Genomic DNA, 48,286 nt, shown 5'->3' with positions numbered 1-48,286 from the left:
CTCGTTCATGGGCGCGCCCGGCGGGCTGCTGATGGCCAAGATCATCATGCCCGACGCGCGCGTTCCCGCCGGCGAGCTGCCGCTGGCGCAGCAGCCGCTCGCCGCCGAGGACGCCGCGGTGCGCGCCATCGACAGCCGGGCCGACGAGCAGGAGGAGCGCGCGGCGAACATCATCATGGCCGCGGCCAACGGCGCGCAGGTCGGCGTCAAGATCGCGGTGGCGGTCGGTGCGATGGTGCTCGCCTTCGTCGCGCTGGTGGCGCTGGCGAACGGCCTGCTCGGCGTGCTGGGCGGCTGGTTCGGCCACCCCGAGCTCAGCTTCCAGCTCATCATCGGCACGCTGTTCGCCCCCGTGATGTGGCTGCTCAACATCCCCTGGAGCGAGGCGCGCGTGGCGGGCGGGCTGTTCGGGACCAAGGTGGTGCTGAACGAGTTCGTCGCCTTCATCGATCTCGGCCATGCGCGCGCGACGCTCAGCCCGCGCACCGTCGCGATCGTCACCTTCGCGCTGTGCGGCTTCGCCAACTTCTCCTCCATCGCGATCCAGATGGCGGCGACCGGCGGCCTCGCGCCCAACCAGCGCCCCGTCATCGCCCGGCTCGGGCTGCGCGCGCTGGCGGCGGGCAGCCTCGCCAACCTGATGTCGGCGGCGCTCGCCGGGCTGATGATCGGCTGATGCGCCGGTTCGGCGATCTGAGCGAACGCGAGGTCCTGGCGCTCGCCATCGCGAACGAGGAGGAGGATGGCCGCATCTATGCCGATTACGCGAGCGAGCTGCGCGACGGCTATCCCGACACCGCCGGCATGTTCGACGAGATGGCGGCGGAGGAGGACGGCCACCGCCGCGCGCTGATCGACCTCTATGTCGCGCGCTTCGGCAACCACATCCCCTACATCACGCGCCGTGAGGTGCATGGCGCGCCCGCGCCGGCCTCGCCGCGCACCACGCTGCTGCGCGGGATCAACGCGGTGCGCGAGGAGGCGCAACGCATGGAGGTTAATGCCGCGCGCTTCTATCGCGAGGCGGCGGCGCGGACCACCGACGCGGGCGTACGCAAGCTGCTCGGCGATCTGGTCGCGGCCGAACAGCAGCACCTGCAGGCGGCCGGCGAGATCGAGACCCGCCGCCTGCCGGGCGAAACCCGCGCGACCGAGAACGAGCACGCGCAGCGCCGTTTCGTGCTCCAGATCGTCCAGCCCGGGCTGGTCGGGCTGATGGACGGGTCGGTTTCGACGCTCGCGCCCGTCTTCGCCGCCGCCTTCGCCACGCATCGGCCGCACGACGCGCTGCTGGTCGGCCTCGCCGCCAGCCTCGGGGCGGGCATCTCGATGGGGTTCGCGGAGGCGCTCGCCGACGACGGCAAGCTCTCCGGCCGCGGCGCGCCGCTGCTGCGGGGGCTGGTCTGCGGGGCGATGACCACCGCCGGCGGGATCGGTCACACGCTCCCTTTCCTGCTCGGCGATTTCGCGACGGCGACGATCCTGGCGGCGCTGGTGGCGGTGGTCGAGCTCGGGATCATCGCCTGGATCCAGTGGCGCTACATGGAGACGCCGCCGCTGTCGGCCGCCGCCAAGGTGATGCTCGGCGGCGCGCTGGTGGTCGCGACCGGCATCCTTATCGGAACGGGCTAGGTGGAGGAACACCAGCTCTCCGGCCCCGGGCACAAGCTCGAACGGCTGATCTTCTTCTCCGACGCGGTGTTCGCGATCGCCATCACGCTGCTGGTGATCGACCTGCACGCGCCGCATCTGCCCGACGCCGCCTCACGCCGGGATTATCTGATTACGCTGGTGAACCTGTCGCCCGCGATGATGGGCTTCACGATCAGCTTCTTCGTCATCGGCGCGTTCTGGGCCGGGCACCACCGCGCCTTCGCGCTGGCGCGGACGTGGGACGATCGGCTGATCTTCCCCAACCTGGTGATGCTGTTCACGATCGCCGCGATGCCGTTCGTCACCGCCTTCATGAGCGCCAACCCGCTCGGCCGCGTGCCGGCGCTGCTCTACACCGGCTGGCTGCTGCTCGCGGCGCTCGCCAATGTGCGGGTGCAGCGGCTGGTCACCTCGCCGCCGGTAGTGATGCCCGGCGTCGATCCCGCCTACATCGCCTATGTGCGCCGCCGCGGCCAGTCGGTGGTGTTCGCGGCGGTCACCGCGGCGGCGGCGGTGGCGGTGCTGCCCTATGCGTCGATGGGGCTGGCGCTGCTCGGCACCATCCCGCTCTGGCGGCGCGGCCTAACCCGCTGGCTGGACCGCCCCGCAAAGGAGCGGGCATGACCGACGCCGCGCCGAGCCGCACCTTCACCATCGCGCCGGGCGCGCCCGGCGCGGGCGAGGTTGGCCACATCATCGAAACCGCCAAGAAGCCGGAAACGCGCGCCTGCCGCGTGGCGAAGTGCGTCGCGATGGCGGCGCAATGACGGGCGGCCCCGACCAGCGGAGGCGGCTGCGCGACCGGCCGAGCCCGCCGGCGGTCTGGATGCTTGATATGTTGTAACATCATCGTTAGGCGTCCGCCGCCGTGGATGGGCGTGGAGCGTTGACGATGATGAAGCTGTTGATGGGTGCGAGCCTCCTGGCGCTGGCCGCCGCACCGGCGCTGGCGCAGACGGCGACGCCCGCCTCGGGGTCCGACCCGCAGGCACCGGCGCCAGCCGCGCCGGGAGCGACCCAGCCGCGCACGGGCGGCGACATCATCGTCACCGGCACGCCGTTGGGGGTCGAGACGCCGACGATCGTCTCCAAGGTCAGCCGCGACGGCGTCCTCAAGACGGGTGGCGCCAGCATCGCCGACGCGCTTGCCGGCGTCCCCGGCATCGCCGCCACCGGCTTCGCGTCGGGCGCGAGCCGCCCGATCATCCGCGGCCAGGACGCCGCGCGCGTCCGCGTGCTGGAGGATGGCGGCAGCTCGTCCGACGTGTCGGATATTGGCCCGGATCACGGCATCCCGATCGATCCGCTGTCCGCCCAGAGCATCGAGGTGGTGCGCGGCGCGGCGGCGCTGCGCTACGGCAGCCAGGCGATCGGCGGCGTCGTCAACATCCTCAACAACCGCGTGCCCACCGAGCTGCCGACCAAGGACCTGACGGGCGAGGTCAGCGGTGCGTTCGACAGCGTGTCGAACACCGGGGAGGGCACGGCGATGATCGACGGCCGGTCCGGCGACATCGCCGCGCATGCCGACGGATTCTATCGCAATGCGGGCGATTACGACACGCCGCTCGGCCGCCAGGCCAATTCGTTCTTCGAGGGTCACGGCGAGAATCTGGGCGCGACCTATTTCTTCGGCGACGACAAGAGCAGCCGCGTCGGCGCCGCGATCGAGCAGTACGACGCCCGCTACGGCATCCCCAGCGACACCACCTTCATCAACATGCACCAGACCAAGGTGCTGGCACGCTCGTCCTTCGCGCTCGGCCAGGGGCTGGTCCGTTCGCTCAACGTCGACGGCAACTACGCGGACTACAACCACACGGAGAACGAGCCGGACGGCTCGGTCGACAGCACGTTCAAGAACCGGGAAGCGGACGGCCGGGCGGAGCTGCTGTTCGGGCCGCTCGGCGCGGTGCAGAATTCGGCGCTGGGCGTCGAGATCCAGCACCGGGCCTTCTCCGCGCTGGGCGACGACAGCAGCTACCTGTTCCCCACCGTCACCGATACGCAGGCCGGCTATCTGTTCACCGACACGCCGATCGGCAAGGCGCTGCACCTGCAGGTCGCGGGGCGCGTCGAGCATGTCCGGGTGCGGGGCACGCCCGCCTCCGACGTCGCGACGGTGCGCGACTTCACGCCGATCAGCGGCTCGGTCGGTGCGCTCTACGATCTCAGCAGGGTGGTGAAGCTCGGCTTCACCGCGTCGAGCACCGGCCGGGCGCCGCTCATCACCGAGCTGTTCGCGCGCGGCGGCCATGACGGGCCGGACACGTTCGAAACGGGCGACCCCAACCTGCGCATCGAACGGGCGAACTCGCTCGAAGCCACGCTGCGTGTCCGCGGCGACCGGGTGCGGTTCGAAGGCAGCCTCTACAGCTCCTGGTTCAACAACTATGTCTATGGCGACCTGACCGGGCGCACCTGCGACGACGACGGCGTCTGCAGCTTCGGCGGCGACGGCGACTTGCGCGAGCTGAACTATCGCCAGCAGGGCGCCTGGTTCCGCGGCGCGGAAGCCGAGGCGCATTATGCCCTCGTCAAGACGCCGAGCACCAGCGTCGAGCTGCGGGGGCTGGCGGATTACACCCGGGCGACGCTGGACGACGGCAGCAACGTGCCGCGGATCCCGCCCTACCGCATCGGCGGCGGCGTCGATTATACCAGTCCGGTCATCGACGCGGGCGCGATGTTCACGCGCGCCGGCCCGCAGAACGAGTTCGGCGCGTTCGGGACGCCCACGCCCGGCTACAACCAGCTGAGCGCGCAGCTAACCGTGCGGCCGTTCCCGCAGCATCGCGGCATCGAGCTGGCGCTGGTAGGCCAGAACCTGACCGACGCCGTCCAGCGCAACGCCGCCGCGCTCAACAAGGATGAGGTCGTCCTGCCCGGCCGCAACCTGCGCTTCGTCGTCCGCGTCGCCACGTTCTGACGTTGTCCACCACGCGCTCGTCGAATTAAGCTATCCGACGATGCCGCTGACGAGAGCGACGCGGACGAGGAGAGGATGGCGATGAGCGTGACCGCGCCCGTGCTGCTCGGCCTGGCCGCGTCGGTGGCGACGCTGGCGGGCGGCGCGGCGGCGCTGCGCTGGCGGCGACGGCTGGTGCTCGTGCTCGGCCTTACCGCCGGCGTGGTGCTGGGCGTGGCGGTGTTCGACCTGCTGCCCGAGGCGATCGAGCTAGGCGCCCCGATCGTCGGGCGCGGCTGGCTCGCCGTCGCCGTCGCCGCGGGGCTGGGCGGGTACATGCTCATCAATCGCGGGTTCGGCCGCGAGCGATCGGGCCCGCAGAGCAGCTGGCGCGCGCATCTCGCGCCGGCGACGCTGAGCCTGCACAGCCTGATCGACGGGCTCGGCATCGGCCTGGCGTTCCAGGCGAGCGCGGATGTCGGCTGGGTGGTCGCCGCCGCGGTGCTCAGCCACGACCTGGCCGACGGCGTCAACGTCGTCAGCCTCAGCCTCGCCTCGCGCACGGAAGCCGCGGCGCGGCGCTGGCTGCTCGTCAACGGCGCGGCGCCGCTGGTCGGCGTGCTGGCGGGCCTGCGCCTGCCGGTATCGCCTGGGGCGCTGGCGCTGGTGCTCGCCGCGTTCGGCGGCGCGTTCCTCTATATCGGCATCGGCGAGCTGCTGCCGCGCAGCTACCGGCTCGATCCCCGCCCGCGCACGGCGGCGGCGAGCCTGCTCGGCATCGCGCTGGTGGCGGCGACCGCCGGCCTGGCGCGCTAAGGGCCGCCCGGACAGCTCCCCGGCGTCGGCCGATGCGGCAGCGCACGGCCGGCCGCGGCGCCGGTCAGCGCGCCGCGATCCACCGCCAGCGCGCCGTTGACCAGCACCGTGCGCACGCCGGCCGCGGGCAGCGTCGGCTGCGCATAGGTGGCGCGCGCGGCATAGGCGTTCGGATCGAACACCACGACGTCGGCGAAAGCGCCCGGCCGCAGATGCCCGCGCCCCGTCAGGCCGAAGGTTTCGGCGGTCAGCGCGGTGCTGCGGTCGATGAACTGGCGCAGCGTCAGCACGTGGCGGCCGCGGACATACACGTCATATTTGCGCGCGAACGTGCCGTAGACGCGGGGATGGCCCGGCGAGGCGTCGGAGCCGGTCATCACCCAGGGCTGCGCCATGAAGGTGGCGATGTCCGCTTCGCTCTGGTTGAACGAGATCGCCGCCGGATCGCCTTCCCGGATCAGCGCGACCGCGGCCGCGATCGGGTCGCCGCGATGGGCCTGCGCCACCGTCGCCAGCGTCTCGCCGCGCGCGGGTAGCAGGAGCTTCGCCGCGCCGCCCCGCCGGCGCAGGTTCTCGACCATCGCGGCGCGGAGCCGGTCGCGCACCGCCGGGTCGTCGAAGCGCGCGAGCAGCGCCGGCCGGCCGCCGTCCTGCGCCCAGGGCGGCACGAGCGAGGCGACGAGACTCGTGCCCGAAGCATCCCATGGATATTGGTCGGCGGTGACGGCTTGGCCCGCTGCGCGCGCCGCCGCGACCTTGGCGACGATCGCCGGGGCATGCCCTGAACGGGCGCGCCGAGCGCCTTGATGTGCGAGATATGCGTCGGCAGCCCCGCCTCGCGCCCGATCGCGATCGCCTCGTCGATCGCGGCGGCGAGCCCTACCGTGTAATCCGACTCGTCGCGGATGTGACTGTCATAGGTTCCGCCGCGCCGCGCCGCCTCGCGGGCGAGCGCGACCACCTCGTCGGTCTTGGAGAAGCTCTGCGGCGCATAGAACAGCCCGGTGGACAGCCCCATCGCGCCCTCGCACATCGCCTCCGCGATCAGCCCCCGCATCGCCGCCAGCTCGGCCGCGGTAGGCGCGCGATCAGCCTCGCCCATCACTTTCTCGCGTACCGCGCCGAAGCCCACATAGGTGGCGAAGTTGATCCCCACCGGCCGCGTCGCCGGCGTGGCGAGCGTCGCGCGCACCTCCGGGTCGCCGCCGCCGTCGTTGCCGATGAACGCGGTGGTCACACCCTGCAGCAGGAACGCCGGAATCAGCCGGGCGTGCGGGTCGGCGGACGCCAGCTCGGGTCCCATATGCGTGTGCGGATCGATGAAGCCGGGCGCGACGATCATCCCGTGCGCGTCGATCACCCGCGCCGCCGCCATCGCCAGGTGCGGCCCGATCGCGACGATGCGGTCGCCGCGCACGGCGATATCCCCGCGCAGCGGGGCCGCGCCGCCCGGGTAGATGGTGCCGCCCCGGATCAGCAGATCGACGCGCGCCGGGGCCGGAGCCGCGCCCAGTCCCAGCAGGGCGGCAAGCGCCAAGAGGCGGCGGGCGACGGTCATGGCGCAGCGGCCGGCGTAGCAGCAGGCAGCCAGCGCGGACAATCGCGATCGTCGCCCGCCGCGAGCTTCAGCCGCACGATCCACCAGCCGTCGAAATAGCTCGGATCGTAGACGCTCTCGCAGACGCCGCTGCAGCGCGAGCCCGATTCGAACACCTGCCAGCCCGGTGCGCCGCCGATCCGGGCGTCCCGTGAGAAGATCACCACATGCCCGTCGCGCACCAGCACGTCGCCCGCGCGCAGGTCGGCGACGTGGCGCACCGGCTGCGGGCAGGAACGCGCCGGCCCGAGCGGCAGCGCCCAGCGCCGACCGTCGGGGCCAGGGAGCGGCGCGGTCCGCACCATCGCGGCGGTCGCGCGCATGCCGAGGCCGAACACCCGCGCGACCAGCGCCGAGCAGTCGATCCCGAGCGGGTAATGACCCGCCGCCTCGGGCCACTCCATGCCTTCGCCGATATGGCCGATCGGCGTGGGCGTGGCGGTCGCGCCGGGTCCGTATTCCGTCGCCAGCCGCGCGGCGAAGGCGTCGGCCAGGTCGTCGCCGCCGATCGAGTAGGGCACGCCGCGCACCGTCTCGCCCGCGGCCAGCCCGACCAGCGTCCGCGGGCGCACCCAGTGCGCTCCGCCCGCGCGGGCCAGCCGGTCGGTGACCGGCGTGGCGAACACGGGGCCGGTCCCCAGCGCGCCGATCGCGTCCGCGGCGATCGCGCACCGGTCCGCGCCGCCGCAGGGCCGCGCGATCGCGGCGGCCGGATAGCGCCAGCGCACGGCGATCTGCGCGTCCAACTCCGCCCGGGCGCGGGCGAACCACAGCGCCCGGTCATGCGACGCCGGCGCGACGGCGACGGACGGCGCGCGCCCGGCCATCTCGGCGTCGATGCGGTCGATCGCCGTCCCGGCCGGGGCGACCAGTTGCACCGCCTGTTCGGTCCCGTCGAGCGCGATGCCGCGGATCACGAACGCCCGCTGCGCACGCGCGCCCCGGTCGGCGGCGAGCAGCCACAGCGTGTCGCGGCCGGCGCGCGTCGTCGCGGCGGCGATCTCGAACCCCGGCTTGGCGAGGATCGCGGGCGGCGGGTTGGGCGCGTCGGGCCGCAGCGCGGGATAGGCGGCGGCCGTCAGCGCGATCACGCGCTGCGCCGCGCCGCCGCCCGCGCCGAAGACGCCGAGATGCTGCCGGGCGGTGACACGGCCGGCATGGCTGACGCCCGCCGCGATCGTCGCCGCGTCGGGCGCCGGGTCGATCTCGCTCCACCACAGCAGAGTGCGGTCCCCCGACAGCGCGCCCACCGTCCGCGCGGCATAGACCTGCGCGCCGGGGCCGCCGTGCGGCACGATCGAGGCCCGCGCGCCCGATGCCAGTGCAAGGATGAGCGCGCCCGGCCGGCGCGGGTCCGCGTGCCCCGTCGGCAGCGTATCGGCGGTGGCGCGCCAGGTGCGGATCGGGAAGCGGCACGGCCCGGCAAGCGGCATTGCGTCAACCAGCGCCGGCGTCAGCGTCATGGTGGATCGCGGGCGCAGGCGATAGCCCCGCACGTCAGGTCCGTAGGGCTCGGCGACGATGCGGATCTCGCCGCCCCGGCGGAGCGAGCGCCACGGCGCGAAGGCACGCGGGTAGACGCACGTCCGCGGCGGCACGGCCAGATCGCCGACGGCATAGCGACGGATCGTGTACGACCAGGGATCGACCACCAGCAGCCAGTCGCCCATCGCGAGGAGGTGGCTCGGGCCGGGACCGTCCGCGACGTCGCGGACGGCGACCCGGACATCCTGCGCGCGCACCGGCCCCGCGGCCCAGGCCGCCAGGGCGAGCCCGGCCGCCACGCCCGCCCGCTTCACCGATCCGCCGTTCATGCGAGGCAACCGTCTAGCACGATCGCGGCCGGACATGCCAGCGGCGCCGGCCGGTCGCCGATGTTCTCGCCGGTGCGCGTGTCGTCGCCAGGGTGTCACTATAATGACACACGGGGACAACCCGATCTCTTCCGTCTCTCTCGCTTCGGTTGCGTTTTCTCGTGGCGAAGGACATCATCAACCGATCGGTATCGCGAAGGGCTGAGCAGCCGGCGAACTGATGTTGGAGAGGATTCGCATGAAGAACTCGATCACCAGGAAAGTTGCCGCCTGCGCGCAGCTGGGAACCTCCCTGGCCGCGATCACGGCAGCGGGCGCGCTCATCGCGCCGACGGCAGCCTTTGCGCAGCTCGCGCAGGCCATCCTTCGCGGCCGGGCCGCCGCCGGTGCCGAGGTGGTTGCGACCGAGGTGAACACCGGTTCGGTGCGTCGGGCGACCGCCAGCGCCGACGGCACGTACGTCATCGCCGGCATCCAGCCAGGCAACTACCATGTCACCGCCGGCGACCGATCGGCCGACGCGGTCATCACGGTGGCGTCGACGTCGGTGGTGAACCTGGACGTGTCGGACGCGGCGGAGCAAGGCGACGTGGTCGTCAGGGGCACGCGCCCGACAGCCGATGTGAAGTCGTCGGAAGTCAACCAGTTCGTGACGCTGCACGACATCGCCGCGCTGCCCCAGACCACGCGCAACTTCCTGGAGTTCGCCGACACCGTTCCCGGTGTCCAGTTCCGGGTCGACTCGGCCAACAACACCTCGCTGCGCGGCGGCGCGCAGCTCGCCTCGGCGGTGAACGTCTATATCGACGGCGTCAGCCAGAAAGACTTCATCAACGGCGGCTCGGGCATCACCGGCAGCGGCGGCCCCCAGGCCAACGGCGATCCGGGCAATCCCTTCCCGCAGCTCGCGATCGCCGAGTACAAGGTCGTTACGTCCAACTACTCGGCCGCCTATGGTGACGCCGGCAGCTCGATCATCATCGCCCAGACCAAATCTGGTACCAACCAGTTCCACGGCGACTCGTTCTTCGAATATACCGACCAGAACCTGCGTTCGCGCACGGTGTCGGAAGAGGCGAGCAACACGGCCAAGGCGCAGGTGCCCAGCAAGCAGTATGGCGTCGCGCTGGGCGGCCCCATCGTCAAGGACATCGCCCACTTCTTCTTCACCTGGGAGCACAAGAGCCTCTCCAACCAGAGCAGCGTGATTCCCGGTTCGGGCATCTCGCCGGCCCAGGCCGTGACCCTGCTGCCGACCAGCCTCTCCAGCCAGTATGGCCCGGTGACCAACCCGTTCACCGAGAACCTGTATTTCGGCAAGATCGACCTCGAGCCGACCGACAAGGACCGTTTCGAGGGATCCATCAAGTTCCGCCTGGAGAGTTCCATCAGCGGGGGCACCGGCCAGGCCGCCGCGTCGACCCAGGCGCCGTTCAAGAACGACGATCGGCGCGCAGACATCCGTTGGCAGCACAATGCCGACCATTGGACGAACGAGGCGCTGGTCGCCTACCAGAACACCAACACTTCGACCACGACGGACCGGGCGTCGCCGCAATCGCAGTATATTTTCTACCCCAACGCCGCGAACGCCAACAGCCCGACGACGCTCATCATCGTCGGCGGCCCGGGCTCGGGTATCGGCGCGATCAGCCGCCAGCGCGGCTGGACGGCGAAGGACGACTTCACGCTGCCCAACGTCCAGCTCGCGGGCGAGCACACGTTCCGCGCCGGCTTCTCCTTCCAGTCCATCAAGCTGACCTCACAGAACGCGAGTTCCGATCTGGCGAGCGCGACCTATTATTACGCTGTGACCCCGGCAGGCGTCGCCGCCACGCCGTTCGAGGTTCAATATCCCCTGCTCTCTGCGGACGTCTCGTCGGCAAGCGTCACGACCACCGACAAGCAGTACAGCGCTTATGTGCAGGACGACTGGAACGTCGATCGCCATCTGACCGTCAACCTCGGCGTGCGCTGGGATCACGAGGTGGTGCCGGCCTATCTGAACTACGTCACGCCGGCCTATGTGGTAGCGGGGATCAACGGGCCGTTCTCGGCTACGGTTCCCCAGAGCTACGCCTCGGTGCTGGCCCAGGGCAACGGCCCGACGCCCGGCTACAACATCAACGATTACATCAGCACGGGCAACAACCGGCGGGCGCCCAACAACTTCTCGCCGCGCATCGGCTTTTCGTTCGACGCCGACGGCAACAACCGCCACGTGATCTTCGGCGGCTATGCCCGCGCCTACAACCGCAACCTGTTCGGCACGCTGGCGCTGGAGCAGCTCAAGATCGCGCTGAACGGCAACCCGCAGGTATATTTTCCCTCTGCACAGACCACGGATTCGTTCGGCGCCTGCGCCACGGCGGCGGACATCAACCCTGCCAACCATTGCTACGCCTTCAACCCGTCCTATCTGACCCCGGCGGGGCTGGCGACCATCCCGATCGGCCCGAACTCCCACGAGATCGATCTGCTGCACAACAACATCCGGACGCCACATTCGGATCAGTTCAGCATCGGCATGCGCAACAAGATCGGCGACTGGAACACGCAGGTCGCGCTCTCGTACGTGGAGAGCTTCGACGGGATCGTCGGCCGGCTGGGCAACCGCTACGCCAACGGCGCCTATTTCCAGAACGGCATCCAGTGGGGCGCGTCGGGCGTGCCCGGTGCGGGTTCGCTGATCCTGTTCGACAACGGGGCCAAGGATCGGCTGCTTCAGCTCGGCATCGCCGCGCAGAAGCCCTACACCCGGGACTCGCATTGGAGCGCCACCATTTCCTACACGCTCTCGTTCGCCGATCAGAACAACTTGGCGGGCGGCTCCAATCCCTATGCGATCAACAGCAACCAGTATCTGTTCGACCTGCCCTACGCCTCGCAATACCCCTTCATCCGCGGCACCGCCGTGCCCCAGCATCGGGTCGTCGCGACCTATACCCGCGACCTGTTCTGGGGCATCTCGGCGGCCACCAAGGTTGAGCTGGCGACGCCGAATTACGCCACGAACATCTTCGGGTGCGACGCCGTTTGCAACCCGCAAGGCGGCACCACGCTCTTCGCCAGTCGTCGGCCGGACGGATTTCTGGGGTACAAGGATATCGACCTGCAGATCTCCAAGAACATCACCTTCTATCACTCGATCGGCGGCTTCGTCCGGGCCGACGTGCTCAACGTGTTCAACTTCAAGAATTACGATCCGGGCGCGGTCTTCTATGATACCTCCGTGCCGGGTGGCGGCACGAACTATGCGGCCGTCCCGCAGTACAACCGGGCGACATATACCGGCGTGCCGTTCACGGTGAAGTTCTCGGGCGGCTTGCACTTCTAGCTTTCGGGAAGCGCCGGCCCCGGTTCGCGCGGTTGCCGAACCGGGGCCGGCTTCGTTGAGTTCGGGGCCGGCGCGGGGCATGGGCTGCGACAGTCGATATTTTCCGGTGGCCGATGAGAGAGCAGCAGGCAGAGCGTCCGATCCGTTCAGTCGCCGTCGTGGGCGGCGGGTCCGCCGGCTGGATGAGCGCAGCCGCCATCTCCAAGATGTTCGGTCGCGGGATCGACGTCGTGCTGGTCGAGTCGGAAGAGATCGGCCTGATCGGCGTCGGCGAGGCGACCGTCCCGCATCTGTCCGCATTCAACGCCCTGCTCGAGATCGACGAGGCGGAGTTCGTCCGCCAGACGCAGGGCAGCTTCAAGCTCGGCATCCAGTTCAACGATTGGGGCAGGATCGGCGACAGCTACGTCCACGGGTTCGGCAGCATCGGCCGCGACCTCGGCCTGTTGCCGTTCCACCAATATTGGCTCAAGGCGCGGGCCGAGGGCCGCGCCAAGGACATCAGCGCCTATTCGCTCAACACCGTCGCGGCGCCGCTCGGCAAGTTCATGGCGGCGCCGAGCGACGCACCGCCCAATTCGCCGCTGGCCGAGATCGCCTACGCCTATCATTTCGACGCGGTGCTCTACGCGCGCTTCCTCCGGCGGCGCGCCGAGGCGCAGGGTGTCAAGCGGGTCGAGGGCAAGGTGGTTGCCGTCTATCGCGGGGGAACCCGCGGTTTCGTCGAGAGCGTGCAGCTGGAAAGCGGCGAGCACATCCGCGCCGACCTGTTCCTCGATTGCACCGGCTTCCGCTCGCTGCTGATCGGCGAGGCGCTGGGCATCGATTTCGACGACTGGACGCAGTGGCTGCCGTGCGATCGCGCGCTCGCCGTACCGTGCGAAAAGGTCGGGCCGCCGACACCGTATACCCGCTCCACGGCGCGCGAAGCGGGTTGGCAGTGGCGCATCCCGCTGCAGCATCGGACGGGAAACGGCCATGTCTATAGCAGCCGGTTTACGACCGACGACCGCGCCGCGGACATCCTGCTGAACAATCTGGACGGCAAGGCCTTGGCCGATCCCAAGCCGCTCCGCTTCACGACCGGCAAGCGCCGCAAGCTGTGGGATCGCAACGTCATCGCCATCGGGCTCGCCGGCGGCTTCCTCGAGCCGCTGGAATCGACCGCCATCTACCTCATCCAGGCGGGGATCAACCGGCTGATGCACCTGTTTCCCAACGCCGACTGCGATGTCGCCCTGCAGAACGTCTACAACGAGCAGACGGACTTCGAATATGAGCGGATCCGGGATTTTCTGATCCTGCACTACCACGTCACGCAGCGGACCGATTCCGATTTCTGGAATTATGTCCGGACCATGACCATTCCGGATTCGCTCCAGCACCATATCGACCTGTTCGTCGCCGATGGTCAGTTCTTCCGCAACGGCACGGAAATGTTCGGGCTGACGAGTTGGGTGCAGGTGATGCTTGGCCAGGGTCTGCACCCCCGGAGCTATCATCCAGCAGTCGACTGGGTGGCGAGCGCTGATCTGCACGCGCTGGTCGATCACGTCGAGACGGTGGTCAGGTCGAACGTGTCGCTCATGCCGGCGCATGAGCAGTTCATCGCGCGCTGCTGCGCCGCCCAGCAACGGGCGTGAAGTATAGTTTTGATCCTGCGAGGAGGCGCTACACCGCCGGCCAGCGTAGATGTACCGGACGGCATGGTGCGATGACTTCAGTAACAAGCGTAAACCGGCGGCAGCTGTTGGGCGCCGCCGCCGGAGCGGCCGGGATCGCGGCCGCGCCGCTGGCCCGCCGTTCGGCCAGCGGCCGTCCTCTCGATCCCGTGCTCGCCGACCTCCACCGGCGCACCTTCGCCTTCTTCTGGGAGACGACGCGGCCGGACAGCGGGCTCGCGCCCGACAACTGGCCGAACCCGCTGTTCGCCTCCATCGCCGCGACCGGCTTCGCGCTCGCCGCGCTGCCCGTCGGCGTCGCCAGCGGCTATGTCCCGCGCGCCGCCGCCGCGGGGCGCGCGATGGCGACGCTCCGGACCTTCTGGAACGGTCCGCAGGGCGACACGACCGGCGGCGTCATCGGCCACAAGGGCTTCTTCTATCACTTCCTCCACCTGGACAATGCGACGCGTTATGGCCGCTCCGAGCTGTCGAGCATCGACACCTGCCTGTTCCTGCTCGGCGCGCTGACCGCGGGCGCGTTCTTCGACGGCCCGGGCAACGACGAAGCGGAGATCCGCCGCCTCGCCGTCGCGCTCTACGCCCGCGTCGACTGGACCTTCATGGCGCGGCCGAACGGCATGATCAGCATGGGCTGGCATCCCGAGACCGGGCTGCCCCACCAGGATGAACGCGGGCTCATCGAGCGGAGCTGGGATCGCTACAACGAGGGCATGATGGCGCCGCTGCTCGCGCTCGGCGCGCCCGACTACGCGGTCGCGCCCGGCGCGTGGGATGCGTGGAGCGCGACGATCGGCGGCACCTGGGGCACCAACTGGGGCCAGACCTATCTCGGCTTCTCGCCGCTGTTCGGGCACCAGTACAGCCATTGCTGGTTCGATTTCCGCGCGATCGCCGATCCGTTCATGCGCGCGCATGGCAGCGATTACTTCGAGAACTCGCGCCGCGCCACGCTGGCGCAGCGCGCCTACGCCATCGCCAATCCGAGCGGCTTCCGCGATTATGGCGCCGACGTCTGGGGCCTCACCGCCTGCCGCGGGCCGGGCGACGTGGCGGCGACGGTCGATGGCCGCGCGCGCGTGTTCCACGGCTATGGCGCGCGCGGGGCGCAGACCGGCGACGGCGAGTCGTTCGACGACGGCACGCTCGCGCCGACGGCCGGCGCGTCGTCGATCGCCTTCGCGCCGGAAGTCGCCGTGCCGCTGATCCATTCGTTGCGCAGCCGCTACGGTGCGGCGATCTACGGCCGCTACGGCTTCACCGACGCCTTCAACCCCAGCTTTCCCGCGACCGCGATCCCAGCGAACGGCCGGGTCGATCCGCGCGCCGGCTGGGTGGCGGACGAACATCTGGGCATTGACCAGGGGCCGATCCTGCTCATGCTGGAGAATTACCGGTCGGGCCTGATCTGGGACCTGTTCTGCCGCAGCGCGCTGACCGGGCCGATCGTGCGCCGGGCGCTGCGCCGGGCCGGCTTCCTGGCGGTCGGCGCGCAGGGCCGCTGGCTGGAGCGATGAGAAGGAGAGGCGCCGTGCACGACCCGAACCCCACCCGCCGGGCGCTGCTCAAGGGCGTGTCCGCGCTCGCGGTGGTCGCCGCCACCGGCCCGGCGCGGACCCGCCCGCGCGCGGTCGACCCGTTCATCGACCGGCTGATCGCGCGCATGAGCCTGGCCGACAAGGCGGGCCAGCTCTCCATCTATGGCGATCCGGTCCGCGGCGGCGGCGCGATCGTCAATCCGAACCAGGTCACGCAGGGCATGGACGAGCTCAAGGCGCGGGTGCGGCGCGGCGAGTTGGTCGGCACCTATAACGGCATCGGCGTCGCCTCGGGCCGCGAGCTGCAGCGCGTCGCGGTGGAGGAAAGCCCGGCGCGTATTCCGCTGATCTTCGGCGGCGACATCATCCATGGCTGCCGCACCATCTTCCCCATCCCGCTCGGGGAAGCGGCGTCGTTCGATCCCGATCTCGCCGAGCGCACCGCGCGCGCCGCGGCGCTGGAGGCGAGCGCGCTCGGCATCCACTGGGTGTTCGCGCCGATGGTCGACATCGCCCGCGACGAGCGCTGGGGGCGCGTGTCCGAAGGTGCGGGCGAGGACAGCTGGCTTGGGCGGCAGATGGCGGCGGCGCGCGTGCGCGGCTTCCAGGGCGGCGACCTCACGAACCCGCGCCACGTCCTCGCCTGCCCCAAGCATTTCGCGGCCTATGGCGGGGTGCAGGGCGGCATGGAGTACAACACCGTCGACATCCCCGAGACGACGCTGCGCGAGGTGTTCCTGCCGCCGTTCAAGGCCGGCTTCGACGCCGGCGCGCTCTCCACCATGTCGAGCTTCAACGACATCGGCGGCGTCCCCGCGACGGGCAACCACCATCTGCTCACCGACATCCTGCGCGGCGAGTGGGGCTTCACCGGCCTCGTCGTCTCCGACTATACCTCGGAGGAGGAGCTGATCCTCCACGGCTACGCCGCCGACGGCCCGGACGCGGTGGTGAAGGCGCTGACCGCGGGCTGCGACATCTCGATGCAGAGCGGGCTCTACTGGAAGCACCTGCCCGATCTGGTGCGCGCCGGCCGCGTGCCGCTGGCGGTGGTCGACCGCGCGGTGCGCCGGGTGCTGGCGGTGAAGCGCGCGCTGGGGCTGTTCGACGATCCCTATCGCTCGCTCGATCCGGCGCGCGAGACCGCCGACATCCGCCTGCCCGCGACGGTGGCGCTGGCGCGCGAGGCGGCACGCAAGGCCTGCGTGCTGCTGAAGAACGACGGCCAGCTGCTGCCGCTCGCCAAGGATCGGGCGATCGCGCTGATCGGCCCGGCGGTATCGGACCGCGGCGACCTGCCCGGCCCCTGGTCGGTGTTCCCCGACGTGCCGAGCCACGTCACGATCGAGGAAGGCTTCCGCGCCGCGCTCGGCCCGGCCGCGAAGCTCCGCGTCGAGCGCGGCGCCGATTTCGAGAAGCCGCTCGACGACGGCATCGCCGGGGCGGTGAGGGCGGCCAAGGCGTCGGACGTGATCGTGCTGGTGGTCGGCGAGAGCATGGGCATGTCGGGCGAGGCGCAGGCGCGCGTCGATATCGGCGTGCCGCCGCCGCAGCTGGCGCTCGCCGAGGCGCTCGCCGCGCTGGGCAAGCCGATGGTGGTGCTGCTCCGCCACGGCCGCGCGCTGGCACTGACCGGCGCCGTCCGCGACGCACCGGCGATCATGGCGACCTGGTTCCTGGGATCTGAGACCGGCCACGCGCTCGCCGATCTCGTGTTCGGCGATGCAAGCCCGCGGGGCCGCCTGCCGGTCAGTTTCCCGCAGGCATCCGGGCAGGAGCCCTTCTACTACGACCACCGCACCACCGGCCGCCCGCAGCTGACCGCCGACAAGGAGTACAAGGCGCGCTACCGCGAGGTGACGAACGAGCCGCTCTACGCCTTCGGCCACGGCCTGACCTATGGCACGGCAACCTACGGTCCCACGCTGGCGCCCCCGCGCCTGGCGCGCGGCGGCAGCCTGACCGTCACCGCGACCGTCACCAACACCGGCGCGCGCGCCGCGCACGAGGTCGCGCAGCTCTACATCCACGACAAGGTGGCGAGCATTACCCAACCGGTGCGCGCGCTCAAAGCCGTCCGCCACCTCGACCTGCAGCCCGGCCAGAGCGCGACGGCGAGCTTCACGCTCACCGAGGCGGACCTCGGCTATGTCCATCCCGACCTCAAGACCTATGCCGATCCCGGCGCGTTCGACGTGTGGATCGCGCCATCGGCCGTGGCGGGCACGCCCGCTAGCTTCGCCCTGGCATGAGGGCGCTGCTGCTCCTGCTCGGCTTGGTCACCGGCGCGGCGCACGCGCGGACGGTCGACCGCTACGTGACCGAGCATGGCGGCGTGCGGCTGGAGATCACCGCGCCGCGACCGGACATCCTGCGCATCCGCGCCGGCTTCCCCGCGCTGCCAGAGGATGCGTCGTGGGCGGTGTCGCAGGACGTGCGGGCGCGCCGCACGCCGCTCGACGTCGGCGAGACGGCCGACGCCGCGACGCTCAGCACCGCCGCGGTGACGGTGACGCTCGACAAGCGACGCCTGGCGCTCTCGATCGCCGACAAAGCGGGCCATGTCCTGCTCGCCGACGCGCCGGGCGAGGCGGTGAGCGTCACCGGCGCCACCTTCCGCGTCCGCAAGGTGATGGTCCAGAACGGCCATTTCTTCGGCCTCGGCGACAAGACCGGCCCGCTCGACCGCCGCGGCGGCGCCTTCACGCTGTGGAACACCGACGCGTTCGGCTACAGCGTCGCCACCGATCCTCTTTACAAGTCGATCCCGTTCGTGCTCGGATTGCAAGACGACGGCACCAGCTTCGGTCTGTTCCTCGACAACACGTGGCGCGGCAGCTTCGACTTCGGCAAGGCCGAGCGCGACGTCTGGTCTTTCGGCGCCGAGGGCGGGCCGCTCGATTACTATGTCATGGCCGGCGCCGACCCGCGCGCGATCGTGCAGGACTATGCCTATCTCACCGGCAAGCCGCCGCTGACCCCGCTCTGGGCGCTCGGCTTCCAGCAATCGCACTGGAGCTACATGACGCAGGGCGAGGTGCAGGGCATCGCCGACCGCCTGCGCCGCGACCGCATCCCCGCCGACATGGTGTGGATGGATATCGACTATCAGGACCGCAACCGGCCGTTCACGGTCAACAAGCAGGCCTTTCCCGACCTGCCCGGATTGGTGAAGTCGCTCGCCGCCGAGGACATGCGCCTGGTCGTCATCACCGACCTGCACATCGCGAACGCGCCCGATCAGGGCTACGGCGCCTATGACAGCGGCACGGCCGCCGACATCTTCCTGAAGACGCCGAATGGCGCGCGCTATGTCGGCCCGGTCTGGCCCGGCCCGGCGGTGTTCCCCGATTTCAGCCGCCCGGCGGCGCGGGCGTGGTGGGGCGGGCTCTACCGCGATTTCGTCGGCATGGGCGTCGCCGGCTTCTGGAACGACATGAACGAGCCGGCGATCTTCGAGACGCCGACCAAGACCATGCCGCTGGACGTCCGGCACCGCATCGAAGAGCCCGGCTTCCTGCCGCGCGTCGCCACGCACGCCGAGATGCATAACGTCTACGGCATGCTCAACAGTCGGGCGACCTATGAGGGCACGCTGGCGCTCGCGCCCGACCGGCGGCCGTTCGTGATGACGCGCGCCTCCTATGCCGGCGGCCAGCGTTACGCCGCGACCTGGACGGGCGACAATTCGTCGAGCTGGGCGCACCTCAATCTCTCGACCACGCAGCTGGTCAGCCTGGGGCTGTCGGGCTTCGCCTATGCCGGCGACGACATCGGCGGCTTCGCGGGCGACGCGCCCTCGCCCGAACTGCTCACCCGCTGGATCGAGGTCGGCGCGTTCAACCCGATCTTCCGCGACCATTACCAGAAGGACAAGCCCGCGCAGGAAGTGTGGGTCCACGGCCCCGCGCAGGAGGCGATCCGGCGACGCTACATCGAGGAGCGCTACCGGCTGATGCCGTATCTCTACGCGCTCGCCGACGAGAACAGCCGCACCGGCCTGCCGCTGATGCGCCCGGTGTTCCTCGATTATCCGACGGTGGTGGGCAAGGGCGACCATCTCGGCGGCACCGAGCAGCAGTGGCTGCTGGGCGACGACCTGCTCGTCGCGCCGCCGCCGACCCCCGAGTCCCCGGCCGCCTACGTCAACACCCTGCCCGGGCCGGGCTGGTATGATTACTGGACCGGCCGCCGGATGGCCGAGGCGAAAACGCAGGAGACGCCGGCACTCGAGCGCCTCCCGGTGTTCGTCCGCCCCGGCGCGATCATCCCGCGCCAGCCGCTGGTGCAGGCGACCGCGCAGACGCCGCAAGGCGACCTGGAGCTGGCAGTCTATCCCGGCCCCGATTGCCGCGGCGCGCTCTACCTCGATGACGGCGTTAGCTTCGCCTACAAGCACGGCGGCTTCCTGCGCCAGCAGGTGACGTGCGACGCCGCGCACCTGAGCTTCGCCGCACGCGAGGGCCATTATCGGCCGTGGTGGTGGCGGATCGCGGTGACGGTGCATGGCTGGACGGGCGCGGCGCCGCGCGTGACGCTCGCCGGCCGGCCGATCCCGTCGCGGGTCGAGGCGGGCACGCTGCACTTCACGTTGCCCGACCAGCCCGGTCCCGCCACGGTGGCGATCGGGCCATGACGCCGGCACTGCGCCGCATCGGCGCGTATGCCAGCCCGCTGGTCGTGATCGACGGCTTCGACGGCGATGTCGCCGCGGTGATCGACGCGGCGGCGGCGCTGGCGCCGTTCGAGCGGGCGCAGGGCAGCTTCTATCCCGGCCTGCGCCGCCCGTTGAACGACCGCGACGGCGCGGCATGGGCCTATGCCGAGCGCACCTTGCACGCCGCCGCGCCGTTCGTCGGCGGCGCATTCGGCGTCGACGGCTTCGACCTGCTCGAAGCGAGCTTCTCGATCGTCACCGACCCGCCTGCCGCGCTGGCCGCGCCGCAGCGCGTGCCGCACTTCGATTCGGTCGACCCCGACTATATCGCCATCCTCCATTATCTCGGCGGTACGGAGGGCACCGGCACCGCCTTCTACCGCCAGCGCGCGACCGGGATCGAGCGCGTCGAGCAGGCCAACAGCGCCGCCTTCATCGCCGCCGCGCAACGCGACGGCCCCGCCGCCCACGGCTATATCGCCGGCTCCGACGCGGCCTACGAGCAGGTCGCCGCGATCGAAGCCGCGCCGGACCGGCTGGTGATCTATCAGGGCTACCTGCTCCATTCCGGCATCATCCCGCCCGACCTGCCGCTATCGGCCGACCCGCGCGTCGGGCGGCTGACCGCCAATTTCTTCGTGCGGGCCTATCGCGGCCGATGAGGCACGCGGCCGCCGCCCTGCTCGCGCTCGCCGCCGCGCCGCCGCGTACCTACGCCAATCCCGTCGACCTCGATTACCGCTACAATTGGGAGCAGGCGAACGAGGGTATCTCCTACCGGACCGGCGCGGACCCGGCGGTGGTACGCCACCGGGGCGCCTATTACCTCTTCCTGACGCTCGCCGACGGCTATTGGCGCTCCACCGATCTCCTCCACTGGCGCTTCATCAAGCCGAGCCGCTGGCCGCTGCAGGGCGTGGTCGCGCCGGCGGTCTGGTCGGACGGCAAGCGGCTGTATCTGATGCCGGCCACCATGGAACCCGAGGCGATCCTGGTCAGCGACGATCCGGCGCACGGGCGGCTCGACCTGCTCACGCGGCGCACCCCCGATCTGCCGGGCGCGGTGCCGCCGGGGCGGGAGGATCGGATCGGGCCCGGCCAGATCCCGCCCGGCCCGTGGGACCCGGCGCTGTTCCGCGACGACGACGCGCGCTGGTATCTCTATTGGGGCTCGTCCAACGTCTTTCCGCTCTACGGTGCGCCGCTGACGCTCGGCCCGCGCGTGGCGTATGGGGCGCCGCGGCCGCTGATCGCGCTGGACCCGGCGCATCACGGCTGGGAGCGGTTCGGTCAGGATCACGACGGCCGCGACGCGTCAGGTGCGGCGGTCGATCCGTTCATCGAGGGCGCCTGGATGACCAAGGTCGCCGCTCGCTACTATCTCCAATATGCGGCGCCCGGCACCGAGTTCAACGCCTATGCCACCGGCGTCTATGTGGCCGACCGCCCGCTCGGCCCCTTCACCTACGCGCCCTACAACCCGGTCGCCTACAAGCCCGGCGGCTTCGTCACCGGTGCGGGGCACGGCTCGACCTTCCAGGATGCGCACGGCAATTGGTGGAATACCGGCACGCCCTGGATCGGCGTCAACTGGCGGTTCGAGCGGCGCGTGGCGATGTTCCCCGCGCGCTTCTGGCCGGACGGGCAGATGGCCGTGTCGACGCGGTTCGGCGACTGGCCGCAGCGGGTTCCGCGCGGGCGGGTGGACGATCCCGATCGGCTGTTCGCCGGCTGGATGCTGCTCTCCTACCGGGCACGCGCGACCGCCTCGTCGTCGCTTCCCGGCTTCCCCGCCGATCGCGTGACCGACGAGAACCCGCGCAGCTTCTGGGTCGCCGCGCGCAACCGGCCGGGCGAGACGCTGACGCTCGATCTCGGCGCGGCGAAGACGCTGCGCGCGGTGCAGGTGGACTTCGCCGACTACCGGTCCGGCCGCTTCGCCGACGCGCCCGACATCTACACCGCCTTCCGGCTGCAATCCTCGGTCGACGGTCGGCGCTGGCAACCGCTCGCCGCCACCGGTCCCGAGCGCCGCGACCGGCCGAATGCCTATTTCGAGCTGCCGCGCCCGGTCCGCGCCCGCTTCGTACGCTACGTCCACGGCCATGTCGGCGCGGCGCATCTCGCGATCAGCGACCTGCGCGTGTTCGGACGCGCCGAGGGAAGCACGCCGGGCGCGCCCGCGATCAGCGCCGCGACGCGCGGCTGCGACGAGCGCGAAGCCCGGATCGCCTGGACAGCGACGCCCGGCGTCACCGGCTACAATGTCCGCTGGGGCATCCGTCCGGACCGCCTGACGCTGACCTACCAGCTGTTCGCCGATCGGCTCGACACCGCGCACCCGGTGCTGACGCTACGCGCGCTGACGGTCGGCCAGCGTTACTGGACCGCGGTGGAGGCCTTCAACGAGACCGGCGTCTCACCGCTCTCCCCCGCCCTGCCCATCGCGGCGCCGCCGCGGTCCGCCTGCTGAGTGCCATACGAAACGCCGGGCCGTGACCGCGTTCAGCTCGTCTCGCGGGGGATAGCGCCGACGATCGCCTCCGCCTGCGCGAACAGCGCCGGGTCGATCGACAGGCCCGAGGCGGCGGCATTGTCGTCGACCTGCTCGGGGCGGCTCGCGCCGATGATGGCCGAGGCGACATTGGGCTCACGCAGCACCCAGGCGAGCGCGAACTGCGCCATGCTGCATCCCGCCGCCGCCGCCAGCGGCTTGAGCCGCTCGACGCCCTCGATCACCGCCGACGTGGTCAGCCGCGTCATCATCGTCCCCATGCTGTCGCTGGCGGCGCGGCTGTCGGCGGGCGGCGCCGCGCCGGGCGCGTATTTCCCGGTCAGCACGCCCTGCCCCAGCGGCGACCAGACGATCTGCGAAATGCCGTTGGCCGCGCATAGCGGGATCACCTCCTTCTCGGGCCGCCGCCACAGCAGCGAATATTGCGGCTGGCTGGAGACGAAGCGCTCCACGCCCGGCAGCGCGATCGCATCGCGGATGTTCTGCGGCGACCATTCGGAGAAGCCCAGATACCGCACCTTGCCCGCGCGCACGGCGGCGGTGAGCGCCTCCATCGTCTCGTCGAGCGGCGTGTCGACGTCGTAACGGTGACACTGATAGAGATCGACATAATCGGTCCCGAGCCGCTGCAGCGAGGCGTCGAGCTGCTTCTCGACCTGCGCGCGCGACAGCCCGCGATCGGTGTCGCTCATCGGCGCGAACAGCTTGGTCGCGAGCACATAGCCGTCGCGCGGGCGATCCTTCAGCGCCTCGCCCAGGAACGACTCCGCTGCGCCGCGGCCATAGACGTTGGCCGTGTCGATGAAGTTGATCCCGCGATCGAACGCGCGGTCGACGCAGGCCTTCGCCCGCTCCCGCTCGATGCCGAGCCCGAAGGTGAGCCACGATCCCAGGGAGATTTCCGAGACCTTCAGATCGCTCGCGCCCAGCTGGCGGTACTGCATCGTCCTCTCCTCATCGGCACGCTGCGTTTGACAACGTGCGTTCCCGCTGGCCACGGTGCCGACGGCTGTTTCCCAAGCGACGGCGGCCGATGATCGTTCCTTGCCGAGACCGATCGCGCAATCGAGGAGTGCCGCCCCTGCCGACCATCGCCCCCGCCCCGCTCGCCGCCGATGCCAGGCTGGCGTCCGTGGACAGCATCTCGGACGGCCTGAGCTCGGTCGGCTATATCGCCTCGCGCCGGATCGCGACCGCGCTCTACATCGCCGCGCACCTGCAACGGCCGCTGCTGGTCGAGGGCGCGGCCGGCGTCGGCAAGACGGAACTGGCGCTGTCCACGGCGCGGCTGCTCGGCCTGCCGCTGATCCGCATGCAATGCTATGAGGGGCTCGACGAGTCCAAGGCGCTGTACGAGTGGAAGTACGGCAAGCAGCTGCTCTATACCCAAATCCTCAAGGACCGCATGAGCGACACGCTCGCCGACGCGCCCGATCTGGGCGCCGCGATGGCGCGACTGCGCGGCGTCGGCGACCTGTTCTTCTCCGAGGATTTCCTGGAGCCCCGCCCGCTGCTCCGCGCGCTGCGCCAGGAGGGTGGCGCGGTGTTGCTGATCGACGAGATCGACAAGAGCGACGAGGCGTTCGAGGCGTTCCTGCTGGAGGTGCTGAGCGCGTATCAGGTCACCATCCCCGAGCTCGGCGTCATCACCGCCGAGACGCCGCCGCTGATCTTCCTCACCTCCAACAACGATCGCGAGCTGGGCGACGCGCTGAAGCGCCGCTGCCTTCACCTCCACATCGCGCTGCCCGATGCCGCGCTGGAGCGGCGCATCGTCGCGGCGCGCGTACCCGGCATCGACGCACGGCTGAACGCCGCGCTGGTCGCCTTCGTGCAGGCGTTGCGCGAACAGGAGTTGCGCAAGCTGCCGTCGATCTCGGAGACGGTCGATTGGGCGCGCGCGCTGCTGCTGGTCGGCGCCGACGATCTCGATCCGGCGATGGTGCGCGACACGCTCAACGTGCTGCTGAAATATCAGCGCGACATCGAGGCGCTGCTGCCGCAGGTGGATGAGCTCGTGCTGCGCGCCCGGGACGGCTGAGCGGCGTGCGTCGCGCGCTCGACGATCTGGTCCGCGCGCTGCGCATCGCGGGCCTGCCGATCTCGCCGGCCGATACGATCGAGGCCAGCCGGGCGGCGACGATCGTCCCCTTCGCCGACCGGGCGCTGTTCCGCGACGCGCTCTGCGCGACGCTGGCCAAGAGCGGCGAGGAGGCGGCGACGTTCGATCGCGTGTTCGATGCCTTTTTCGATCCGCCGCCGGTCGGCACGCCGCCACTCGAAAACCGGCGCGCAGACGGCAACTTGCCGGAGGCGGAGGGCAGCGCGCTCGCCCGGATGATGCTGAGCGGCGACGAGGTCGGCCTGTCGGTCGCGCTCGCGCAGGCCGCCGGCCGGGCCGACGTCACCGGCATCCGCTTCGCCACGCAGCGCAGCCAGCTCTCGCGCCAGGTGCTCGAAGAGATGGGCGTGCGGGAGGTCGATGCCGTCCTCGCCGCGGCCCGGCGACGCGACCCGCAATCGGACTCGGTGGCGCAGCTGGAGCAGGCGCGCGCCGCGCTTGCCGAACAGGCGCGAGCGCTGGTCGCGCGGCAGTACGAGCTCTACGCCAGCCAGACGGGCAAGGAACTGCGCGAGGCCCAGCTCATCCGCCAGGCGCTCACCGCCGACGGCGGCATCAGCCCAGACGACCAGGCGATCATGCGCCACATCGTCCGCCGCCTGGCGAAGCAGCTGGCCAGCCGCTATTCGCGCGCGCGCCGCCGCGCGCTGGTCGGCAAGATCGACGTCCGCCGCACGCTGCATCGATCGATGGCGCATGAGGGCGTGCCGTTCGAGCTCATCTGGAAGACCAGGAAGATCGCGAAGCCGTCGATCGTCTGCCTGTGCGACGTCTCCAAGTCGGTGGCGTCGGCCGCCGCGTTCCTGCTGACGTTCCTCTACAGCCTCAGCGAGGTGGTCGATCATCTGGAGAGCTACGCCTTTTCCGGCCGGCTCGCCGATGTCGGCGCGCTGCTCGATCGCCTGCCGATCGAGGCGGCGACGGCGCAGGTGCTGAGCGACATCGGCTTCCGCCAGACCGATTACGGCCGCTCGCTGCAGGATTTCGCCGAGCATCACATGGCGAGCCTCAATCATCGCACCACGATCATCATCCTCGGCGATGCGCGCGGCAACCATGCCGATCCACGCCTCGACATCTTCGCCGAGATGGCCAAGCGCAGCCGCGCGGTGGTGTGGCTCAATCCCGAGCCCCGCACCTTCTGGGGCCGCGGCGACAGCGACATGCTGCGGTACGAGCGCTTCTGCCACATCGCCCGCACCTGCAACACGCTCAAGGACCTGGAGCGGGTGATCGACGACGTGCTCCGGTCGAGCCTGCCGCACTGACGCTTTGCCGGCATGGGCTCCGTTATCGCCCCGGGCCACGGGCGATCGGTGATCCGAAGACCCTGGCCGAGCGAAGTGGTCGCGGCGGCTATCCGAAGTTGGGCGCGACCGCGCGTTTGTCGGTCAGCAGAGGCGCGACCGACAGGGACACCACCGATCGGAGCAGGGGTGTTCCGTCCTCGTCGTCGACGCAGACGTCGACGGCCGCGCAAAGCTTGCCCGACGCGATCTCCTCGGCGGAAATTTGGATCGCGCCCTGGATGCCGGACGTCAATGCATCCTCCGGCCGATCGAATACGGCGTCGTCGTCGTTGCCTTCGAAGACGGAGTTCGTCGTGCGGATCGAATATCGTGGCATCGGCGCCGCCCTGTCGGAGGCGCAGGCGATCTCACGCCTACCGCCGCCAGCGCCTCGGAGACATGAGCTGACGATGCGCCAGCGTTACCCTGGTGGCAGACGTGCACATTATCGGATGTTAAGCCGTTGCGACGTCGCGCTTAGCTGAAAACCGATCGGCGGGACCGGTGCAGGTAGTTTTCGTCGAAGCCGGCCAATCGCGTCAGCGCGGCCGGGTTGCAGATGTTGAGAACACCGCGTTGCAGCGTGACCGCGCCCGACCGACGCAGTTCCTGCAGCATTCTGTTGACGTGGACACTGGTCATCCCGACCGCGTCGGCCAGCACGGCCTGCGACAAAGGGAGCGCCATGGTGTCGCCGGCGGCGAGCCCGACGTCCGCTGCGCGCCGGTACAGCTCCAGCAGCAGGTGAGCGATGCGCTCTACGCTGCTGCGGCGGCCCATGCTGACGATCCACGCCCGCAACGTGCCTTCGTCGACGAGTTGAGAGATGTACATCGCCCGCGCGATCCCGGGCTGGGCCATCATCTTCTCCATGATTTCGCCCGGTATCGTCGCGACTTGCGCGTTCGTGATCGTCTGGATGCTGTGGTCCATCTCCGCCAGGAGATTGACGTGAAGATCGCACGCGTCGCCAGGCATCAGAAAAGCGACGATCTGGCGTCCGCCGCCCGGGAGCACCTTGTAGCGCAACGCCCAACCCTCGAGCATGACCAATACCGGTCCGGGTCGATCCCCCTCCCGGATCAGATCGCGGTGCGGCCCGAAGGGCCTTGGCCGCGCCGTGGCCTCTTCAAGGGCCGCCATCTCCTCGGGGCTTAACTGGACGAACCGGCAGAGTTTTTCGACAAAGCGGTTCGCCATGTCACGATCCTATATGCGACGGCAAACGAGGATATTAACATAGGTTTATAGGGTTGGCAAAGCGGACGGTCCTTCAAGATCGGCAACGCGGATATGCGCCGCGCCGGGGCATGGCGTTCCGCCAAGGACCATCGTCCCGAACCGGCGGGTTCATCGCCGCGTCCATGGTTACCAGCGGGATGGCGTCCTGAGCCTAGTCGACAAGATGCGGAGCCCAGGGCCGGGAGATCGGCACGCGATCGTGGACGTGCGCGCCCAAGCACGTCAGCAGCGCGCCGCCGCTGCAGCCGAGAAAGCCCCAGCCCGCGGCCGCGAAGCCCGCCCAGCCTGCGGGCACGACGGTGCCGCCGAACAGGAGACCCAGGGCGAATACCCCGCTGCCGAGCATGGCGAGCCCGCCGAGCCGGATCGGCCCGTCGCGGCGTGACAAAGAGGCTGGCATGGCGTCCTCCGACCGGAAGACGGCCCATCTATCGCCGGGCGCATAGCGATTCGAGCCAGGTCGACGCGCGACGCCGTAGCGTCGGCGTAGGATTGGTCACGATCCGGTACGCAACCGGTAGCCGACCCCCAATTCGTTGGTGATGACGGTAGGTCGCGCCGGATCGGGCTCGATCTTCTGCCGCAGCTGCCGCACCACGATGCGCAGATACTCGACGCGGTGATCGTAATCATGCGGCCACGCGGCGGCGAGGATGGTCTGGTGCGTCACCACCCGGTCGGGCGCCGCCGCCAGCGTGGCCAGCACCTCGTATTCCTTGCGCGTGAGATGCACCTCCTGCTCGCCGCGGCGGACCTCGCGATTGACCAGATCGATCGCCAGCATGCCTGCGACCACCACCGCCGCGCTCCCGCGCTCCCCGAGCTTGTGGCGCAGCGCGGCGCGGACGCGGGCGAGCAGCTCCTCGGTATCGAACGGCTTGGTCACATAGTCGTCCGCGCCGAGGTCCAGCGCCGCGACCTTGTCGTCGGTGCCCTCGCGGGCCGAGACCACCACCACGGCGGTCTTGCCGTCGCGCTTCAGCGGCTGCACCAGCTCCAGCCCGTCCCGGTCCGGCAGCCCCAGGTCGAGCAGCACCAGCTCGGGGCGGCTCTGCGCCGCCACCGCCAGCGCCTGCGCCGCGGTGCCCGCCTCCTCGACCTGATAACCGGCACGCACCAGCGTCGCCGTCAGCAGCCGGCGGATATACAGCTCGTCGTCGACGATCAGGATCCGACCGCCGCTCATGCCGGCTCGCCCAATGGCATCAGCAGCGCGTCGGGGAAACGCAGGCTGAAGCACGCGCCCGCGGCGTCGGCGCGCGTCGCGGCGGTGACGGTCATGCCCATCGCATCGGCGAAGCCCTTGACGATCGCCAGGCCCAGGCCCGTGCCGCCGGGCGCGCGATCCGACCCCGACAGGCGCCGGAACGTCTCGAACACCGCCTGTTCCTGTCCGGCGGGCAGCCCGGGCCCATGATCGATCACCTGCAACGCCACACCGCCCGGCTCCCGCGCGGCGCAGACCGCGACCGGGGTTCCGGGATCACCGTAGCGGCCCGCATTGTCGAGCAGGTTGAGCAGGCAATGGTGGAGGAGCTGAGGGTCCGCGCGCACGAGCGGCAGGTCCGGCGGCACGTCGACCATCACCTCGTGCCCCTCCAGCGACCGCCGGGCATCGTGGACGGCGGCGGCCACGGCGTCGGTCAGATCGACCGGCTCGATCGCCAGCGGCATCGCACCCGCCTCGACGCGCGTCATGTCGAGCAGGTTCTCGACGAACCGGCTGAGCCGCACCGCCTCGCGTTCGATCACCGCGACCAGCGGATCGTCGCCCCGCCGCGCCAGTTCGCCGGCGGCGGCGAGCACGGAGGTGAGCGGGGTGCGCAGATCGTGCCCGACCGACGACAGCAGCGCCGCGCGCAGCCGATCGCGCTCGCGCACCGCGCCCAGATCGCGCGTCTCGTCCTCCAGCCGCAGCCGTTCCAGCGTCAGCGCCGCCTGATCGACCAGGCTCATCAGCAGCCCATATTGGTCCGAACGCACCGCCTCACCCGCATCCTCGCGCGCCAGCCCGAGCACCGCCAGGACGCGATCGCCCGCCATCAGCGGCTGGAACAGCCAATCGGATGCGGTGAGCGTGTCGGAGCCGCGGCCGGCGGGCTTGCCGTTGTCGCGCGCCCATTGCGCGGCGGCGAGATCCATCACGCCGAGGTCGGGCGGCTCGCCGCTCGCCGCCTCCACGGCCAGCCCGGCGGCGCCCGGCGCCAGCAGGACGACGCGCAGGTGCAGCAGCCGCGCGATCTCGCCGCAGATCGCGCCACCCACCGCGTCGCGGTCACCGAGCGCGGTGAGCTGGCGCAGGAAGCCCGCCAGCACGGCGTTCGACCGGGCGCTGGACGCGGCGAGATCCGCCTGCGCCCGCACGCGCGCGGTCAGCTGGCTGGTGGCCGTGGCGACGCCGAGCAGCACCACCACGGAGATGACGTTCTCCGGCTTGCTGATCGTCAGCGTCCCGGTCGGCGGCAGGAAGAAGAAATTATAGGCGAGGCTGGACAGCAGGCCGGCAAAGAGGCCGGGGCGCAGCCCGAACAGGCTGGCCGCGGCCATGACCGGCAGCAGATACAACAGGGCCACATTGCCCAGGGCCAGCACGCGCACCAGCGCCAGCGTCGCCGCGGTGACGCCGGCGACCATCAGGATCGTCCAGGCATAGGCTCCGGGCTTCGCGGCGGCATCGCGCGCGCCGACACGGCGCGGGCGGCCGGTCGCATCGGGCGGGCCTGCGTCCAGCGGCAGGACGTGGACCGCGACGCCGGGCGTCTCGCGCACCAGCCGGTCGACGACCGAGCCGTGGCGCAGCTCGAACCAGCGGGAGCGCACCGACTTGCCGACGATCAGCTGCGTGGCGCGTGAATCGGCGGCGAAACTCTTCAACCCGTCCATCACATCCGCCGCCGGCACGGAGGCGACCTGGCCGCCCAGCTGCGTCGTCAGCGCCAGCGTCGCGGCGATGCGCTGCTGCTCGGCCGGGCCGAGCCGGCCGTGGCGCGGCGTCTCGACATGCACCGCCGTCCACGGGGCGTGCAGGGCGTCGCCGAGCCGCTTCGCCGCCCGGACCAGGCCGTCGGCGCCGGGCAGCTCGCTCACGGCGACCACGATCCGCTCGCCCCCGGCCCAGGTACCGCCGACCCCCTGCGCGCGGACATGCTCCAGCATCTGTGCATCCACCGCCTGGGCGGCGCGCCGCAGCGCCAGCTCGCGCAGCGCCGACAGGTTGGATTTGGAGAAGAAATGTCCGAGCGCGCGGGTCGCCTCTTCCGGCAGGTAGACCTTGCCCTGCCGCAGCCGCTCGATCAGTTCGTCGGGCGGAATGTCGACGATCTCGATCTCAGCCTGTTCCAGCACATGGTCGGGCACGGTCTCGCGCACGCGCACATGCGTGAACGAGGCGACCACGTCGTTGAGACTCTCGATGTGCTGGACGTTGATCGTGGACCACACCTCGATGCCCGCGGCGAGCAGCTCTTCCACGTCCTGCCAGCGCTTGGGATGACGGGATCCGGGGGCGTTGCTGTGCGCAAGCTCGTCGACGAGCACCAGCGCCGGCCGACGGGCCAGCACCGCGTCGAGGTCCATTTCGGTTAGCGTCCGACCCTGGTGATCCGCCTCACGCCGGGGCACGATCTCCTGGCCATGCGTCAGCGCGGCGGTGTCGGCACGGCCGTGCGTCTCGACGATCCCGATCACCACGTCCGTGCCTGCCGCCCGGCGCGCCGCGCCCTCGGAGAGCATCTCGTACGTCTTGCCGACGCCCGGCGCGGCGCCGAGGAAGATCTTCAACCGGCCGCGCCCCTCCTGCGCGGCGGCGCGCAGGAATGCTTCGGGAGAGGGACGATCCGATACCGGGCTCACCGCGCCGGTGTAGTGCCCATCTGGTCCAGCTGTCGATTGAGCAGCAGCACATTGACGTGCGGCTCGCCGATGAAGCCGAGCAGCGGCTGGCGGGTGGACCGTTCCACCAGGCCGCGCAGCGCATCGGGCGACAGTTTCCGCGCCCGCGCGACCCGCCCGACCTGGGCCAGCGCGGCCTCCGGCGACAGGTCGGGATCGAGGCCCGACGCCGATGCGGTCACGAGATCGGCCGGGATGGCGCCGGTCACGCCCTGCGAGCGGCGAAGCGCGATATCGCCCTTGATGCGATCGGCCAGCGCCTTGGAGGTCGGCCCCATGTTGGAGCCGGACGACGCCGTCCCGTCATAGCCCTTGCCCGCCGCCGACGGCCGCGAGTTGAAGTAGCGGTCGCTGGTGAACGACTGGCCGATCAGCTCCGAGCCGGTGACGACGCCCTTGTCGACGATCAGACTGCCATTGGCCTGATGCGCGAACGCAAGCTTGCCGATCCCCATCACCGCCAGCGGATAGAGCCCGCACGAGAGGATCGTCAGCAGCACCGTCAGCACCAGCGCCGGCCGCAGCCCCGAGAAGAAATCCGAACCCATGATTGGCTCCTTATGCCAGCCCGATGCCGGACACGGCGAGATCGATGAGCTTGATGCCGGCGAACGGCGCGACCAGCCCGCCCAGGCCGTAGATACCCAGATTGCGCGCCAGCAACGGCCCCGCCCCGATCGGGCGATAGGTCACGCCACGCAGCGCCAGCGGCACCAGCAGCGGGATGATGACCGCGTTGAAGATGATCGCGGACAGGATCGCGCTCGTCGGCGTCGCTAGGTGCATGACGTTGAGGATCGCCAATCCCGGGTAGAGGACGATGAACATCGCCGGCAGGATGGCGAAATACTTGGCCACGTCGTTGGCGATCGAAAAGGTGGTCAGCGCGCCGCGCGTCATCAACAGCTGTTTGCCCAGCCCGACGATCTCGATCAGCTTCGTCGGGTCGCTGTCCAGATCGACCATGTTGCCCGCCTCGCGTGCGGCCTGCGTGCCCGTGTTCATCGCCACGCCGACGTCGGCCTGGGCGAGCGCCGGCGCGTCGTTGGTGCCGTCGCCGCACATCGCGACCAACCGGCCGCCGACCTGCTCCTTGCGGATATAGGCCAGCTTGTCTTCCGGCGTCGCCTGGGCAAGGAAATCGTCCACCCCCGCCTCGGCGGCGATCGCCGCGGCGGTCAGCGGGTTGTCGCCGGTGATCATCACCGTGCGGATGCCCATCGCGCGCAGCTCGCCGAAGCGCTCCGAAATGCCGGCCTTGACCACGTCCTTGAGGAAGATAGCGCCGAGCAATCGCCCGTTTTGCGCCACCGCCAGCGGCGTGCCGCCGGCGCGCGCGATCTCGTCGGTGACGCGGCGCAGCTCGGTCGCGGCGGCGGTCTGGCCGGCGCCGGGGTTCGCCTTCAGGATCGAATCGACCGCGCCCTTCTGGATCAGCGAGTCACCGATGCGGACACCCGAGATGCGCGTCTGGGCGGTGAAGGGGATGACCTCCGCGTCCCCGGGCAAAGTTCGGGTGGTCACGCCGAACCGCTCGCGCGCCAGGACGACGATCGAGCGTCCCTCCGGCGTCTCGTCGGCAAGGCTGGCGAATAGCGCCGCGTCCGCCAGCTCGCCCGCCGACGCACCGCCGACGGGCCGGAACTCGCTCGCCTGACGGTCGCCGATCGTGATGGTGCCGGTCTTGTCGAGCAGCAGGACATCGATGTCGCCGGCGGCCTCGACGGCGCGGCCCGACTTGGCGAGCACGTTGAAGCGAACCAGCCGGTCCATCCCCGCAATGCCGATCGCCGACAGCAGCGCTGCGATCGTCGTCGGGATAAGCGTGATGAGCAGCGCCGCCAGGATCACCACGGGGACGATGCCGCCGGCGTAGCGCGCGAACATCGGGATGGTGCCGACCGCGATCAGGAAGATGATCGTGAGCCCGACCAGCAGGATGGTGAGCGCGATCTCGTTGGGCGTCTTCTGCCGCTCCGCGCCCTCGATCAGCGCGATCATCCGGTCGAGGAAGCCCTGGCCGGGGCCGGCGGTGACGCGGACCTTCAGCGAGTCCGAGATCACGCGCGTTCCCGCCGTGACCGCCGAGCGATCGCCGCCGCCCTCGCGGATCACCGGCGCGCTTTCGCCGGTGATCGCGGCCTCGTTGACGGACGCCACGCCCTCGATCACCTCGCCGTCGGCCGGGATCAGGTCACCGGTCTCGACCAGCACCACGTCGCCGACCCGCAACGCCGAGGCGGGCACGGTCTCCGTTCCGCGCCCCAGGATGCGCTTGCCGGTCAGTTCGCCCTTGGCGGCGCGCAACGAGGCAGCCTGCGCCTTGCCGCGCCCCTCTGCGAGCGCCTCGGCGAAATTGCCGAACAGCACGGTCAGCCACAGCCAGAACACGAGCTGCGCCTTGAACGCGAACGAGCCGCCGCCGATGCCCGCCACCAGCATGACCGTCACCAGCAGCGCCACCGTCGCGGTGACGAACATGACCGGGTTGCGGATCAGTGTCCGGGGATCGAGCTTGCGGAACGAATCCGCGATCGCGGGCCCAAGCAGATCGGCGGTGAACAGCGAGCGTGAAGCGGCGCGAGCCATGGGTAGCGCTCCTTAGAAGGTCTGGCCGTGGATCATCGCGATCTGGTCGGCGATGGGTCCAAGGGCGAGCGACGGCAGGAAGGTAAGGCCGCCGAGAATGAGGATCACGCCGATCAGCAGCGCCACCCAGAGCGGGCCGGTGGTCGGGAAGGACCCGGCCGAAGCGGGCACGATGCGCTTGGCGGCGAGGCTGCCGGCGATCGCCAGCATCGGCACGATCACGAAGAACCGTCCAAGCCACATCGCCACCCCGAGCAGCCCGTCATAGAAGGGCGTGCTCGCGGTCAGGCCGGCGAACGCGCTGCCGTTGTTGCCGACCGCCGAGGTAAAGGCATAGAGCATCTCCGAAAAGCCGTGCGGCCCCTGGTTCGCCAGGCCCGCGAGCCCGTCCTTCGACACCGACGCGATGCCGGTGAAGCCCAGGATGATGAGCGGCAGCACCGCGATCGCCAGCACCGCGAGCTTGACCTCGCGCCCGTCGATCTTCTTGCCGACGTATTCCGGCGTTCGCCCGACCATCAGCCCGGCCACGAATACCGCCAGGATGACGAACAGCAGCATGCCGTAGAGCCCCGATCCGACGCCGCCGAAGATGATCTCGCCGAGCTGGATGTTGAACAGCGGGATCATGCCCCCGATCGCCGTGAAGCTGTCATGCATCGCGTTGACGGCGCCGCAGGATGCGTCGGTGGTGACCACCGCGAAGAGGCTCGATGCGGCGATGCCGAAGCGCACCTCCTTGCCTTCCATGTTGCCCCCGGCGATGCCCAGCGCATGATGGATCGGGTTGCCGGCGCTTTCTGCGGCATAGGTGACGGCGGTGCCGACCAGGAACAGCGCGAGCATGGCGCTGAAGATCGCCCAGCCCTGTTTCGTGTTGCCGACGGCCTTGCCGAACGTCCAGGTCAGCCCGGCGCCGATCGAGAAGATGGACAGCATCTGCAACAGGTTGATGAGCGCGCTGGGGTTTTCGAACGGATGTGCCGAGTTGCCGTTGAAGATGCCGCCACCATTGGTGCCGACCATCTTGATCGCTTCCTGACTCGCGACGGGGCCCAGGACGATCGTCTGCTTGGCACCCTCCAGCGTGGTGGCGGTCACCGAGCCGTCGAAGGTCTGCGGCACGCCGGCGGCGAGCAGGATCACCGCATAGACGAGGCAGGCCGGCAGCAGCAGGTACAGGGTCACGCGCGTGACGTCGGCCCAGAAATTGCCAAGTCCGCTGGCCTCGCGTCTCGCGAAGCCACGGATGAACGCGAACGCCAGCGCGATGCCGGTCGCCGCGGAGGTGAAGTTGTGGATCGTCAGCCCGACCATCTGGCTGAACTGCGACATCGTCGATTCGCCGCTATAGCTCTGCCAGTTGGTGTTGGTGGCGAAGCTGACCGCGGTGTTCCACGCCAGATGCGGCGCCAGCCCGGCAAAGCCGAGCGGGTTGAGCGGCAGGTAGAATTGCAGCCGCAGGATCGCATAGGTCAGGAACAGGCCGGCGACGTTGAACAGCAGCATGTGGATGCCGAAGCGCTTCCAGCTCTGATCGGCGGCGGGATCGATCCCGGACAGCGTGTAGAACCCACGCTCGACCGGACCCAGGACGGGATGCAGCCAGGTGCGCCGTCCTTCCATGATCGCGAACAGACCCATGCCGAACGGCTTGGTGATCGCCACGACCAGCGCCGTGAAGACCAGGATGAGCAGCCAACCTTGGAGGGTCATGGTTCTTCTCCGCTCAGTAGCGCTCGGGGTGGACGAGCACCGCGACGAGATAGGCGAGCAGGCCGACGGCGGTCAGGCCGCCCAGCCAAAGGTCGATGGTCATCGGGAAATCCTCACGCTTTCTCGCACAGGCGGAAATAGGCCAGGGTCAGCGCCAGCAGCCCGAGGGTGATCGCGATCCAGAGAATGTCCTGCATGATGACGCTCCTCAGAAGCTGGCGGTGACCGACCCGACCAGCACCGACTTGGCGGCGCGGTGGAAATCGGTGGTGGCGGCGGCAAGATCGGCGGCGCGGGTGTCGTTGCGCGACAGGTTGGTCCCGACCACCGACAGGTCGAAGGTCAGCGCCTTCCACTTGTATCCCGCGCCGACGGTGTAATCGAGATATTCGTGGCCGGCGTAGTTCAGCCCGCCGCCGGTGTGACCGAGGTGACTGTGCAGCGTCAGACCCGTGTTCGGGATGGTCGCGCCCAGTTCGCCATACTCGTACACGCTGTAGCGCGTCGGCGTCGCGAAGGCGTTGAAGTAGGTCTGGCGCGGCGCCCAATAGGCCCCGGCCTTGAGCGTCGCCGGCCCGATCGCCTTGGCGAGCGAACCGTAGACCTCGTAATAGCTCTCGCTCGTGCCCACCGCCTTGCGGCTGCCCGGATAGATGTAGCCGTAGAGGCCGCCATCGACCGTCAGTCCGCTCTTGCCGAGCGCATGGGTGTAGCCGCCATAGACGTCGATCTCGGTCCCGCCCAGGTTGACCGCGTTGTTGGCGCTGGCACTCGAGCCCCAGGTCGAGATGTAGAACCCCGACGCGTGCTGGACGGTGAAGGTCGCCTGGACGACCGGCTTGTTGTCCGACTGCGAGATGCCGCGGAAGCGGTATTGCGACACGATGGCTGCACCACCGGTGATCGTGAACGGGGACGTGGGCGAGGCCGGCGCCGCCGGCGCGGCGGCGTTGGCGGCCGCCGGTGACGCGCCGGACTTGTCGCTCGTATCCCCGGCCGGCGTGGTCTGCGCCAGGACCGGCGCGGGGACGGCCAGCAGCATGCCCGCAAGGGTGGTGAACGTGACGCGCATCGGAACCTCGGACAGGGGCGGTCGACCTCGACCGCGGTGAGGCGGGCAATTAGTCCGGCACGCCATTGCCGTTCGAGACGGAAAAGCAGCGCGCAGAGTAGTGATCGCATAGTAATTTCTGCCATTCGACGTGCGATCGAGAGCGCGGCGCGGTAGGAGCCCTGCATGGACGCACCCGCCGGCCCCGCCGATCCGACCGCCGTTTCGCACCAGCCGCAAGGTGCCACGGGAGGGCTCGCGCTCGGCGCGCTCGGCGTGGTGTTCGGCGACATCGGCACGTCACCCCTGTATTCGCTGAAGGAAAGCCTCGTCGGGCCGCATCCGCTGCCGGTGGACCAGCCGCACGTCTTCGGCGTGCTGTCGCTGGTGTTCTGGACGATGATGCTGATCGTGACGGTCAAATACGTCTTCGTCATCCTGCGCGCCGACAATCACGGCGAGGGCGGCAGCCTGGCGCTGCTCGCGCTGGTCGCGGATCGCGTCGGTCAGCGGCGCTGGAGCAAGGGGCTGATGATGCTGGGCATCGCGGCCACCGCCTTGTTCTTCGGCGACGCCATCATCACGCCCGCCATCTCGGTGCTGTCGGCGGTGGAGGGGCTCACCGTCGTGGAAAGCGGCATGACGCGGCTCGTGCTGCCGCTGTCGATCGGCATCCTCGTGGCGCTGTTCACGATCCAGAGCCGCGGCACGGCGCGCGTGGGGGCGCTGTTCGGGCCGGTGATGCTGTTCTATTTCGGCGTGCTGGCGGCGCTGGGCATCGCCAACATCGTCGCGCGTCCCGCGATCCTGTCCGCGATCAATCCCTGGTGGGGGCTCAACTTCTTCCTGCTCGATTTCCGCCTCGCCTTCCTGGCGCTCGGCTCGATCGTGCTGGTGGTGACGGGGGCGGAGGCGCTCTACGCCGACATGGGGCATTTCGGGCGCAAGGCGATCTCGATCGCGTGGCTCTACATCGCGCTGCCCTGCCTCATGCTCAATTACCTGGGGCAGGGTGCGCTGATCCTGGGCACGCCGGCGACCGTCAGCAATCCCTTCTTCCTGATGGCGCCGCACTGGGCGCGCTTTCCGCTCGTCATCCTCGCCACCGCCGCCACCGTGATCGCCAGCCAGGCGGTGATCTCCGGCGCGTTTTCGGTGGCGCAGCAGGCGGTGCAGCTCGGCTTCCTGCCGCGGCTGCGCATCGCGCATACCAGCGAGCACGCGATCGGCCAGATCTATGTGCCGCTGGTCAATTGGGGGCTGCTGGTGCTCGTCGTGGCGCTGGTGCTCGGCTTCCGCAGCTCGGGCGCGCTCGCCGCGGCCTATGGCATCGCGGTGACCGGGACCATGCTGATCACCGCGCTGATGCTGGGCGTGCTGACCGTCTCGGTCTGGCGCTGGCCCAAGCCGCTGGCGTTCGCGCTGACCGGGCTGTTCGTCGTCGTGGACGGCCTGTATTTCGCGTCCAATGCGACCAAGGTGCCCGACGGCGGCTGGTTCCCGCTGCTGATCGCGGCGATCGCCTTCACGCTGCTCACGACCTGGGCGAAGGGCCGCGAGATCATGCGCGCGCGCCTTGCGGAAGGCGCGATGCCCGCCGAGCTGTTCGCCCGCTCCGCGCGCAAGAGCCTGGAACGCGTGCCCGGCACCGCGGTGTTCCTCAGCTCATCGCGCGAGGGCGTGCCGCACGCGTTGCTGCACAACGTCAAGCACAACAAGGTGCTGCACGAGCACATCATCATCGTCACGGTCGCGATCGCCAAGGTGCCGACCATCCCGGCCGACGCGCGGCTCGAGCTCCAGCCGATCGACGACCGGTTCATGCGCGTGGTGCTCCACTACGGCTTCATGGACGAGATCGACGTGCCTGCCGGGCTGGCGGCGATCCGCATCGACGACGCGCCGCTGAAACGGATGGAGACCAGCTATTTCCTGGGCCGCCAGACGCTGATCCCGTCCGATCGGCCGGGCATGGCGATCTGGCGCGAGAAGCTGTTCGCCTGGATGGTCCGCAACGCCGAAAGCGCGATGGACTTCTTCAAGCTGCCGACCAATCGGGTGGTGGAGCTGGGATCGCAGCTGGAGATTTGAGGCCAGACGGAAAGATGATGATCGCGGAGCGACCCGCTTCGCCGGCGTGACCCGCGGGTCAATCAAACTACCTGGAATCAGGCTCGTTCGCGACCGACGCGGGCATCGCGCAGCTTCCCTGCGCCTGTCGCGGTCCTGGCTCCAGCCAGCTGTTAGCTGAGTCGCGTCCGATGAGCATATCTGCAGGCCTACTCCCGCTTGGGTACGGGTCAGGCGATTCCCCGTGGCGCAACAGAGGCCAAGCACGTAAGTCAGCGTCATGCATTCAAGGTCGTTCGTAGTAATCCTGGTGACGGCATTTGCCACGCTTAGACCAGCGGGCGCCCAGACCACGAACACGGTCCGCAGCACCAAGGAAGCCTATGGTGTGCGCCTCAACGCCAATGGCGAACCGGCGGACCTGAATCCCCTTCGCGTCAACAACCGCTTGGCGACGCGCGTCAACGGCCGACTCGATCTGCGGGTGCAGCGCTATCGGGTCAACAATAGCGCCGATCCAACTGCGGCCTACCGAGCGCCGCTCGACGACGGCTCGCGCAGGGCACTGCCCGCACTCGTCAAACCGCCGCCGGTTGACGAGGATCAGCCTCAATAATGGCTTGAGATACCTCTCTCCCCTTCACTTATCTGGGTGGCGCGAGCCAGCCCGAACAGGTGGCAACAACGTCAGCTCCGGCGTTTCCGCCAGCCGCTCGCCGATCCAGCCCGCATGCTCCGTCAGCTTCGAGCGCCGATCGCCTCCCAGCGGCCGCGCCGCATGGCTGCTCTCGCGACGATAGCGCCGATACCAGTTGCCCGCCGTGCTCGGCGCCACGTCGAATACCGCACCAACATCACCGCACTCCTGCCCGCCGCCATCACCGCAAACCACCCGCCGACGCAGATCGTCCGAATATACCTTGCCCATCCGTGCCAGCCGCCTTCCGGTCAGCACCATGAATCAGCAAATCACGTCCGTGTGTGAGTCCCTACTGATTCAAATGATCGCGTTCGAATTTAAAAGAATAGCTTGCGGATCGACAGCCTGATCGTCCTTCCCAGTGGATCGAGCAGGTCGGGCTGGTAGCTTACCGGCGTCGCGCCGGTCTGGTCGGTCACGTGCTGGCGCGCGTCGAACAGGTTGTCGATCGAGAAGGTCAGCCGCGTTCCCCGCACCCAGGGATGCTTGCGCAACAGGTCGACGCGGGCGGTGGGATCGAAGAACAGGCGCAGGCTGGTCGTCGCCAGCGCGCCGAAACGGAGCTGCTCGGGCGCTCCCGCCGTGCCGCCGTTGACCCGGGTGGCGCTCTGGAAATTTTCCGACAGCCGCGCGCCCAGCCCGTTGTTGCTGTAGCCCGCCTGCCCCTCCAGCTCGTGCCGGGACTGGCCGCCGGTCGAGCCGATCGCGTCGCCGTTGAGCAGGTCGAGGCGCGGGCCGCCCGGCGCCACCAGCACGTCGTCGGTGAAGTGCCAGGTGTGGTAGAGCGCGAATTGCAGGCGGCCGCCACCCTGCCCGCGCCCGCCGAACCCGCCCCGGCCACCGCCGCCGCCGCCGCCGCCCGGTCCGCCGAAGCCGCCGCGACCACCGCCAAAGCCGCCACCCTGACCGGGCGCAGGTAGCGCGCCGGTGGGGGGCGCGGCCGCATCGCCGGCCGGCGGCGAAGTGCCGGGTTGGCCCTGATCGGCGCCGGCGCCTTGCCCCTGTGCCGGCGCGCTGCCTTGCTCCGGCGTACCGCCCTGACCGCGGCCGGACGCGCCGTCGCCTTGCCCGGGCCGCCGGCCGAAACCGGGGAAATTGAGCCCGGCGAACGGGTTCGGGCCGGTGCCGTTGCGGAACGCCTCGAACTTCCGCTGCAGGTCCGATTTCAGCGGCAGCGACAGGTTGAAGCCGTAGCGCAGCTCCGAACGGGATGTACGCGCGAAGTTGATCGGCGTGGTGTCGACGCGCAGCAGCGTGCCGGTGGCCGGATCGCGGGTGAAGCGGCCCGGGAACGCTGCCGCGATCGCCGCGGTCGCCGCCGGGAAGCTGGCGACCGGATCGTCGACATGGCTGGTGACGTAGTTGGCGATGATCGTCAGGTCGTGGCTCTTCCACGGCTTCAGCGTCAGCCCGACCTTGGCGGTATGGGTGCTGAAGCCCTGCAGCGCGGGGTTGCCGCCGCTCACCGTCGTCACGGTCGCGGTGGTGCCCTGGACATAGTCGAAGACGCGGACGTTGGGCGTCACTACCTGCGGATTGCCGAGCTGCTGGGCGGTCGGCGCGCCGTCCTGATCCGTCACCGAGACAATGATGCGCAGCGGCTCAACCGGCTGCCAGTTCGCGCCGTAGCCGAGCGTCGTCAGCGTACCGAAGTCCGACAGCTGCTCCACCTTCGCGTTGCCGTTGAGCGACAGGTTGCCGATCGCGCCGAGCACGCCCTTGCTGCGGCTGGTGATCGGCAGGTCGATGTTGAGCCGGCCGGTGCCGCTGTCGCGCGAGACCTGGCCGGTCCGCACCAGGGCACCGCGGATCGAGCGGCTGGCGAAGTCGCTGGTGTCGCCGCCGACCGCGATGCTGGTCGAGACATCGCCCGCGGGCAGGCGGAACAGCGTGCCGTTGGCCTGCGCGTCGATGTTGGCGTCGGTGGCGTGGCTGCGCGCGAAGCTCTGCGGCAACGCGGTCAGCGCCCCGGCGGGCAAGGCGGCGAAGGGATTGGCGGTCGGATCATTGGCGTTCAGCCGTGCCTGGAAGCCGCCGGCGTCGACGCCGGTGTCGGTCAGCGTCGTCGACGTCGTATTGTCGTAATTGGCGATGACGTTCCAGCGCCACTTGTGCAGGTCGCCGTTCAGCGTCGCGCCGAGATGGCCGGCGAGGCTGGAGGTGCGCTGCTGGATGTTGCCGAAGCCGGTGACGGCACGGTCGACCAGCACCGCCTGGCTGAACGGCGAGAAGGGGTTGCCGGCCGGGACCAACAGCGAGACGGTGGGCAGGCCCTGGTCGCTGCGTCCGTCGTCGCCCTCCAGCCGCGCGTTCACCGTCGCCCCGACATGGCCGAAGATGTTGCGCGAGTAGGTGGAGTTGACCGACAGCGTGCGGCTCCGCCCCAGCAGCGTGCGGTATGGCCCGAGATCGGTGCTGTTGAGCGGGGCGGCAGCGAAGTCGGCGAGCGTTCCGCCACCGGCGGCGGGTACGCCCGCCTCGGTCAGGCCGCCCAGCGACGGATCGAGCGCGCCGCCGTTCACGCCGACGACGTTGCCGCCGACCGCGAACGGACTGGCCGAGCCGAGGACCGTGCGCTGGTCCTCGAACAGCGGATTGTTCTCCTGGTAGGAGCTGTGGAGGTTGAAGCGGCGGTCCTGGCGGATGTTGAGCAGGTCGAGCTCGCCCTGCGGCCCGTTGCGGTCGAACCGCGACGAGATGCGATCGGCGACCTCGGCGGTGATGGCGCGGAAGCGGCGGCGCAGCACGAAGTTCACCACCCGCTGGTCGGCGGTGTAGCCGTATTTGAGCGCCACCTCCTCGGGCAGGATGTCGACGCGGGCGATCGCCTCGGTCGGCAGGTCGCGGATCTCGGCGAAGGAGGAGATGCGGCGGCCGTTGAGCAACACCACCGGCGCGCCGCCGGAGCCGCGGCCGGAGCGCGTCTGCGGGCTGAGCTCGTTCAGCAGGTCGGCGACCGAGCTGACGCCGTAGCTGCGGATGTCGGCGGGGCCGAGCTGCTCCTCGGACGGAATGTCGCCGATCACCGAGCCGGGCAGGTTGCGCTGGCCGGTGACGATGACGTCGGGCTCGTCGGAGATGTCGGCATTGTCGGGCGCCTGACCGACGGCGGGGCGCGGCGTCCGCGCAGGCGGCGCGGCCTGCTGCTCGGGCGCGGGCACGGCGGCGGCGGGGGGCACGGGCTGCGGCGCAGGCGTGGCGGATGGGGCGGCCGGCGCGGGCGGCTGCTGCGCCGTGGCGGCGGCCGGCAGGACGCCGAGCGCCATCATCGTCAAGCCAACGCTGCGCATGCCAACCCCAGTCCCGGTGAGCAGGCGCGCCTACCGACGAATTGTCGCAGAAATGTGCCCGTGTTCAGCCAAGCCGGTGCAGATCGGCGGCATAATCCCGCGCCCTGGCGGCGTAATGCCGGGCAGACAGGCGCAGGCCGGCGATGGCGGCCTCGTCGAGCGGACGCACGGCGCGCGCGGGGCTGCCGACGATGAGATGACCGGGCGGGAAGCTCTTGCCCTCGGTCACCAGCGCGCCCGCGCCGACCAGGCAATTCTCGCCGATCACCGCGCGGTTGAGCACGGTCGCGCCCATGCCGATCAGTACGTTGGGGCCGATCGTGCAGCCGTGCAGGATGGCATGGTGGCCGACCGTGCAGTCCGCGGCGATCGTCAGCGGCGCGCCGGGATCGGAGTGGAGCATGGCCCCTTCCTGGATGTTGGTGCGCGCGCCGATCAGGATCGGCGTATTGTCGGCCCGGATCACCGCGCCGAACCAGACCGACGCTTCCTCGCCGAGCTGGACATCGCCGATCAAGTCGGCCGAGGGGGCGACCCAGGCGGAGGCGGGGACCTGCGGCTGGACGCCGGCGATGCGGTAGAGGGGCATCCTTTTCTCCTTTCGTCACCCCGGCCTTGCGCTAGGATCCAACGCAGGTCGGGCGTGATGGCTTGGAACGGCTCCTGGTCGTTTGACCAATCCGGCGTTGGATGCCGGCGCAAGGCCGGCATGACGGGTGCAGCCGATCAACTCTCCGCCCAATCATGCTCCGCCGCCTTCGCTTCCAGGCGGAAGCGGTGGAGGAGCGGCTCGGTATAGCCGTTGGGCTGGCCGACGCCCTCGAACACCAGCGCGCGGGCGGCGCGCATTGCCAGGCTGTCGGGCGCGAGCGGCCGATAGAGCGGGTCGCCGGCGTTCTGCCGATCCACGACCGCGGCCTGGCGGGTAAAGGCGGAGTCGACCTCCTGCGGGGTGGCGACGCCGTGGAGCAGCCAATTGGCGATGTGCTGGGAGGAGATGCGCAGCGTCGCGCGGTCCTCCATCAGGCCGACATCGTGGATGTCGGGCACCTTCGAGCAGCCGACGCCCTGATCGATCCAGCGGACGACATAGCCGAGGATGCCCTGCGCGTTGTTGTCGAGCTCCTCGCGCACCTCCTCCGGCGTCCAGTTGCGCCCCGCCGCCGCCGGGACGGTCAAGAGGTCGGCGAGCGGCGCGACCGGCTCCGACCGGCGCTCGGCCTGGCGCGCGGCGACGTCGACCCGGTGATAGTGCGTCGCGTGCAGCGTCGCGGCGGTGGGGCTCGGCACCCAGGCCGTCGTCGCGCCGGTCAGCGGATGGGCGATCTTCTGCGCCAGCATGTCGGCCATCATGTCGGGGGCGGCCCACATGCCCTTGCCGATCTGCGCGCGGCCGGCCAGCCCGCAGGCGAGGCCGATCTGGACGTTGCGGTCCTCATAGGCCCTGATCCAGGGGGACTGCTTCATCTCGCCCTTGCGGATCATCGGGCCGGCGCGCATCGCGGTGTGCATCTCGTCGCCGGTGCGGTCGAGGAAGCCGGTGTTGATGAAGACGATCCGGTCCTTCACCGCGTGGATGCAGGCGGCGAGATTGGCGCTGGTCCGGCGCTCCTCGTCCATCACGCCGATCTTGATCGTGTGGCGCGCGAGACCGAGCAGGTCCTCCACCGCGTCGAACAGGCGGTCGGTGAAGGCGGCCTCGTCGGGGCCGTGCATCTTGGGCTTGACGATGTAGATCGAGCCGGTGCGGCTGTTCATGCCCTTGTCGTGGCGCGCGCAGAGGGAGGTGACGATCGCGTCGAGGATGCCCTCGGGGGCCTCGCCGCCGTCCGGCAGGAGGATGGCGGGCGTGGTCATCAGGTGGCCGACGTTGCGGACGAAGAGCAGCGAGCGACCGGGCAGGACGAGCTCGCCGCCATTGGGCGTGGTATAGCGGCGGTCCTCGTTCAGCCGGCGGGTGAGCGTGCGGCCGCCCTTCTCGAAGGTATCGGTCAGATCGCCGCGCATCACGCCGAGCCAGTTGGCGTAGGCCGCGACCTTGTCGTCGGCGTCCACCGCCGCGATCGAGTCCTCCAGGTCGACGATGGTGGTGATGGCGGATTCGAGGATCACGTCGGCGATGCCGGCGGGGTCGTCACGGCCGATCGGATGGGTGCGGTCGATCACGACTTCGATGTGGAGGCCGTTGTGCTTCAACAGCGGATTGTCGCCGGCGTGACCGAAGAGCTGCGCCGGGTTGTCAAGGTTCAGGTCGCCGCCGGTCCAGTCGGTCCAGCCGCCCTCGGCTGGCGGCACGGCCTGGTCGAGAAACGCCTTGGCCCAGGCGATGACCTGCGCGCCGCGCCCCTTGTCATACGGGCCACCCGGATTGGGCGAGCCGAGCGCATCGGTGCCGTAAAGTGCGTCGTAGAGGCTGCCCCAGCGGGCGTTGGCGGCGTTGAGGAGGAAGCGGGCGTTGAGGACGGGGACGACGAGCTGCGGGCCGGCGGTGGTGCCGACCTCCGGGTCGACGTTCTGCGTCGTGACCGCGAACGGGGCGGGTTCGGGGACGAGGTAGCCGATGTCGCGGAGGAAGGCTTCGTCGACGAGCTGGCCGGCCTGATACCGCGCGTCGATCTCCAGCTGGAGCTGGTCGCGCCGCGCCAGCAGATCGCGATTCTCCGGCGCGAAGCGGGCGAAGATGGCGGCCGCGCCCTGCCAGAAGGCGTCCGAGTCCAGCCCCGTGCCGGGGAGCGCATGCTCGTCGATGAAGCGCGCCAGCGGCTCGGCGACGAGAAGGCCTGCCTTGTCGATCATCCCATTGATTCCCTCTGCGTCGTCGGGCCGGCGCTTGGCGGAGGGCGACGCGGGTGACAAGGGGATGGCGCGCCGGCCTTATCTTCAACCTATCTTCAGGCATGAACGCGTTTGCGGCGCCCGCGAGGACGAAAGCCAATGCCAAAGGGCTTCCCCGCGCGGGAACACGGAGCGCCGTTCGTGATGAGAAAGAGCGCTGCGCGATCATAGCGGCGAGGCGGCGTGTAGGACAGCCTTAGTTCACCGCCGCCTCCTCCAGCCTCCGCAGCATCGCCGTCAGCGTGGCGACTTCCTCGGCGCTGAAGCTCGCGAGCAGCCGGCGCTCGAGCTTGAGCGCCTCGGGCGCGACGCGGGCGTAGAGGGCGCGGCCGGCGTCCGTCAGCGCCAACAGGTGCGAGCGGCGGTCCTGCCCGTGCGGCGCGCGCGCCAGCAGGCCGCGCGCCACCAGCGCCGTCGCCGCGCGGCTGACCGTCACCTTGTCCATCCGCGTCCGCTCGCCGAGCGTCGCGGGGGCGATCGGGCCCGCCTCCGCGGCGACGGCGACCAGTCGCCATTCGGGGATGGTGAGGCCGAACAGCGCGCGATACGCCTGCGCGATGCGGTCGCTCACCAGGTTGGACGCGACCGACAGCCGGTAGGGGAGGAACCGATCGAGCGCGAGCCGGTTGGCCATCCGCCCAGCGTGTAGCGTTTGACTCCCGCACGGCAAGCGGGATAGTTTCAGATGAAACTAATGAGGAGCCGACCATGGCGCTCGACGATGCCGCGACCGACACCGCCACTCCGGCGCAGAACCCGCTAGGCCTCGACGGCTTCGCGTTCGTCGAGTTCACCTCGCCCGAGCCGGACGTGCTGGCGCGGCAGTTCGAGCAGCTGGGCTTCGTCGCCACGCACACGCATCCGCGGAAGGCGATCACCCGCTACAAGCAGGGGCGCATCAACCTGATGCTCAACCGCGACGAGACGGGGCGCGTCGCCGCGTTCCGCGCCGCGCACGGACCATCGGCCAGCGCGATGGCGTTCCGCGTGGCGGATCCCGCCAAGGCCTTCGCATGGGCGCTGGCGCACGGCGCCGAGCGGACGGAGGAGGACGATACCGCGATCGTCGGCATCGGCGGCTCCTACCTCTACTTCATCCCGGCCGACGCGGACCTGTATGCGGATTGGGAGCCGATCCCCGGCTGGGAACAGGCGGAGCGGGAGAACGGCGTCGGGCTCGACCTGCTCGACCATCTCACCCACAATGTCCGGCGCGGGCAGATGCAGGTGTGGAGCACCTTCTACCGCACGCTGTTCGGCTTCGAGGAACAGAAGTATTTCGACATCAAGGGCAAGGCGACCGGGCTGTTCAGCCAGGCGATGATCGCGCCCGACAAGGCGATCCGCATTCCCCTGAACGAATCGCAGGACGACAATTCGCAGATCGAGGAGTTCATCCGCGACTATCATGGCGAGGGCATCCAGCACCTCGCGCTGACCACGCCCGACATCTTCGACACGGTCGAGAAGCTGCGCGCGCGCGGCGTGACGCTGCAGGACACGATCGAGACCTATTACGAGCTGGTCGACAAGCGCGTGCCCGGCCATGGCGAGGACCTGGAGCGGCTGCGTCGCAACCGCATCCTGATCGACGGTTCGGTCGAGCGTGGCGAGGGCATCCTCTTGCAGATCTTCACCGAGACGATGGTGGGGCCGATCTTCTTCGAGATTATCCAGCGCAAGGGCAATGAGGGCTTCGGCAACGGCAACTTCCAGGCGCTGTTCGAGAGCATCGAGCTCGACCAGATCCGCCGGGGCGTGATCCAGGTCGACGCCTGACTTCGGTCCCTCTCCCTTCAGGGGAGAGGGACGGCGCGCGCCAGCGCGCAGGGTGAGGGGGTGTTGCCGACATGCGATCCAGTCCCTCACCCTCCCACCGCCTGACGGCGGCGGGTCCCTCCCTCTCCCCTTGCGGGAGAGGGGTTCAGGAGAAAACGATGACCGCTCAGCAGCCGATCACCGCCGCCGCCGCCGCCGCGGTCTATCAGCCCGGCTTCGGCAACCACGTCTCGACCGAGGCCGTCCCCGGCGCGCTGCCGATCGGGCGCAATTCGCCGCAGCGGCCGGCGTTCGGATTATATGCCGAGCAGCTGTCGGGCACCGCCTTCACCGCGCCGCGGCACGAGAACCGGCGGTCGTGGCTCTACCGGATGCGGCCGACCGCCGAGCACCCGGCGTTCCGGCGATACGACGGCGCGGCGCGGTTCGCCCCGGGGACCGGCGACGCGCCGCTCGCCCCCAATCGGCTGCGCTGGGACCCGCTGCCGGACGCGGACGCGGGCGTCGATCTGGTCGACGGGATGACGACGCTGCTCGCCAACCGCGATCCCGCCGATCTGGAGGGCGTCGCGGTGCACGTCTATGCGGCGTCGCAGGACATGGCCGCCCGCGTGTTCGTGGACGCGGACGGCGAGCTGCTGTTCATCCCCCAGGACGGGCGACTGGAGCTGCTGACCGAGCTGGGCCGGATCGAGGTCTCGCCCGGGCAGATCGCGCTGGTGCCACGCGGCGTGCGCTTCCGCGCGCTGCTGCCCGACGGCAAGGCGCGCGGCTATGTCGCGGAGAATCACGGCGCGCTGTTCCGGCTGCCCGATCTCGGGCCGATCGGCGCCAACGGGCTCGCCAATCCGCGCGACTTCGAGACGCCGGTCGCCTGGTTCGAGGACCGGGACGAGCCGACCCAGGTGATCCAGAAGTTCATGGGCTCGCTGTGGACGACGACGCTGGACCATTCGCCGCTCGACGTAGTGGCCTGGCACGGCAACCTCGCGCCGTGGCGGTATGACCTGTCGCGGTTCAACGCGATCAACACGGTCAGCTTCGATCATCCCGATCCGTCGATCTTCACGCTGCTGACCTCGCCCAGCGACGTCCCGGGCCGGGCCAACGCCGATGTCGTGATCTTTCCCCCGCGCTGGATGGTGGCGGAGGGCACGTTCCGCCCGCCCTGGTTCCACCGCAACGTGATGAGCGA

At 69.9% G+C, this 48,286-nt stretch carries 37 protein-coding genes and 1 pseudogene; 19 read left to right on the top strand and 19 right to left on the bottom strand.

The genetic code is table 11. The features are described 5' to 3' along the window. The 6 genes from ACFE64_RS06270 to ACFE64_RS06245 form a co-directional block, all read left to right on the top strand. A partial coding sequence (locus tag ACFE64_RS06270; RefSeq protein WP_375391601.1) for a nucleoside transporter C-terminal domain-containing protein occupies nt 1–676 on the top strand: 676 nt, incomplete at its 5' end. Further along, nucleotides 676–1,632, top strand: coding sequence for an iron exporter MbfA (gene mbfA, locus ACFE64_RS06265; protein WP_375391600.1), 957 nt, complete (start codon nt 676–678; stop codon nt 1,630–1,632). The genes ACFE64_RS06270 and mbfA, both read left to right, overlap by 1 nt. After that, nucleotides 1,633–2,277, top strand: a complete 645-nt coding sequence (locus ACFE64_RS06260; protein WP_375391599.1) for a TMEM175 family protein — start codon at nt 1,633–1,635, stop codon at nt 2,275–2,277. Continuing rightward, nucleotides 2,274–2,420, top strand: a complete 147-nt coding sequence (locus ACFE64_RS06255; RefSeq protein ID WP_375391598.1) for a YdeI/OmpD-associated family protein — start codon at nt 2,274–2,276, stop codon at nt 2,418–2,420. The genes ACFE64_RS06260 and ACFE64_RS06255 overlap by 4 nt, the downstream gene beginning before the upstream one ends. A 125-nt stretch (nt 2,421–2,545) precedes the next feature. Continuing rightward, nucleotides 2,546–4,582, top strand: coding sequence for a TonB-dependent receptor (locus ACFE64_RS06250; protein WP_375391597.1), 2,037 nt, complete (start codon nt 2,546–2,548; stop codon nt 4,580–4,582). 81 nt (nt 4,583–4,663) lie between these two features. After that, a complete protein-coding gene (locus ACFE64_RS06245; RefSeq protein WP_375391596.1) occupies nt 4,664–5,377 on the top strand; it encodes a ZIP family metal transporter in 714 nt (237 codons plus the stop codon). On the opposite strand, the gene ACFE64_RS06240 is transcribed toward ACFE64_RS06245, so the two are convergent. From ACFE64_RS06240 to ACFE64_RS06230, 3 genes and pseudogenes are all read right to left on the bottom strand, one after another. Next, the gene (locus tag ACFE64_RS06240) at nt 5,374–5,982 is read right to left on the bottom strand and encodes an amidohydrolase family protein (RefSeq protein ID WP_375391595.1); all 609 of its coding nucleotides are present in this window, start codon (nt 5,980–5,982) and stop codon (nt 5,374–5,376) included. The two genes, ACFE64_RS06245 and ACFE64_RS06240, sit on opposite strands and share 4 nt — an antisense overlap. Nucleotides 5,983–6,185: 203 nt before the next feature. Further along, nucleotides 6,186–6,680, bottom strand: a pseudogene (locus tag ACFE64_RS06235) (D-aminoacylase); the annotation flags it as partial. A gap of 251 nt (nt 6,681–6,931) precedes the next feature. Further along, on the bottom strand, nt 6,932–8,788 hold the full coding sequence (locus ACFE64_RS06230; RefSeq protein WP_375391594.1) for a hypothetical protein: 1,857 nt from the start codon (nt 8,786–8,788) through the stop codon (nt 6,932–6,934). Between the two features lie 238 nt (nt 8,789–9,026). On the opposite strand from ACFE64_RS06230, the gene ACFE64_RS06225 reads away from it, so the two are divergent. The 7 genes from ACFE64_RS06225 (at nt 9,027) to ACFE64_RS06195 (ending at nt 22,475) form a co-directional block, all read left to right on the top strand. Next, nucleotides 9,027–12,125, top strand: coding sequence for a TonB-dependent receptor domain-containing protein (locus ACFE64_RS06225; RefSeq protein ID WP_375391593.1), 3,099 nt, complete (start codon nt 9,027–9,029; stop codon nt 12,123–12,125). A gap of 113 nt (nt 12,126–12,238) precedes the next feature. After that, nucleotides 12,239–13,768 (top strand): tryptophan halogenase family protein, encoded by a 1,530-nt coding sequence (locus tag ACFE64_RS06220; RefSeq protein WP_375391592.1) that lies wholly within the window; start codon nt 12,239–12,241, stop codon nt 13,766–13,768. Nucleotides 13,769–13,875: 107 nt separating this feature from the next. Then, complete coding sequence (locus ACFE64_RS06215) at nt 13,876–15,324, top strand: glucoamylase family protein (protein WP_375391591.1); 1,449 nt, start codon at nt 13,876–13,878, stop codon at nt 15,322–15,324. A 14-nt stretch (nt 15,325–15,338) separates the two neighbouring features. Continuing rightward, on the top strand, nt 15,339–17,597 hold the full coding sequence (locus tag ACFE64_RS06210; RefSeq protein ID WP_375391590.1) for a glycoside hydrolase family 3 N-terminal domain-containing protein: 2,259 nt from the start codon (nt 15,339–15,341) through the stop codon (nt 17,595–17,597). Next, a complete protein-coding gene (locus ACFE64_RS06205) occupies nt 17,594–19,981 on the top strand; it encodes a TIM-barrel domain-containing protein (RefSeq protein ID WP_375391589.1) in 2,388 nt (795 codons plus the stop codon). The genes ACFE64_RS06210 and ACFE64_RS06205 overlap by 4 nt, the downstream gene beginning before the upstream one ends. Continuing rightward, nucleotides 19,978–20,664, top strand: a complete 687-nt coding sequence (locus ACFE64_RS06200; protein WP_375391588.1) for a DUF6445 family protein — start codon at nt 19,978–19,980, stop codon at nt 20,662–20,664. Before ACFE64_RS06205 ends, ACFE64_RS06200 begins: the two co-directional genes overlap by 4 nt. Continuing rightward, nucleotides 20,661–22,475 (top strand): family 43 glycosylhydrolase, encoded by a 1,815-nt coding sequence (locus ACFE64_RS06195; RefSeq protein WP_375391587.1) that lies wholly within the window; start codon nt 20,661–20,663, stop codon nt 22,473–22,475. Before ACFE64_RS06200 ends, ACFE64_RS06195 begins: the two co-directional genes overlap by 4 nt. Nucleotides 22,476–22,507: 32 nt before the next feature. On the opposite strand, the gene ACFE64_RS06190 is transcribed toward ACFE64_RS06195, so the two are convergent. Further along, on the bottom strand, nt 22,508–23,461 hold the full coding sequence (locus tag ACFE64_RS06190) for an aldo/keto reductase family protein (RefSeq protein WP_375391586.1): 954 nt from the start codon (nt 23,459–23,461) through the stop codon (nt 22,508–22,510). Nucleotides 23,462–23,589: 128 nt separating this feature from the next. On the opposite strand from ACFE64_RS06190, the gene ACFE64_RS06185 reads away from it, so the two are divergent. Together ACFE64_RS06185 and ACFE64_RS06180 are read left to right on the top strand one after the other, a co-directional pair. After that, the gene (locus tag ACFE64_RS06185; protein ID WP_375391585.1) at nt 23,590–24,558 is read left to right on the top strand and encodes an AAA family ATPase; all 969 of its coding nucleotides are present in this window, start codon (nt 23,590–23,592) and stop codon (nt 24,556–24,558) included. A 5-nt stretch (nt 24,559–24,563) separates the two neighbouring features. After that, nucleotides 24,564–25,907, top strand: a complete 1,344-nt coding sequence (locus tag ACFE64_RS06180) for a VWA domain-containing protein (protein ID WP_375391584.1) — start codon at nt 24,564–24,566, stop codon at nt 25,905–25,907. Nucleotides 25,908–25,995: 88 nt separating this feature from the next. On the opposite strand, the gene ACFE64_RS06175 is transcribed toward ACFE64_RS06180, so the two are convergent. The 10 genes from ACFE64_RS06175 to ACFE64_RS06130 all read right to left on the bottom strand — a co-directional run bounded on the left by ACFE64_RS06175 (nt 25,996) and on the right by ACFE64_RS06130 (nt 36,438). Further along, nucleotides 25,996–26,265 (bottom strand): hypothetical protein, encoded by a 270-nt coding sequence (locus ACFE64_RS06175; protein WP_375391583.1) that lies wholly within the window; start codon nt 26,263–26,265, stop codon nt 25,996–25,998. A 140-nt stretch (nt 26,266–26,405) separates the two neighbouring features. Further along, nucleotides 26,406–27,128, bottom strand: coding sequence for a Crp/Fnr family transcriptional regulator (locus tag ACFE64_RS06170; protein WP_375391582.1), 723 nt, complete (start codon nt 27,126–27,128; stop codon nt 26,406–26,408). A 193-nt stretch (nt 27,129–27,321) separates the two neighbouring features. After that, on the bottom strand, nt 27,322–27,570 hold the full coding sequence (locus ACFE64_RS06165) for a hypothetical protein (protein WP_375391581.1): 249 nt from the start codon (nt 27,568–27,570) through the stop codon (nt 27,322–27,324). Between the two features lie 96 nt (nt 27,571–27,666). Next, nucleotides 27,667–28,356 (bottom strand): response regulator, encoded by a 690-nt coding sequence (locus ACFE64_RS06160; protein WP_375391580.1) that lies wholly within the window; start codon nt 28,354–28,356, stop codon nt 27,667–27,669. Next, on the bottom strand, nt 28,353–31,022 hold the full coding sequence (locus ACFE64_RS06155; RefSeq protein WP_375391579.1) for a DUF4118 domain-containing protein: 2,670 nt from the start codon (nt 31,020–31,022) through the stop codon (nt 28,353–28,355). Before ACFE64_RS06155 ends, ACFE64_RS06160 begins: the two co-directional genes overlap by 4 nt. Further along, a complete protein-coding gene (gene kdpC, locus ACFE64_RS06150) occupies nt 31,019–31,609 on the bottom strand; it encodes a potassium-transporting ATPase subunit KdpC (protein ID WP_375391578.1) in 591 nt (196 codons plus the stop codon). Before kdpC ends, ACFE64_RS06155 begins: the two co-directional genes overlap by 4 nt. Before the next feature lie 10 nt (nt 31,610–31,619). Further along, complete coding sequence (kdpB, locus tag ACFE64_RS06145; protein ID WP_375391577.1) at nt 31,620–33,650, bottom strand: potassium-transporting ATPase subunit KdpB; 2,031 nt, start codon at nt 33,648–33,650, stop codon at nt 31,620–31,622. A gap of 12 nt (nt 33,651–33,662) precedes the next feature. After that, nucleotides 33,663–35,366 (bottom strand): potassium-transporting ATPase subunit KdpA, encoded by a 1,704-nt coding sequence (gene kdpA, locus ACFE64_RS06140; protein WP_375391576.1) that lies wholly within the window; start codon nt 35,364–35,366, stop codon nt 33,663–33,665. A gap of 13 nt (nt 35,367–35,379) precedes the next feature. Beyond that, on the bottom strand, nt 35,380–35,469 hold the full coding sequence (locus ACFE64_RS06135; RefSeq protein ID WP_375391575.1) for a potassium-transporting ATPase subunit F: 90 nt from the start codon (nt 35,467–35,469) through the stop codon (nt 35,380–35,382). A gap of 105 nt (nt 35,470–35,574) precedes the next feature. After that, nucleotides 35,575–36,438 carry a TorF family putative porin gene (locus ACFE64_RS06130; RefSeq protein WP_375391574.1) on the bottom strand — a complete coding sequence of 288 codons (864 nt, stop codon included), beginning with the start codon at nt 36,436–36,438 and terminating at the stop codon, nt 35,575–35,577. A gap of 165 nt (nt 36,439–36,603) precedes the next feature. Here ACFE64_RS06130 and ACFE64_RS06125 point away from each other — a divergent pair, with 165 nt between their 5' ends. Beyond that, nucleotides 36,604–38,508, top strand: coding sequence for a potassium transporter Kup (locus ACFE64_RS06125; RefSeq protein ID WP_375391573.1), 1,905 nt, complete (start codon nt 36,604–36,606; stop codon nt 38,506–38,508). A gap of 289 nt (nt 38,509–38,797) precedes the next feature. Then, entirely contained in the window at nt 38,798–39,103 is a 306-nt protein-coding gene (locus tag ACFE64_RS06120) for a hypothetical protein (protein WP_375391572.1), read from the top strand. Between the two features lie 24 nt (nt 39,104–39,127). On the opposite strand, the gene ACFE64_RS06115 is transcribed toward ACFE64_RS06120, so the two are convergent. From ACFE64_RS06115 to ACFE64_RS06095, 5 genes are all read right to left on the bottom strand, one after another. After that, on the bottom strand, nt 39,128–39,445 hold the full coding sequence (locus ACFE64_RS06115; RefSeq protein WP_375391571.1) for a hypothetical protein: 318 nt from the start codon (nt 39,443–39,445) through the stop codon (nt 39,128–39,130). Nucleotides 39,446–39,504: 59 nt separating this feature from the next. Then, complete coding sequence (locus tag ACFE64_RS06110; RefSeq protein WP_375391570.1) at nt 39,505–42,477, bottom strand: TonB-dependent receptor; 2,973 nt, start codon at nt 42,475–42,477, stop codon at nt 39,505–39,507. 64 nt (nt 42,478–42,541) lie between these two features. Then, nucleotides 42,542–43,066: a gamma carbonic anhydrase family protein gene (locus ACFE64_RS06105; RefSeq protein WP_375391569.1), complete on the bottom strand. Its 525-nt coding sequence runs from the start codon at nt 43,064–43,066 to the stop codon at nt 42,542–42,544. 137 nt (nt 43,067–43,203) lie between these two features. After that, nucleotides 43,204–45,273 (bottom strand): malate synthase G, encoded by a 2,070-nt coding sequence (locus ACFE64_RS06100; protein WP_375391568.1) that lies wholly within the window; start codon nt 45,271–45,273, stop codon nt 43,204–43,206. A 235-nt stretch (nt 45,274–45,508) separates the two neighbouring features. Further along, nucleotides 45,509–45,946, bottom strand: a complete 438-nt coding sequence (locus tag ACFE64_RS06095) for a MarR family winged helix-turn-helix transcriptional regulator (RefSeq protein ID WP_375391567.1) — start codon at nt 45,944–45,946, stop codon at nt 45,509–45,511. 74 nt (nt 45,947–46,020) lie between these two features. Here ACFE64_RS06095 and hppD point away from each other — a divergent pair, with 74 nt between their 5' ends. Further along, nucleotides 46,021–47,091 (top strand): 4-hydroxyphenylpyruvate dioxygenase, encoded by a 1,071-nt coding sequence (gene hppD, locus ACFE64_RS06090; protein ID WP_375391566.1) that lies wholly within the window; start codon nt 46,021–46,023, stop codon nt 47,089–47,091. A gap of 158 nt (nt 47,092–47,249) precedes the next feature. After that, nucleotides 47,250–48,286, top strand: a 1,037-nt coding sequence (hmgA, locus tag ACFE64_RS06085) for a homogentisate 1,2-dioxygenase (protein ID WP_375391565.1), incomplete at its 3' end; no start/stop codon positions are given.

Source organism: uncultured Sphingomonas sp., from assembly GCF_964250165.1.
Lineage (GTDB): Bacteria > Pseudomonadota > Alphaproteobacteria > Sphingomonadales > Sphingomonadaceae > Sphingomonas.
The sequence above is the reverse complement of the archived record's forward strand: the minus strand, read 5'-3'. Positions and strand labels throughout refer to the sequence as shown.

What these genes read in the sequence shown, in the direction of transcription:
- ACFE64_RS06245 (WP_375391596.1), top strand. Translation starts at nt 4,664, where the DNA reads ATGAGCGTGACCGCGCCCGTGCTGCTCGGCCTGGCCGCGTCGGTGGCG.
- ACFE64_RS06205 (WP_375391589.1), top strand. Translation starts at nt 17,594, where the DNA reads ATGAGGGCGCTGCTGCTCCTGCTCGGCTTGGTCACCGGCGCGGCGCAC.
- hppD (WP_375391566.1), top strand. Translation starts at nt 46,021, where the DNA reads ATGGCGCTCGACGATGCCGCGACCGACACCGCCACTCCGGCGCAGAAC.
- ACFE64_RS06100 (WP_375391568.1), bottom strand. Translation starts at nt 45,273, where the DNA reads ATGATCGACAAGGCAGGCCTTCTCGTCGCCGAGCCGCTGGCGCGCTTC.
- mbfA (WP_375391600.1), top strand. Translation starts at nt 676, where the DNA reads ATGCGCCGGTTCGGCGATCTGAGCGAACGCGAGGTCCTGGCGCTCGCC.
- ACFE64_RS06165 (WP_375391581.1), bottom strand. Translation starts at nt 27,570, where the DNA reads ATGCCAGCCTCTTTGTCACGCCGCGACGGGCCGATCCGGCTCGGCGGG.
- kdpB (WP_375391577.1), bottom strand. Translation starts at nt 33,650, where the DNA reads ATGGCTCGCGCCGCTTCACGCTCGCTGTTCACCGCCGATCTGCTTGGG.
- ACFE64_RS06110 (WP_375391570.1), bottom strand. Translation starts at nt 42,477, where the DNA reads ATGCGCAGCGTTGGCTTGACGATGATGGCGCTCGGCGTCCTGCCGGCC.
- ACFE64_RS06175 (WP_375391583.1), bottom strand. Translation starts at nt 26,265, where the DNA reads ATGCCACGATATTCGATCCGCACGACGAACTCCGTCTTCGAAGGCAAC.
- ACFE64_RS06125 (WP_375391573.1), top strand. Translation starts at nt 36,604, where the DNA reads ATGGACGCACCCGCCGGCCCCGCCGATCCGACCGCCGTTTCGCACCAG.
- ACFE64_RS06160 (WP_375391580.1), bottom strand. Translation starts at nt 28,356, where the DNA reads ATGAGCGGCGGTCGGATCCTGATCGTCGACGACGAGCTGTATATCCGC.
- ACFE64_RS06170 (WP_375391582.1), bottom strand. Translation starts at nt 27,128, where the DNA reads ATGGCGAACCGCTTTGTCGAAAAACTCTGCCGGTTCGTCCAGTTAAGC.
- ACFE64_RS06200 (WP_375391588.1), top strand. Translation starts at nt 19,978, where the DNA reads ATGACGCCGGCACTGCGCCGCATCGGCGCGTATGCCAGCCCGCTGGTC.
- ACFE64_RS06225 (WP_375391593.1), top strand. Translation starts at nt 9,027, where the DNA reads ATGAAGAACTCGATCACCAGGAAAGTTGCCGCCTGCGCGCAGCTGGGA.
- ACFE64_RS06255 (WP_375391598.1), top strand. Translation starts at nt 2,274, where the DNA reads ATGACCGACGCCGCGCCGAGCCGCACCTTCACCATCGCGCCGGGCGCG.
- ACFE64_RS06115 (WP_375391571.1), bottom strand. Translation starts at nt 39,445, where the DNA reads ATGGTGCTGACCGGAAGGCGGCTGGCACGGATGGGCAAGGTATATTCG.
- ACFE64_RS06230 (WP_375391594.1), bottom strand. Translation starts at nt 8,788, where the DNA reads ATGAACGGCGGATCGGTGAAGCGGGCGGGCGTGGCGGCCGGGCTCGCC.
- ACFE64_RS06195 (WP_375391587.1), top strand. Translation starts at nt 20,661, where the DNA reads ATGAGGCACGCGGCCGCCGCCCTGCTCGCGCTCGCCGCCGCGCCGCCG.
- ACFE64_RS06095 (WP_375391567.1), bottom strand. Translation starts at nt 45,946, where the DNA reads ATGGCCAACCGGCTCGCGCTCGATCGGTTCCTCCCCTACCGGCTGTCG.
- ACFE64_RS06105 (WP_375391569.1), bottom strand. Translation starts at nt 43,066, where the DNA reads ATGCCCCTCTACCGCATCGCCGGCGTCCAGCCGCAGGTCCCCGCCTCC.
- kdpA (WP_375391576.1), bottom strand. Translation starts at nt 35,366, where the DNA reads ATGACCCTCCAAGGTTGGCTGCTCATCCTGGTCTTCACGGCGCTGGTC.
- ACFE64_RS06190 (WP_375391586.1), bottom strand. Translation starts at nt 23,461, where the DNA reads ATGCAGTACCGCCAGCTGGGCGCGAGCGATCTGAAGGTCTCGGAAATC.
- ACFE64_RS06130 (WP_375391574.1), bottom strand. Translation starts at nt 36,438, where the DNA reads ATGCGCGTCACGTTCACCACCCTTGCGGGCATGCTGCTGGCCGTCCCC.
- kdpC (WP_375391578.1), bottom strand. Translation starts at nt 31,609, where the DNA reads ATGGGTTCGGATTTCTTCTCGGGGCTGCGGCCGGCGCTGGTGCTGACG.
- ACFE64_RS06220 (WP_375391592.1), top strand. Translation starts at nt 12,239, where the DNA reads ATGAGAGAGCAGCAGGCAGAGCGTCCGATCCGTTCAGTCGCCGTCGTG.
- ACFE64_RS06250 (WP_375391597.1), top strand. Translation starts at nt 2,546, where the DNA reads ATGATGAAGCTGTTGATGGGTGCGAGCCTCCTGGCGCTGGCCGCCGCA.
- ACFE64_RS06135 (WP_375391575.1), bottom strand. Translation starts at nt 35,469, where the DNA reads ATGACCATCGACCTTTGGCTGGGCGGCCTGACCGCCGTCGGCCTGCTC.